The organism is Actinopolyspora sp. BKK2, from assembly GCF_011291845.1.
Taxonomy (GTDB): Bacteria; Actinomycetota; Actinomycetes; order Mycobacteriales; family Pseudonocardiaceae; genus Actinopolyspora; species Actinopolyspora saharensis.
Map to the genome: position 1 here is coordinate 1 of NZ_JAANTE010000013.1, position 57,671 is coordinate 57,671.

The 57,671-nt window shown below is 70.4% G+C and carries 51 protein-coding genes; 10 read left to right on the forward strand and 41 right to left on the reverse strand.

Going from position 1 to position 57,671, the window contains the following annotated elements; all coding sequences use genetic code 11:
* Positions 1-241: 241 nt before the first annotated feature.
* The 8 genes from mnhG to G9Q41_RS20260 form a co-directional block, all read right to left on the reverse strand.
* A complete protein-coding gene (gene mnhG, locus G9Q41_RS20225) occupies positions 242-577 on the reverse strand; it encodes a monovalent cation/H(+) antiporter subunit G (RefSeq protein WP_165633896.1) in 336 nt (111 codons plus the stop codon).
* Positions 574-849, reverse strand: coding sequence for a monovalent cation/H+ antiporter complex subunit F (locus G9Q41_RS20230; protein WP_017975355.1), 276 nt, complete (start codon positions 847-849; stop codon positions 574-576). Before G9Q41_RS20230 ends, mnhG begins: the two co-directional genes overlap by 4 nt.
* Positions 846-1,175: a Na+/H+ antiporter subunit E gene (locus G9Q41_RS20235; protein WP_017975356.1), complete on the reverse strand. Its 330-nt coding sequence runs from the start codon at positions 1,173-1,175 to the stop codon at positions 846-848. Before G9Q41_RS20235 ends, G9Q41_RS20230 begins: the two co-directional genes overlap by 4 nt.
* Positions 1,172-2,623: a proton-conducting transporter membrane subunit gene (locus tag G9Q41_RS20240; protein ID WP_165633895.1), complete on the reverse strand. Its 1,452-nt coding sequence runs from the start codon at positions 2,621-2,623 to the stop codon at positions 1,172-1,174. The genes G9Q41_RS20235 and G9Q41_RS20240 overlap by 4 nt, the downstream gene beginning before the upstream one ends.
* A complete protein-coding gene (locus G9Q41_RS20245; protein WP_092521000.1) occupies positions 2,617-2,979 on the reverse strand; it encodes an NADH-quinone oxidoreductase subunit K in 363 nt (120 codons plus the stop codon). The genes G9Q41_RS20240 and G9Q41_RS20245 overlap by 7 nt, the downstream gene beginning before the upstream one ends.
* Complete coding sequence (locus G9Q41_RS20250; protein WP_092520998.1) at positions 2,976-3,392, reverse strand: MnhB domain-containing protein; 417 nt, start codon at positions 3,390-3,392, stop codon at positions 2,976-2,978. The genes G9Q41_RS20245 and G9Q41_RS20250 overlap by 4 nt, the downstream gene beginning before the upstream one ends.
* Complete coding sequence (gene mbhE, locus G9Q41_RS20255; protein WP_165633894.1) at positions 3,389-5,716, reverse strand: hydrogen gas-evolving membrane-bound hydrogenase subunit E; 2,328 nt, start codon at positions 5,714-5,716, stop codon at positions 3,389-3,391. The genes G9Q41_RS20250 and mbhE overlap by 4 nt, the downstream gene beginning before the upstream one ends.
* Before the next feature lie 350 nt (positions 5,717-6,066).
* The gene (locus G9Q41_RS20260) at positions 6,067-9,201 is read right to left on the reverse strand and encodes a glycosyl hydrolase 115 family protein (RefSeq protein ID WP_165633893.1); all 3,135 of its coding nucleotides are present in this window, start codon (positions 9,199-9,201) and stop codon (positions 6,067-6,069) included.
* Positions 9,202-9,687: 486 nt separating this feature from the next.
* On the opposite strand from G9Q41_RS20260, the gene G9Q41_RS20265 reads away from it, so the two are divergent.
* From G9Q41_RS20265 to G9Q41_RS20280, 4 genes are all read left to right on the forward strand, one after another.
* Positions 9,688-10,686, forward strand: coding sequence for a LacI family DNA-binding transcriptional regulator (locus G9Q41_RS20265; RefSeq protein WP_165633892.1), 999 nt, complete (start codon positions 9,688-9,690; stop codon positions 10,684-10,686).
* 47 nt (positions 10,687-10,733) lie between these two features.
* Positions 10,734-12,236, forward strand: coding sequence for a glucuronate isomerase (gene uxaC, locus G9Q41_RS20270; RefSeq protein ID WP_165633891.1), 1,503 nt, complete (start codon positions 10,734-10,736; stop codon positions 12,234-12,236).
* A 31-nt stretch (positions 12,237-12,267) separates the two neighbouring features.
* Positions 12,268-13,773, forward strand: a complete 1,506-nt coding sequence (locus G9Q41_RS20275; protein WP_165633890.1) for a sodium:solute symporter family protein — start codon at positions 12,268-12,270, stop codon at positions 13,771-13,773.
* A gap of 520 nt (positions 13,774-14,293) precedes the next feature.
* Positions 14,294-15,544, forward strand: coding sequence for an NAD(P)/FAD-dependent oxidoreductase (locus G9Q41_RS20280; RefSeq protein ID WP_165633889.1), 1,251 nt, complete (start codon positions 14,294-14,296; stop codon positions 15,542-15,544).
* Between the two features lie 121 nt (positions 15,545-15,665).
* On the opposite strand, the gene G9Q41_RS20285 is transcribed toward G9Q41_RS20280, so the two are convergent.
* The 8 genes from G9Q41_RS20285 to G9Q41_RS20320 form a co-directional block, all read right to left on the reverse strand.
* Entirely contained in the window at positions 15,666-16,214 is a 549-nt protein-coding gene (locus G9Q41_RS20285) for a carboxymuconolactone decarboxylase family protein (RefSeq protein ID WP_092522595.1), read from the reverse strand.
* 485 nt (positions 16,215-16,699) lie between these two features.
* Positions 16,700-17,680, reverse strand: coding sequence for a transketolase C-terminal domain-containing protein (locus tag G9Q41_RS20290; RefSeq protein WP_165633888.1), 981 nt, complete (start codon positions 17,678-17,680; stop codon positions 16,700-16,702).
* Positions 17,677-18,543 (reverse strand): transketolase, encoded by an 867-nt coding sequence (locus G9Q41_RS20295; protein ID WP_092520989.1) that lies wholly within the window; start codon positions 18,541-18,543, stop codon positions 17,677-17,679. The genes G9Q41_RS20290 and G9Q41_RS20295 overlap by 4 nt, the downstream gene beginning before the upstream one ends.
* 45 nt (positions 18,544-18,588) lie before the next feature.
* On the reverse strand, positions 18,589-19,062 hold the full coding sequence (locus G9Q41_RS20300; protein WP_092520988.1) for a ribose-5-phosphate isomerase: 474 nt from the start codon (positions 19,060-19,062) through the stop codon (positions 18,589-18,591).
* The gene (locus G9Q41_RS20305) at positions 19,055-20,761 is read right to left on the reverse strand and encodes a dihydroxyacetone kinase family protein (protein ID WP_165633887.1); all 1,707 of its coding nucleotides are present in this window, start codon (positions 20,759-20,761) and stop codon (positions 19,055-19,057) included. Before G9Q41_RS20305 ends, G9Q41_RS20300 begins: the two co-directional genes overlap by 8 nt.
* A 36-nt stretch (positions 20,762-20,797) precedes the next feature.
* Complete coding sequence (locus G9Q41_RS20310) at positions 20,798-22,135, reverse strand: SLC13 family permease (protein ID WP_165633886.1); 1,338 nt, start codon at positions 22,133-22,135, stop codon at positions 20,798-20,800.
* A gap of 113 nt (positions 22,136-22,248) precedes the next feature.
* A complete protein-coding gene (locus G9Q41_RS20315; protein WP_165633885.1) occupies positions 22,249-23,016 on the reverse strand; it encodes an SDR family NAD(P)-dependent oxidoreductase in 768 nt (255 codons plus the stop codon).
* Positions 23,017-23,047: 31 nt separating this feature from the next.
* A complete protein-coding gene (locus tag G9Q41_RS20320; protein ID WP_165633884.1) occupies positions 23,048-23,866 on the reverse strand; it encodes a sugar phosphate isomerase/epimerase in 819 nt (272 codons plus the stop codon).
* A 152-nt stretch (positions 23,867-24,018) separates the two neighbouring features.
* Between G9Q41_RS20320 and G9Q41_RS20325 the strand changes: the two genes are divergently transcribed.
* On the forward strand, positions 24,019-24,687 hold the full coding sequence (locus G9Q41_RS20325; RefSeq protein ID WP_165633883.1) for a GntR family transcriptional regulator: 669 nt from the start codon (positions 24,019-24,021) through the stop codon (positions 24,685-24,687).
* 179 nt (positions 24,688-24,866) lie between these two features.
* Here G9Q41_RS20325 and G9Q41_RS20330 read toward each other — a convergent pair whose 3' ends face one another.
* The 7 genes from G9Q41_RS20330 to otnK form a co-directional block, all read right to left on the reverse strand.
* Positions 24,867-25,205, reverse strand: coding sequence for a GNAT family N-acetyltransferase (locus tag G9Q41_RS20330; protein ID WP_165633882.1), 339 nt, complete (start codon positions 25,203-25,205; stop codon positions 24,867-24,869).
* Between the two features lie 8 nt (positions 25,206-25,213).
* Positions 25,214-25,813, reverse strand: coding sequence for an FMN reductase (locus G9Q41_RS20335; protein WP_165633881.1), 600 nt, complete (start codon positions 25,811-25,813; stop codon positions 25,214-25,216).
* Positions 25,810-26,904 (reverse strand): LLM class flavin-dependent oxidoreductase, encoded by a 1,095-nt coding sequence (locus G9Q41_RS20340; protein ID WP_092520974.1) that lies wholly within the window; start codon positions 26,902-26,904, stop codon positions 25,810-25,812. The genes G9Q41_RS20335 and G9Q41_RS20340 overlap by 4 nt, the downstream gene beginning before the upstream one ends.
* Positions 26,905-27,075: 171 nt before the next feature.
* Positions 27,076-27,594, reverse strand: coding sequence for a MarR family transcriptional regulator (locus G9Q41_RS20345; RefSeq protein ID WP_092520973.1), 519 nt, complete (start codon positions 27,592-27,594; stop codon positions 27,076-27,078).
* A 214-nt stretch (positions 27,595-27,808) separates the two neighbouring features.
* Positions 27,809-28,423, reverse strand: coding sequence for an aldolase (locus tag G9Q41_RS20350; RefSeq protein ID WP_165633904.1), 615 nt, complete (start codon positions 28,421-28,423; stop codon positions 27,809-27,811).
* Positions 28,424-28,434: 11 nt separating this feature from the next.
* Positions 28,435-29,235, reverse strand: coding sequence for a DeoR/GlpR family DNA-binding transcription regulator (locus G9Q41_RS20355; protein WP_165633880.1), 801 nt, complete (start codon positions 29,233-29,235; stop codon positions 28,435-28,437).
* Positions 29,232-30,515: a 3-oxo-tetronate kinase gene (otnK, locus tag G9Q41_RS20360; RefSeq protein WP_165633903.1), complete on the reverse strand. Its 1,284-nt coding sequence runs from the start codon at positions 30,513-30,515 to the stop codon at positions 29,232-29,234. Before otnK ends, G9Q41_RS20355 begins: the two co-directional genes overlap by 4 nt.
* A gap of 346 nt (positions 30,516-30,861) precedes the next feature.
* Between otnK and G9Q41_RS20365 the strand changes: the two genes are divergently transcribed.
* Together G9Q41_RS20365 and G9Q41_RS20370 are read left to right on the forward strand one after the other, a co-directional pair.
* Complete coding sequence (locus tag G9Q41_RS20365) at positions 30,862-31,905, forward strand: 2-keto-3-deoxygluconate permease (RefSeq protein ID WP_139186499.1); 1,044 nt, start codon at positions 30,862-30,864, stop codon at positions 31,903-31,905.
* 30 nt (positions 31,906-31,935) lie between these two features.
* Entirely contained in the window at positions 31,936-32,964 is a 1,029-nt protein-coding gene (locus tag G9Q41_RS20370; protein WP_165633879.1) for an alcohol dehydrogenase catalytic domain-containing protein, read from the forward strand.
* Between the two features lie 382 nt (positions 32,965-33,346).
* On the opposite strand, the gene G9Q41_RS20375 is transcribed toward G9Q41_RS20370, so the two are convergent.
* From G9Q41_RS20375 to G9Q41_RS20385, 3 genes are all read right to left on the reverse strand, one after another.
* The gene (locus G9Q41_RS20375) at positions 33,347-34,129 is read right to left on the reverse strand and encodes a sugar phosphate isomerase/epimerase family protein (protein WP_165633878.1); all 783 of its coding nucleotides are present in this window, start codon (positions 34,127-34,129) and stop codon (positions 33,347-33,349) included.
* 116 nt (positions 34,130-34,245) lie between these two features.
* Positions 34,246-35,718 (reverse strand): RICIN domain-containing protein, encoded by a 1,473-nt coding sequence (locus G9Q41_RS20380; protein ID WP_207631622.1) that lies wholly within the window; start codon positions 35,716-35,718, stop codon positions 34,246-34,248.
* A 155-nt stretch (positions 35,719-35,873) separates the two neighbouring features.
* Positions 35,874-37,064: a cellulase family glycosylhydrolase gene (locus G9Q41_RS20385; RefSeq protein ID WP_165633877.1), complete on the reverse strand. Its 1,191-nt coding sequence runs from the start codon at positions 37,062-37,064 to the stop codon at positions 35,874-35,876.
* Here G9Q41_RS20385 and G9Q41_RS20390 point away from each other — a divergent pair.
* Together G9Q41_RS20390 and G9Q41_RS20395 are read left to right on the forward strand one after the other, a co-directional pair.
* A complete protein-coding gene (locus tag G9Q41_RS20390) occupies positions 37,063-37,239 on the forward strand; it encodes a hypothetical protein (RefSeq protein ID WP_165633876.1) in 177 nt (58 codons plus the stop codon). The genes G9Q41_RS20385 and G9Q41_RS20390 overlap by 2 nt on opposite strands.
* Positions 37,240-37,743: 504 nt before the next feature.
* A complete protein-coding gene (locus tag G9Q41_RS20395; RefSeq protein ID WP_165633875.1) occupies positions 37,744-39,180 on the forward strand; it encodes a BNR repeat-containing protein in 1,437 nt (478 codons plus the stop codon).
* Positions 39,181-39,289: 109 nt separating this feature from the next.
* On the opposite strand, the gene G9Q41_RS20400 is transcribed toward G9Q41_RS20395, so the two are convergent.
* The 7 genes from G9Q41_RS20400 to G9Q41_RS20430 all read right to left on the reverse strand — a co-directional run bounded on the left by G9Q41_RS20400 (position 39,290) and on the right by G9Q41_RS20430 (position 48,918).
* Positions 39,290-40,552: a family 43 glycosylhydrolase gene (locus tag G9Q41_RS20400; RefSeq protein ID WP_165633874.1), complete on the reverse strand. Its 1,263-nt coding sequence runs from the start codon at positions 40,550-40,552 to the stop codon at positions 39,290-39,292.
* 97 nt (positions 40,553-40,649) lie between these two features.
* Positions 40,650-42,701, reverse strand: coding sequence for a beta-galactosidase (locus tag G9Q41_RS20405; RefSeq protein WP_165633873.1), 2,052 nt, complete (start codon positions 42,699-42,701; stop codon positions 40,650-40,652).
* Between the two features lie 50 nt (positions 42,702-42,751).
* On the reverse strand, positions 42,752-44,725 hold the full coding sequence (locus G9Q41_RS20410; protein WP_165633872.1) for a DUF2264 domain-containing protein: 1,974 nt from the start codon (positions 44,723-44,725) through the stop codon (positions 42,752-42,754).
* Positions 44,722-45,720 (reverse strand): hydroxyacid dehydrogenase, encoded by a 999-nt coding sequence (locus tag G9Q41_RS20415; RefSeq protein WP_165633871.1) that lies wholly within the window; start codon positions 45,718-45,720, stop codon positions 44,722-44,724. The genes G9Q41_RS20410 and G9Q41_RS20415 overlap by 4 nt, the downstream gene beginning before the upstream one ends.
* Positions 45,717-46,517: a carbohydrate ABC transporter permease gene (locus G9Q41_RS20420; protein ID WP_165633901.1), complete on the reverse strand. Its 801-nt coding sequence runs from the start codon at positions 46,515-46,517 to the stop codon at positions 45,717-45,719. Before G9Q41_RS20420 ends, G9Q41_RS20415 begins: the two co-directional genes overlap by 4 nt.
* A gap of 113 nt (positions 46,518-46,630) precedes the next feature.
* Positions 46,631-47,566 carry a sugar ABC transporter permease gene (locus G9Q41_RS20425; RefSeq protein ID WP_165633870.1) on the reverse strand — a complete coding sequence of 312 codons (936 nt, stop codon included), beginning with the start codon at positions 47,564-47,566 and terminating at the stop codon, positions 46,631-46,633.
* Complete coding sequence (locus G9Q41_RS20430) at positions 47,563-48,918, reverse strand: extracellular solute-binding protein (RefSeq protein ID WP_165633869.1); 1,356 nt, start codon at positions 48,916-48,918, stop codon at positions 47,563-47,565. Before G9Q41_RS20430 ends, G9Q41_RS20425 begins: the two co-directional genes overlap by 4 nt.
* A gap of 237 nt (positions 48,919-49,155) precedes the next feature.
* Between G9Q41_RS20430 and G9Q41_RS20435 the strand changes: the two genes are divergently transcribed.
* Positions 49,156-50,271, forward strand: coding sequence for a substrate-binding domain-containing protein (locus G9Q41_RS20435; protein ID WP_165633868.1), 1,116 nt, complete (start codon positions 49,156-49,158; stop codon positions 50,269-50,271).
* A 15-nt stretch (positions 50,272-50,286) separates the two neighbouring features.
* Here the strand turns inward: G9Q41_RS20435 and G9Q41_RS20440 are convergent, their stop codons facing one another.
* The 8 genes from G9Q41_RS20440 to G9Q41_RS20475 form a co-directional block, all read right to left on the reverse strand.
* On the reverse strand, positions 50,287-51,096 hold the full coding sequence (locus tag G9Q41_RS20440) for an SAM-dependent methyltransferase (protein ID WP_242687721.1): 810 nt from the start codon (positions 51,094-51,096) through the stop codon (positions 50,287-50,289).
* 294 nt (positions 51,097-51,390) lie between these two features.
* Entirely contained in the window at positions 51,391-52,011 is a 621-nt protein-coding gene (locus tag G9Q41_RS20445) for an acetoacetate decarboxylase family protein (protein ID WP_165633867.1), read from the reverse strand.
* Positions 52,012-52,154: 143 nt separating this feature from the next.
* Positions 52,155-53,360, reverse strand: a complete 1,206-nt coding sequence (locus tag G9Q41_RS20450; protein ID WP_165633866.1) for an amidohydrolase family protein — start codon at positions 53,358-53,360, stop codon at positions 52,155-52,157.
* A 12-nt stretch (positions 53,361-53,372) separates the two neighbouring features.
* Entirely contained in the window at positions 53,373-54,548 is a 1,176-nt protein-coding gene (locus tag G9Q41_RS20455; protein ID WP_165633865.1) for an MAB_1171c family putative transporter, read from the reverse strand.
* Complete coding sequence (locus G9Q41_RS20460; protein ID WP_092520950.1) at positions 54,545-55,084, reverse strand: hypothetical protein; 540 nt, start codon at positions 55,082-55,084, stop codon at positions 54,545-54,547. The genes G9Q41_RS20455 and G9Q41_RS20460 overlap by 4 nt, the downstream gene beginning before the upstream one ends.
* A 68-nt stretch (positions 55,085-55,152) precedes the next feature.
* Positions 55,153-55,530 carry a hypothetical protein gene (locus tag G9Q41_RS20465; protein WP_092520949.1) on the reverse strand — a complete coding sequence of 126 codons (378 nt, stop codon included), beginning with the start codon at positions 55,528-55,530 and terminating at the stop codon, positions 55,153-55,155.
* Between the two features lie 364 nt (positions 55,531-55,894).
* Positions 55,895-56,521 (reverse strand): class I SAM-dependent methyltransferase, encoded by a 627-nt coding sequence (locus G9Q41_RS20470; protein ID WP_165633864.1) that lies wholly within the window; start codon positions 56,519-56,521, stop codon positions 55,895-55,897.
* A 150-nt stretch (positions 56,522-56,671) separates the two neighbouring features.
* Entirely contained in the window at positions 56,672-57,409 is a 738-nt protein-coding gene (locus G9Q41_RS20475; RefSeq protein ID WP_165633863.1) for a spermidine synthase, read from the reverse strand.
* Between the last annotated feature and the right edge of the window lie 262 nt (positions 57,410-57,671).

Sequence of the window (57,671 nt, forward strand, 5' to 3'; positions counted from 1 at the left end):
AACACCACCGCGCCGTCGCCAGCCGCTACGACAAACTCGCCGTCCGCTACGAAGCCACCGTGCACATTGCCTCCATCAACATCTGGCTCGCCGACCTCGCCAAGATCAATTCCTAAACAGCACCTAGTCGGCCTGGTTCTCCCTGTCGGTGCGTTCCGGCTGCTCCTCCGCCAGATCCTGGGTGGCGGCCCAGCTGGCCAACATCTTCAACCCCCCGCCGGACACGCCTCCGGGCTTGCGTTCACGTTCCCCCGCCCGGGGGCTCGAAGTGCTCGACGGCTTCGTCGACCCGCAGCACCCTTCCGGGCTCGGTGCGGTAGGCGGCCCGCCCGATGAGATGCCCGGAGACAGGTGCCACCAGCCAGTAGAAGACCACGACGATCACGGCCTTGCCCGCGACGTCCACCGTGGGCAGGGCGAGCACCGCCCCGGTCAGCGAGAGTGCGAGTCCGAGCGTGCTGGCCTTGGTCACCGCCTGCAGCCGGGAGAGCGGATCGGACAACCGCACCAGTCCCACGGCGGCGATCAGGCACAGCAACGCGCCGAGGGTCGCGACGACCGTGCCCACCCAGATCATTCCGAATCCTCCTCACCCGTGTGGGTGCGCTGGATCAGATAGGCCAGCGCGGCCGTGGTGACGAACTGAAGCAGCGCTACGATGACCGCGACGGTGAGAACGTGCGTGGACTCGAGTCGGGCGGCGAGCAGCCCCAACCCGGCGAGCAGCACGACGAAGGCGAGTTCGGCGGCGATCACCCGATCGGCGGGTGACGGTCCCCACGCGACACGCCCCAACGCGAGCGCGAAACCGATCGCGAGCACGGCCAGCGGCAGATCCACCGGTGTCATCCCACCGCCTCCAGGAGCAGACGCTGCATCTTGCGGAGATCGTCCCGACGGTCCTCCAACGGTCGGGTCGCGAGCACGTGGACGTACATGCTGCTCCGGTCCTCGGCCACGTCGAGCGTGAGCGTGCCGGGCGTCAACGAGATCAGGTTCGCGAGTGTGGTGATCAACCAGGGATTTCCGGTTTCCAGCTCGAGGGCGAGCACCGCGGCATCGACCGTTCCCGGAGTGACCACCGTGCGGGTGACCTCGAAGTTGGCACGTACGAGCTGGTCCGCGAAGGTCAGCACCAGTGCCGCCAGCCGCCGAATTCGTCGCAGCGGAGTCATGATCCGAGCACCTGCCGTGCGTAGACGGCGGGGTCGACGAGCACCTCCGCCGCCCCCTCGGCGACCGCGAGCAGCCACCCGGGCGCGATCCCGACCACCAGCGCGGCCGCGGCCACCGCCACCGCGGGCCCCACGCACGCCGACAACCGCGCGGAGCTCGCCCCGCCACCGGACTCGCCCCCGCCCCGCCCGCTCACGTGCCACCACAGCGGCAGCAGGGCCGCGAGCGTCGCCGCGGAGGCCACCAGCACCGCCACGACCACCACGACCGACCCCGCCTCGAAGGCCGCCTCCACGAGCAACGCCTTGCCGACGAAACCGGCCAGCGGCGGCACCCCCACCAGCGACAGCGCCAGCAGCGCGAAACCGGTCAAAGCCACCGCCCGCGCTCCTCCCCCCGGCGCCGCGGACTCGCCGAGAGGGCGGTAGGCCAGGACGGCGGCCGCCTTGATGACCACGTCCTGCAGGACGAAGAACACCCCCGCGGTCACGGCGGCCGCGGTTCCCAGCCCGAAACCGGCGGCCATGAACCCGACCTGAGTCACGATCAGCAACCCGAGAACCCGCCCGTGCGGATGCGCCGCCACGGCCGCCACCGAGGCGAGCAGCAAGGTCGCCACGGCGACGACGAGCACCCCGCCCCGCAGCACGGGCGAACCGTCGAAGGCCAGCAGCACCACCCGGTACAGCGCTGCCACACCGACCGTGGTCAACGTGCCGGCGAACAACGCCATCGTGGTGCGCTGGACGACCGGGTAGCCCACCGCGAGCCAACCGGAGAACGGCAGCAGACCGGCCTTGACCGTGAAGGCCAGCACGACCAGCACCGCCCCCGGCGCGGCCCCGGACTCGACCACCGGCTGCTGGGCCAGCCGCGCCAGGTTCACGGTGCCGGTCGCGGCGAACACACCGGCGATGCCGGTCAGCAGCAGCATCGTCCCGATCAGGTTGACCGTGACGTAGACGCGGGCCGCCCGCAGCTGAGGCAGCCCGCCGAGCAGGATCAGCAGCACGTAGCTGCCGATGAGCACCACCTCGAAGAACACGAAGAGGTTGAACAGGTCCCCGGCGAGGAAACTGCCGCAGGCCCCGCCCAGCAGCACCAGCATCAACGGCTGCAGGAAGGACGAGCGGTCGTCACCGGTCGCGACCACCGTCGCGGTGACCACCGCGGCCAGCACCCCCGTGGCCGCCACGAGCGCCGCTCCGAACGGATCGGCCGTCAACGCGATGCCCGTCAGGGAACTCTTGCCCCCCACCACCGTGGACACGACCCCCGAGGACAACGACTCGACGACCAGCAGCACCCCCGCGGCGATCACCACCACCAGCGCCGCGAAGGTGACCGCGCGCTGGACTCCGTTCCAGCGTCGCCCAAGCGCCGCGAACGCCGCCGCGGCCAGCGGCGCGATCAGCGGACTCAACAGCAGCAGCTGCGTGCTCACCACGACGCGCCACCCCCTCCCTCCCCGGAGGCGGACTCGACCGCGCTGTTGCCCCGGCCTGCCGACCCGCTCGCGCGGACCGCGCGCACGTACCGCAGCGTGAGCGCCAGCAGGAATATCACCGACGCGAACCCGATCACGATCGCGGTGACCACGAACGCCTGCCCGAGCGGGTCCTGCGGCGCGACCGCGGGCAGGATCGGCGCCTCGTCCCGCTGCGGCGAACGCGCGGTGACCAGCAGGAGGTTGACCGCGTGCTGCAGCAGCAGAAAACCGATCACCACGCGCACGAGACTCCCGTGGAGCAGCAGGTAGATCCCCGCCGCGGCCAGCACCCCGGTCGCGATCGCGGCGCTCATCGCTCTCCCCCGAGTTCGTGAATGACGGCCACCACGATGCCCACCACGGTCAACGCGATCCCCAGCTCGAACAGCAACGTCGAGGGCACCGTCACCTCCCCGAGCGCGGGAAGCCGCAGGTGCAGCTCCGCCGAGGCGAAGAACCCGCCGCCCCACAGGTATCCCGCGAAACCGTAGAGAACCATCAGCAACACCCCCGCCCCGACGACGTCACCGGTGCCGCGGTCGAGCAGCCGTTCGACGGACTTCGCCCCGATCGTGATGTGGCGGAACACGGCCGCGATCCCGATCACCACCGCGGCCAGGAAACCCCCGCCCAGCGTGAAATGCCCCCGCAGGTACAGCAGGACGCCCAGCACCACGGCCAGCGGAGTGACCACGCGAGCGGCGATCCGGCTGATCAGCGTGTTCATGACCGCCCCCTCCGCGCGCGCAGCACGGCCACGACGCCGATCGCGGCCACCGCGATCACCGCGGTCTCACCGAGCGTGTCCAGCGCGCGGTAGTGGCTCAGGACCTCGGTGACCACGTTGCCGGTGCTCGAGGAACGCGCTTCGGCGAGATAGGCCTCGGACGCAGGCGGCAGTGACGCGCTGCGCTGGAACAGCGACAGCCCCGCGAACGTGACGCCCCCGGCGAGGGCCACGCCCGCGGCCCACACCCGGCGGGGCCACTGCACGTCGACGTACCTGCGCGGCAGGTGCCGGAGCACGAACAGCGCCAGCATCACCGTCAGACCGTCGACGACGAGCTGCACGGCCGCCAGCTGCGGCGCGCCGAACAGGACGTACCACGCCGCGACCAGGAACCCCACCGCGGCCAACGTCGCGAACGCCGTCAGCCAGTTCTTCGTCACCGCGACGGCCACGGCCGCACCCGCGATCAGCACCGACACCACCCACCGCGGGGCCGCCTCCCCCGCGGGACCGACCGGGGCGGGAAACGCGAGCAGCGCCCCCCACACCACCACGGCCACCACCAGGAACACGATCGCCAAGTGGGTCGCCACTGCCGTGCTCACCAGCACCCGCTCGACGGGACGCCCGCACCCCCGCAGCAAGGCCCCGAGCGCGTCGACCGCCCGCGAGCCGAGCTCGTCCGGCAGCAACCGCCACCAGCCCCGCAGGTGCCACACCGCGAACAGCACCCCGCCCGCGGCGAAGATCCCCAGCGAGACGAGGAACGCCGGGGTGAGCCCGTGCCACAGGGCGAGCGAGGAGCCGGGGGCGGCTCCCGCCGCGACCTCGGCGGCGGCGTCGGTCAACGGCGCGAGCCGCAACGGGACGAGCTTGGCGGTGACCGCGCCCAAGCAGACCGTGGCCACGGCCAGCACGGCGGGCCACAGCGCCATCGACCACTCCGCGGTGGCCGGCGACCGGCCGCGCCCGGCACGCGTGCGCGCGCCACGCCGGAACGGGGCGGCCGCGAGACGCACGCTGTAGGCGACCGTCAGCGCCTGCGCGGCCACGATGCAGGCCAGCACCGCGAAGCCCAGCGCGTCGGCGGGGTGCAGCGCCCCCTTGAGCGCCGCCTCCTTGCCGACGTAGCCCAGCGCCGGTGGCAGGCCCGACATCGACAAGCACGCCAGCACCAGCGCGCCGCTGGTCAGCGGCAGCCTGCGGGCCGAACCGGCCAGCTCGGGCAGTGCCCGCGAGCCCACCGCGTGGTCGTACGTCCCGGCGCACAAGAACAGCGCGCTCTTGTACGTGGCGTGCGCGAGGAAGTAGACGACAGCACCGGTGACCGCCTCCGCGGTGCCGACGCCGACCAGCGCCGTCATGAAACCGAGCTGGCTGATCGTCGAGAACGCCAGCAGCTCCTTCATGTCCCTGCGCCGCACGGCCGCCGCCGCGGCGAACAGCGCGGTGGCCGCCCCGAGCGCGGCGACGGCCGCCCCGACAACCGGTTGCGCACCGATCGGTTCCGCGAAGCGCAGCAGCAGGTAGAGCCCCGCCGTCACCATCGCCGCCGCGTGCAGGTAGGCGCTGACCGGGGTGGGGGCCACCATCGCGGTCGGCAGCCACACGTGGAACGGCACCTGCACCGACTTCACCGCCGCGGCCACGACCAGCAGCGCCAGGAACGGCACCAGCGGCGCCCCCGCCCAGCGGTCCACATCGGTGAGCTCGGTCAGCGCCACGGTGTTCAGCCGGGCCCCGGCCAGCAGGATCGCGGCCAGCAGCGCCAGCCCGCCGACGAACGTGAGCATCAGGGCGCGCGTCGCGGCGCGGCGTCCTGCCGGTGCCGACGCGATGAGCAAGTAGGACGCCAGGGTCGTGATCTCCCACCCGACGTACAGCACGAGCGCGTCCCCGGCGAGCACCAGCAGCGTCATCGCCGCCGCGAACCCCGCCAGCGCACCGTAGTAGCGCGACGGGTCGGTCTCCCCACCGTGGAGATACCGCGGCGAGTAGGCCAGCACCACCGCCCCCACGAAGGTGACCACCAGGGCGAAGACGAGGCCCAGCGCATCGAGCCGCAGACTCCACTGCGCCCCCAGCGTCGGGATCCACTCGCCGGCCACCGTGACCGGGTCCTCGAGCGCGTCCCCGAGCAGCGTCAGCAGCAGCCCTCCGGCCCCGGCGGAGAGCACGGCCAGCGGATAGCCCGCACCGGCGCCGAACCGGCGGGCCAGCGGCACCGCCCCGACCGTGGCCACCAGCAGCACACCCGGAACGGCGAGCAGCAGCGCGTCAGCCCGCACGACGTGAAACACCGTCGTGCGAACCGGACTCACCGGCAGGCTCCCGGGGTGGCACCTCCGGCGGGGCGGTTAGGCGCGCACTCCGCGGGAACGCGGCGAGGCCGGCACCGGCGCCGCGACGAGTGCGGCGCCCCGCCCCGCGGAAAGGCACCGCCCCCGCCCCGCACCGGCCCAACGCCTCGCCGGACACTTCAGACGATGTGCGCGCAACCTCCTCGGCCATGACCCGTCCGTACCCGGGCCGTGATGTTTCCAAACACGACGTTCCCACCAGGACCATGAAGGAACCCGTCCGAAAAGACCCGTCCCGAATGGCGTGCCCGTCCCGAGGAGTCGACCCTACGAACGGCTACCCCCTCCACACACAGCTCCGTCATGGGGTCCTAGTCGCGCCGGGTGCTCTCCGGCGGTCCGAGGTAGCTGTAGCGCTGCCCACCGGTGTCCACCACGATCTTCTGCACCACCACGGTCGGATCCACCATCCAGATCTTGATCAGGTGCACGCCCGCTTCCGGGATCGTGTGCCTGGTGGTCGTCCGGTTGATGTTGTCCGAGGTGTTGCGCTGCCACTGGCGATTCATCTTCGTGGCATCCGCCCCGGTGGCCGCGGTGATGTTGACGACCTGAGGGGCCGCGTCGTCGACCGAGACGGCGTAGCGCAGCCCCTCGGTGGCGAACACGTTGTTGCGCGGCGAGACGTGAACCGTGATGTCGACCTCCCCGGTGGTGAACAGCGTCGCCCGGTACTCCAGCCGCGGACTCGCACCTCCCGGCCGCTGGACCGCAGCGGTGACCGGGAACGGCTCCATCCCCGAGCCCGTGCGCCCGATGTCCGGGATGCGCTGCCAGCTCACCCCGCGCGTGCCGACCGCCCGCGCGTAGTTCTCGCCCTCGATGGACACGTGCCCGTCGGCCTCCACGAACCCGTTCCGCCGACGGCGGCCGAGCCGCCTGTTGTCCACCACCGCCAGCACCTCGACACGCGACCCGCCGGGCCCGGAAACCGTGATCGGCACCCGGTTCACTCCCTCGGGGGCCTTCTTCCAGTCCACCCGCACGGTCGCCCGGACCTGCTCGACCACCCTGCCCGCACGCGAGTCCACGGTGATCCACGGCACCGCCGGTTCGATGCCGTAGTCGAACGGCACCGACCCCCGGTTGAACACCTCGATGTACTGGGCGGGACCACTCTGGTAAGGGCTGAACGCGGGCAGCACGGCCTCCTCCCGCGCGTGCGGCCACCAGCGCTCGGACCCGTCGATCGCCACGCCCATCTCGGCCACCGCAGGCAGCTCCACACGACGCACCGGAGGAAAGATCGCATCGGGCAGGGCCGTGTTGTCCCGCTGCGGCTGCTGCCACGAGGCCTGCGGACCGTAGCGCTCCACATCGCCGTAGCCGATCTTCGGCTGGGTCTGGAACCCCTTCCACTTGCCCCCGGCGAGCTCGTTGTTGTAGTAGTCCGACATCGCCTGATCATCGGCGAAACGGGCCTCGGCCGTCTCGGCCAGTCCGTTCGTGGCCGCGCGGCGCTGGTCCGCGTACAGGAGGTTGGTGAACTCGGCCAGCCGCAGTTCGTAGAGATTGGCGCTGGCCTTGACGCGGTACAGCACGAGCTCGTAGTACCCCGCCCGGTCGGCCTCCGGCAGCTGCTCGCGAACGCGCTCGGCCTCGGCGGCCAACCGCTTCCACTCCTCGGTGACCCGCTCCAGCTCCCGGTAGTTGGACAGGCTGAACGGGCTGGCCCGGTCGTCGTAGACCACCGCGGACGGGTCGGTGGACAGATCCTTGTCCGGATCCACGGTGATGCGGCGGTTCAACAACTCCGGCTTGCGCCGCGCCTGCAGCACGGCGTAACCGTGCAGCACATCGGCGATGGGACCCGCCTGCCCGCTCCCGAAGTTCTGCTCGACGAACCGGTGCTCCCACTCGGTCAACCGCGACACCGGCCACCGCTGCGGATCCCAGGCGTAGTCCAGGAAGAACTGCAGCGGGCGTTCCATCCCCTTGAAATCGCCGACGTTGACCACCCACAGCCGGTCCACCCCGTAGCTGTAGGCCTGGTTGAGCTGGTCCCAGATGTTGGGCAGCGGGTTGGTGTCGACCCACTTGTAGTTCCGGCCCGTGCCCACGTAGTCGTAGTGGTAGTACAACCCGTAGCCCCCGGGCCGTTCCGACAGCTCCGGATCCGGCAGCTTGCGCAGGTTGCCCCAGTTGTCGTCGGTGATCACCACGGTGACGTCGTCGGGAGGACGCAGCCCCTCGTCCCAGTAGCGCTGCACCTCCTTGTACAGCGTCCACACCTGCGGCACCTCGGCGGGATCGGACCCGGTCTCGGAGCGCAGGATGCTGCGCTGGCTGTCCACGATGCGGCGCATCAGCTCCTTCGAGTCACCGTCACCGAGCTCGAAGTCCCCGTTCCCGCGCATCCCGAGCGTGACCACGCCTTCGATGCCGCGCTGCACCATCCGGCGGATGCCCTCGGTCCAGTACGCCTCGATCGCGGGACGGTTCCGCAGGAAACTCCACTCCCCGGTCCCCCCGTAGGGATCGTGCCCCGGCTTCACGATGTTGCCCTGCTCGTCGCGTTCGGCGGGCACGGCGTGCCGGTTCCACTCCTCGATCCCGCACAGCATCGGCTCGTTGTGCGCGGTGCCCATCACGATGCCGTACTTCGCCGCGGTCTCGTGGTTGAGCGGGTCGTCCTCGGCGAAGGCGCGCCCCCACATCGCGGGCCACAGGTAGTTCGCCTTGAGCCGCAGCATGGTCTCGAAGACCTTGGCGTAGAACTCGTGGTTGAATCCGTTCGGGTGCCCCGGGGCCTTGCCCGGGCCGAAATGCTCGGGAGCCCACCGGTTGAGCGCGGGAGCCTCGTCGTTGATGAAGAATCCGCGGTATTTCACCGCCGGTGGACCCTGGGTGTGCCTTCCGGGCAGCACGAACAATTCCTCGTGCTGCCGCGCGGGAATGTCGTCCCACCAGTACCAGGGCGAGACCCCGATCCGCGCGGAGACGTCGTAACACGCGTAAATCGTTCCGCGCTGGTCACTTCCCGCGAGAACGAGCGCGCGCTCCACCCCGTCGAACGGATTCTCCACGATCTGTTCCAGGGAAGTTTCCCATTCTCCGGCGATGCCGTCCACATCGAGTTTTCCGCTCTCGACCAACCCGTCTATCAGACGACTCCGCCCGATCGTTCCGATCACCACCTGGGGACCGCGCCGACCGGCCGAGTTCGCCACCCGCGGTCGCAGCCCGGTCACCGCGTGCAGATCCCGCCGGAGATCGTCGACCACGCGAACGACACCCTCGTGATCCTCGGCGTCGACGACCAAGGACGCGACCCTGCCCCGCGTGGCCAGCGGAAATCCGCCGGGAACCGGGTGGTCCACGATGTAGTCGGCACGGCCCGCTGGCTCCGCGCCTGCACCGGCCGCGGAAGTCGCCGACAGCGCGGCCACCCCAGCGGCGGCCGCGCCCGTGGTCCGCAGAAAAGCACGGCGATCGTGTTCGGACATGGATGGATCCTCCAAAGAAATCGGCGGGAAACACCTTTTCCCGAGCTCGCGAGTCGAGCACCGCCCCGCGAGTTCGGGGAACCGCCCGGGCGGTGCCCGTCGAACGAGACGAGCCGGCCACCACCGAAACGGAATTAGTTAAACGGATATCCGAAATCGTGTGCAACGAGAATCGCAACGCCGCGTAACCGCAGTCAACACTTTCACGATCAAGCCGATTCCTGGCAACAATTCCACTCGGCCCGCATTCGACGGGATTCCCGCACGTCACCGACGCGGCGCGACGCGCGGCCACCGCGGGCACCAACACCCCATCGGACGAGAGGTTCCCGTCCCGGGGGGCAGGCCGCGGCGGTGCCGCCGGGCGGGGCAGCACCGGGCGAGCCCGCCGGAGCACCGGAGCAGGCGCACCGCCGTGAGAGGTTCCCCTCGCCGAGCAGCTGCGACAGGCTGTGCGGCGAACCCGACGAGCAGCCAGGAGACGACATGGGAGCCCGCAAACCGACGATCTACGACGTGGCCCGCCACTGCGGAGTCGCCGCCTCCACGGTGTCCAGAACCTTCAGCGCCCCGGAGCGGGTCAACCCGACCACGCAGGAACTGGTCCGCAACGCCGCCCAGGAGATCGGCTACGAACCCCGCCCGCTGGCCCGGTTCGAGTCCCCGGGGCGGATCCGCACGCTGATGCTGCTGGTGCCCGACATCTCGAACCCCTACTACTCGGCGCTGATCAAAGCGGCACAGGCCCGGGCCAACCAGCACAACTACACGCTGACGCTCACCGACAGCGACGAGTCCCCCCGGGTCGAGGCGAGCAACCTGCGCCAGGTGCTCGCCGCCACCAGCGGCGGCATCCTGGCGACCTCCCGGCTGTCCGGGGACTTCGTGCGCCAGCTGGCCAGATACCGCCCACTGGTGATGATCAACAGGGAGATCGACGACGTCCCCAGCCTCGTCTGGGACACCGCCCGGGGAGTGCGCGAGGCGGTGGACCACCTGGCAGCGCTCGGACACCGCCGGATCGCCTACCTGTCCGGCCCCCGCAACTCGTGGATGAACGGCATGCGCTGGCGCACCGTGCAGGAGGAAACCGCCGCGCTCGGCATGCAGGCGGTGTTCCTCGGCCCCTTCACCCCCGACCGCAGCAGCGGAGGCGAAGCCGCCACCGCCGTCTCCGCCGAACCCGTCACCGCCGCCATCGCCTACAACGACCTGCTGGCGATCAGCGTCATGCAACACCTCCGCGAGCGGAACCTGCACGTGCCCCGGGACCTGAGCCTGATCGGCTGCGACGACATCTTCAGCGCCGAGCTGACCGTGCCCGGCCTGACCACGATCTCCGGGCCCACCTCGGAAATCGGCAGGCGTGCCGTGGACGTGGTGCTGTCCGAACCCGCGGTGCGCGGCTCCCGCGAGGAGACGACCACCTTCTGCTCGCACCTCGTGCTCCGGTCCTCGACCGCCCCGCCGATGAACTGCAACTAACGGCAACTTGTTGCCGATATTGCCGGCAGGTTTCGATCCTTCCCGGCATGGATCACGTCACAGTTTCGGCGCGGCGGAACGAGCCGGACGGGAGCGCGCACCAGCGCGGCTCCCCCGGCAGCGCCGTGAACACCGCCCGCAAGCCCCTCCAACCACATCCCGACCGCCTGCTGCCCGGCGAGCCCACCGAACGGGCGATCGCCCGGCGCCTGTACGAATCGGTGCGGGACCTGCCGCTGATCAGCCCGCACGGGCACGTCGACCCGGCGCTGCTCGCGCACAACACCCCCTTCGAGGACCCGGCTTCGCTGCTGGTCACCCCCGACCACTACGTCACCCGCCTGCTGCACGCCCACAGCGTGCCGCTGCACGAACTGGGACTGGTCGACCAGGACGGCTCGGAAACCGCTCCCCCGCGCGAGGTGTGGCGCAGGTTCTGCCAGCACTGGCACCTGTTCCTCGGCACCGCCTCCCGGCAGTGGCTGGAAGCCGAACTGCACGACCTGCTGGGAGTCACGGTCCACCCCAGCGCGGACACCGCCGACGAGCTCTTCGACGAGCTGGTCGCCAAGCTCGCCCAGCCGGGAATGCGCCCGCGGCAGCTGTACGACTCGTTCGGCATCGAGGTGCTGGCCACCACCGACGACCCTGCCGACGACCTGCGCCACCACCGGGCGCTGCAGCAGGACCCGGACTGGACGGGCCGCGTGATACCGACCTTCCGTCCGGACCACTACCTCGACGCCACGGCAGCGGGCTGGCCAGACGCCCTCGACCGCCTCGCCGCGGCCAGCGGCGTCGACACCGGCACCTACGCCGGGCTGATCCGCGCGCTGGAAAACCGCAGGGAGTTCTTCCGCGAGCACGGCGCCACCGCCACCGACCACAGCGCCACCACCCCCCGGATGGAGTTCCTGTCCGAACCGGAGGCCTCCCGGCTGTTCGACTCCGTGCGCGCAGGCACCGCCTCCACCGCGGAGGCCGAGACGCTCTCCCGCGCCCTGCTCGGGGAGATGGCCCGGATGTCCAGCGAGGACGGCATGGTCCTAACGCTGCACACCGGCAGCCGCCGCAACCACCACTTCGAGACCTTCGCCCGCTACGGCCCCGACACCGGCCACGACATCCCCCTGCAGGCCGAGTTCACCCGGGCCCTGCACCCGATGCTGGAACGCTTCGGCACCAACCCGCGCTTCCGCACCGTGGTCTGCACGCTCGACGAGACCGTGTTCTCCCGCGAACTCGCCCCGCTGGCCGGTTTCTACCCCTCGGTCTACCTCGGAGCGCCGTGGTGGTTCCTGGACGCGCCCCGGGCGATGCGCCGGTTCCGCGATGCGGTGACCGAAACGGCCGGTTTCCACCGCACCGCGGGATTCATCGACGACACCAGGGGCTTCTGCTCCATCCCGGCCCGGCACGACACCGCACGCCGGGTGGACGCGGCACACCTGGCGAGCCTGGTCGCCGAGCACGTGCTCGACGAGGACGACGCGGCCAACGTGCTGCGCGACCTGAACGAACGCCAGCCGAGAACGGCCTTCCGGCTGTGACCACCCACCCGCCCGAGGAAAGGACCACGACATGCATTTCTTGGATTGGGTGGTAATCGCGGGCTACCTGCTGGTGATGCTCGCCATCGGCCTGTGGTCGTATCGCCAGGTGTCGAACTCGGCGGACTTCTTCACCGCCGGCGGTCGCATGCCGTGGTGGCTCGCGGGCATCTCGCACCACATGTCCGGCTACAGCGCGGTGATCTTCGTGGCCTACGCGGGAGTGGCCTACGACCAGGGCATCGTCTCCTACGTCGTCTTCCTGTTCCCGCTGTCGGTGGCCACCGGCATCGGCGCGTTCCTGTTCGCGCCCAAGTGGAACAGGCTGCGCAGGACCTACAACATCGCCTCACCGCTGGAATACCTGGCGCGGCGCTTCAACGTGACCACGCAGCAGGTGCTGGCCTGGAGCGGTTCCCTGCTCAAGGTCTTCGACGTGGCGGCCAAGTGGTCGGCGATCGCCATGCTGCTGAGCAAGTTCGTCGGGATACCGCTGATCTGGGGCATCCTGATCACGGCGACGGTCACGCTCGTCTACTGCGTGGTCGGGGGCCTGTGGGCCAACGCGCTCACCGAACTGGGCCAGTTCGTGATCCAGGCGGTGGCCGCGTTCGCGATGCTCGTGGCGGTCGGCTCCGCGCTGTCGGACCGGGGGATGAACTACCTCAACTTCTGGAGCGCGCTGCCCGAAGGCCACACCAGCCCGACCACCAGCACCTACCCGGCCTACTTCGTGCTGGTCTACATGCTGGTCAAGACCTTCGAGTACAACGGCGGCATGTGGAACCTGGCCCAGCGCTACATCGCCACCCGGGACGCCACCCAGGCCCGCAACACCGCGCTGCTGTCCAGTGTGCTCTACCTGGTGTGGCCGCTGGTGCTCATGCTGCCGATGTTCGCCGCGCCCCTGCTGATCCAGGTGGCCGACTCGAACGACGCCTACGGCCAGATGGCGCTGCAGTACCTGCCCGCCGGACTGGTCGGGCTGGTCCTGGTGGGCTTCTTCTCGCACACCATGTCGATGGCCTCCTCCGACGCGACCGCGATCGCCTCGGTGATGGCTCGCGACGTGCTCCCCCGGCTCTCCCGCCGCGCCAAGCAGTTCACCGACTCCCAGTCGTTGATGGCCGGACGCGTCCTGACGTTCGTGTTCGTGGTCCTCAGCGTGATCATCGCGCTCAACGCCGAGAACCTGGGCGGCGTGCTCGGCATCATCATCACCTGGGTGGGCGCCCTGATGGGTCCGATCTCGATCCCCATGATGCTGGGGATGCTGCGCCCGTTCCGCTGGGTCGGCCCCACCGCGGCACTGACCTCCTTCGCAGGCGGGCTCGTGACCTACGGGATGATGAAGTACGTCTGGCAAATGGGTGACGCGCTCACCGTGGCCTCGCCCGTGCTGGTGTCGATGCTGCTGTTCGTCGTGGTCGGAGCGATGCGCCGCGACGCCCCGCCCGCCGCGGCCGAGATCTGCGACGCGCTCACCCACGACCCCGACGAGGAGCCACGCCCCAACCGAGTCGAGCACACCGTGTAACCAACACCGGCCGCACGACAGCGGCCACCTCCCCGACCGCGGGGTCCGCTCCGGGCCCCGCGGTCGGCGCACGAGCTCCCCTCGCCTCCGACACCCCGGATGATCACGCCTCGTGCACGAACGAGATCGTCATGATCCTCTTTCGGGTGCTATCCGACGCGCCCATCCGTATGCTCTCCTGAGGACTCGACAGCACCGTCAACGACCACGGCGCCCGCAGCCCGACCGGTCAGACGCGCAGCGAGGGTGGTGCACTTTCCCGATGGGCACGCTCGGCAGACCGCGCCGGCCGCACGGCGCCGACCGAGGTCGGTGACATGCACCCGCCGAACCGACCGCTCACCTCCCCACCGCTCGGTGCCTGCCGGGCCAGCTGGCCTGCCCTGCGAAGAGCACGTCGCTGACACCGCCGTCGTCGCACGCCACGGCGGCGGTGTCCGTGCGCGCCGAGAGCACCGAGCGCGGCGGCGGAAACACCCCGGTCGGCCGCGCTCCGTTCCCCCACCTTCCGGAGACAAGGTTGAACCAGGACCGCACGGACACCGCGCTCCCCGCAGCGATCATCGGCGCAGGCCCCAGCGGCCTGGCGGCAGCGGCCGAACTCGGACGGCGGGGAGTGCGCGCCACGATCCTCGAGAGCTCCGCGCACCTCGCGGCCGGCTGGCGGTACCAGTACGACCACTTACGGCTGCACACCGCGCGCGAACTGTCCAACCTGCCCGGCATGCCGATCCCCCGGTCCTACGGGCGCTGGGTCGCGCGCGACGACATGGTCCGCTACCTGGAGGAGTACGCCCACCGCAACGCGCTCGACATCCGGGTGAACACCCCGGTCGAGCAGCTCCGCCGCACCGGTCCCGGCTGGCAGCTGGACACCCCCGAGGGGCCGCTGGCCGCCTCCGCGGTGGTCATCGCCACCGGACTCAACCGCACCCCGCACCTGCCCGACTGGCCCGGCGCGGAGACGTTCCCCGGCTCCCTGGTGCACTCGGCCCGCTACCAGAACCCCACTCCCTACGGCGGCCACTCGGTCCTGGTCGTGGGAGCGGGCAACAGCGGCGCCGAAATCGCGGTCGCCCTGGCCCGCAACGGCGCCCACCGCGTCTGGTGGTCCGTCCGAACGCCGCCGAACATCATCCCGCCCGCGGCCGACCGCTGGCAGCGGATGGGCGTCCTCGTGGACAAGCTCCCCACACCGGCGGCGGACCTGCTCACCACCACCTTCGAACGCCTCTGCCTGCCGGACCTGAGCTCCCGCGGGCTGTCCCGCCCCGACGAGGGGCTCTACACCCGAGCCCGGCGCGACGAGCTCAACCCGGTGCACGACCGCGGCCTCGTCGACGAGATCCGGCGGGGCGGGGTGCAGCCGGTGCCCACCGTCGCCGCGATCGACGGCCCGCGGGTCCAGCTGACCGACCGGAGCAGCATCCAGCCCGACAGCATCATCGCCGCCACCGGCTACACCACCGACCTCGAGAAACTGCTGGGCCCCACGCCCCTGGTCAGCCCGCGCGGATTGCCCACCGTGCGCGGGTCCCGCACCAGCCCCCAGGCCCCGGACCTGTACTTCATCGGCTTCACCAACCACCCCAGCGGACATCTGCGCTACGCCGGGCTGGAAGCCCGCGCCGTGGCCAAGACCATCCACCGGCGCCGGAAGCACGGAGGAGCCGCAGCACCGGCGGAGCGGCCGGCGACCGAGCACACCCCACCACCCCGACCCCCCGAGAGCACGTCAGCACCCCCGGCCGAGGAGAGCACCAGTCGATGATGTCCACACTCACCGCGTTGTCGAAACTTTCCGCCTGCTCGTGAGCGGGTGCTCCCGCCTGTCGGAAGACGGGATCACCCCACCTCGTTCAAATCGCGTCCTTCCCGCCGAACCGAAACGCTCACCCACCCAGGCCGGAGGCAGCGGGCAGGTCCAGATCGGTGTGGACGAAATGGTTGAAGTAGTTCGTGAAGACGTTGACGATCACGTGTGTGAAAAGCTCGGTCAGCTCGACATCGCTCCACCCGGCCTCGCGGGCTCGAGACCACGTTCGCTCGTCGACCTCTCCCCCGTCACGCGCGATGGCGCGGGCCACGTCCAACAGGACGGTCAGCTTCGGATTCGCGTCGATGCCCCCGTCGCGGATCGCCACGGTGTCCTTTTCGGACCAGCCCGCGGCGAGCGCTCCCTGGGTGTGCGCGGACTGGCAGTAGTCGCAGTCGTTGGTGTTGCCGACGGCCAGCGCGATCGCTTCCTGCGTCGCCTGATCGAAGGTGCCGTGCCGGGCGATCGCGTCCTGGATCCCGCTGTAGGCGGCCAGGACCACGGGCGAGTGGGCCATTTCCCCGTGGATGTTGAGGACCTTGCCGAACTGCGCGCGCAGGGCCTCCAGCTGGTCACGCACTTCCTGCGGCGCGTTGTCGACCGAGTACACGGGAATCCGCGACATCATCGCTCCTGACTGTTTCGGTTTCGTTTCCCCACCGTGGGACTACCCCGAGATCCGCGGCGCGAATCACCACGGCGCCTCATCGGTGTCTCCCGTCCTCCCCTGCACCGGGTGGTTACTGAACGGAATCTCCCGCGGACTCTCGCTGCGAGTGCCCCGGCTTCGGGAAGCGTTGACAGGCGTGCACGCACGGTCCGGGTCGACCGTCCGGCGAACACGTCGGCGCCCATCGCAGGCGGCTTCGTGGATCACCTCGTCCACTCGCCGGACGGCGATGCTCCCCGAGAACACGCCCACCCCGAGACGCCCCTGCACACGGGTCCGACCGCACCAGCGGGCCGCCCGCGTGCCGCCTCGGCCTCACCGCCGGGATCACCGGAGTCGTGGCCCGGCGGGACGGGCTCGGCCCGCGGCCGAACGATCACGGGCCGAGCGGAGCAACCGTCGCCCTCTCCGAGCCAGCCGAACCAGCCGAACCAGCCGAGCTAGCCCAGCCCGTCGAGCACACGGCGCACGACCTGATCCGTCGACAAGCCGTAACGCTCGTGCAGCGTCGGCAGCGCACCGGCCTCGAGGAACTCGTCCGGCAGCCCGATCGGCAGCAGCCCCCTGGCCGCGTTGTTCCTGACCAGCGCGCTGGCCACCGACTCGGCGAGCCCCCCGACCACCGAATGGTTCTCCAAAGTGACCAGCAGTCGATCGGAGTCGGCCTCGTGCAGCAGCGTCGCCTCGTCGAGCGGTTTGATCGTCGGGCAGTGCACCACCGCGACGTCCACGTTGTGCTCGCTGAGCTGCTCGGCGGCCCGGAGCGCCCGCATCGTCATCAACCCGCTGCTGACCAGCACCGCGTCCCTACCGTCACGCAGCCGCTTGGCCTTGCCCAGCTCGAACCGGTAGTCGTACTCGTCGAGCACGGTGGGGACCTTGCCGCGCAGCAGCCGCAAGTACGTGGGCCCCGGATCGGCGGCCATCGCCGGGACGGCCTGCTCGATGTCGACCGAGTCGCACGGGTCCACGATGGTCAGTCCGGGCATCGCGCGCAGAATCGCGACGTCCTCCGTGGCCTGGTGGCTGGGCCCGTATCCCGTGGTCAGCCCCGGAAGGCCACCGACGATGTTGACGTTGTGCCCGGGCTCGGCGATGTCCAGGCACAGCGCGTCATAGGCCCGCCGGGTGGCGAAGACCGAGTACGTCGCCGCGAACGGCACGTAGCCGACCTCGGCCATGCCCGCGGCCGCGCCGAACAGCAACTGCTCGGCCATGCCCATCTGGTAGTACCGATCCGGGAACTTATCGGCGAAGACGTGCATGTCGGTGTACTTGCCGAGGTCGGCGGTCATGCCGACGACCTCCTCGTTCTCCCCGGCAACGCTCGCCAGCGCGTGCCCGAACGGAGCCGGACTCGTGGGCTGGTCTGCATCGGCGAAGGAAGCGATCATCGCCGAGGTCGTGAGGCGCTTCGTCATGATTCGACACTTCCCTCCAGCTGCTCACGAGCGATCTGCCACTCGTGCTCGTCGACGCGCATGAAGTGTGCTTTTTCCCTGTTCTCGAGCAGCGGGACGCCTTTCCCGACTGTCGTGTCGCACAGCAGGATCCGCGGCCTGCCCGACTCGTCCCGATCCAGCTCCTCGAAACCGCGCAGCAGTTGGGACAGATCGTTGCCGTCGACGCGAACGGCCCGCCAGCCGAACGACTCCCACTTGTCGACGAGCGGATCGGCCCGCAGCACCGAGTCGGTGGCGCCGTCGGCCTGCAACGCGTTGAGATCTGCCACCGCGACGAGGTTGTCGAGCTCGTAGTGGGCGGCGCTCATCGCCGCTTCCCAGGTCGCGCCTTCGTTGAGCTCACCGTCGGACAGGAAGTTGTACACCAGGGCCCGGCTTCCCCGCCTGCGCAGCCCCAGGCCCATCCCCACGGCCAGCGGCATGCCGTGGCCGAGCGAACCACCGGAGATCTCCATGCCGGGGGTGTAGGTGGCCATGGCGGACATGGGCAGCCTGCTGCCGTCGGTGGCGTACGTGTCCAGCTCCTCGACGTCGAGGATCCCGGCCTCGGCCAGCGCGGCGTACAGCGCGATGGCGTAGTGCCCGATGGACAGCAGGAAGCGATCCCGCTCCGGCCACTGCGGCTGCTCGGGCCGGAACCGCAGCCGATCCCGGTACACGGTGGCCAGGATGTCGCTGACTCCCAGCGCCTGCCCGACGTAGCCCTGCCCCTGGGCCTCGCCCATGTCGATGACGTGATGACGCATGCGATGCGCGAACGCGGCGATCTCCGACTTCCGCGCGTCCACCGCGTCCTCGGCTTCGTTCGGTGCGTACGACATTTCCCCTCCTCCTTCACCGGTGTTTTTCTCGAGAGGTGGTCACGCTCACCGGTCGGACTTCTCGTAGACCGAGATCATGTGAACCTTCTCCGCCGAACTCGATTGCGGATCGAACCGGTAGTCGAGCCATTCCGAGGCCAGTCGACGGGCCAGTTCCAGACCGATCACGCGCTGCCCGAAGGTGAGCACCTGGGCGTTGTTGCTCAGCACCGAGCGCTCCACCGAGAAGCTGTCGTGCGCCGTCGCGGCGCGCACGCCGGAAACCTTGTTGGCGCTGATGGCCACGCCCAGACCGGTACCGCATACCAGCAGCGCTCGATCCGCCTCCCCGCGAGCGACGATCTCCGCCGCGATGGTGGCGATGCGTGGGTAGGCGGTCGTCTCAGCTCCGTTCACGCCGACATCCACCACCGATTCCACGCGTGAATCCACCTCGAAATCGGATTTGAACGTGTTCTTGTACGTCAATCCCGCATCATCGGATCCGACGACGATGCGCCACAGATTCATGTCACCCATGTGAGTGTTCCTTCCGTTCCAAGAATTCCGCGACGGTTTCCGCGAGCAGCGCGAAGGACACGGCTCCCGCGTCCGGGGTGCCGCGACCGCGCTCGGCCAGGTGCTTGGCGCGACCGGTTCCGGCGATGAGTTCGGCGGTCCGCTCCGCCGAGGTTCGTGCGACTTCCGCGGCACTGCGCCAGCTGTGCGTGGTGCTGAAAGTGCTCACGAAGGGAACGAGCGCGTCGACCATCGTCTTGTCCCCGACCTCGGCCCGGCCCAGACCCGCGATCGCGGCGGAGAATCCCTCGATCCCGGCGACGATCTCCGCCACGTCCGGGGACCTCCGATCGCTCAACGCGGAGGCCAACGCGCGCAACCCCGCTCCCCAGAGGGCTCCCGAGGTCCCACCCGCTTCGGCCTCCCAGGAGTCGGCTGCCCGCACGAGCACCGAATGCGCTCCGGCACCGAATTCACGGGCGGCCGTGGCGGCTCGGGCGGCCGCCGTGACGCCCTTCAACATCCCCCTGCCGTGGTCGCCGTCGGCGGCGACCGCGTCGATGCGGCCGAGTTCCTCCGCGTGGCGTTCGACGGCCGCGCGCATCTCGACGAACACGGCCGCGATCATGGCGGCGCACTCCCGCGAGTCGGGACTCGCCTCGGGAAGCTCTTCGTCACTGGTTTCCGCGCTGTCGGCCGGTGTTCGCGTCTCCGGTGCCCGAGCGACCGCTCCGCCGGCCTTTCCGTAAGCCGGAGCATCGGCCGGAGCACACCACAACCGCTCGAGGTCCTCGTCGAGCCACGTCACCGTCAGCGAGACACCGCTCATGTCCAGGCTGGTCACGAGTTCGCCGACTTCCGGTTCGACGAGAGTCAGCCCGGCTGCGCGCAATCCGGTGGCGATCCGCGACCACAGCACGAACAACTCCTCGTGCCCGGTCGCACCGAGCCCGTTCAAGAGCACGGCGACACGGGAGGAGTCCTGATGCGCGGCTTTCGCGAGCACCCCTTCGACCAGGATGTCGGCCACCCTGTCCGCCTCCGCGCTGTCCACCTCGGAAATCCCCGGTTCACCGTGGATTCCCAGTCCCAGAGCCATTTTCCCGGCCGGGACGGTGAACAGGGATTCGGACTGGCCGGGCAACGTGCACCCGTCGAAGGCGATACCGAGGGAGCGGGTGCGTGCGTTGGCACGACGCGCCAGGTCCGCCACCTCGCTCAGTGCCAGTCCTTCCTCGGCTGCTGCCGAGGCGATCTTGAAGACCGCGAAGTCACCAGCTATACCGCGCCGCTGACTCTCGTCGTCACTCGAGGCCACGTCGTCGGTGACCACGATCGTCCGGCAGTCGATCCCCTCGGCGCGCAGTCGTTCCTGAGCGGAACCGAAGTTCATGACATCGCCCGCGTAGTTGCCGTACCCGAACAGCACTCCCCCGTCGGAGTGCGCTGCTCTGGCCACTGCGTGAACCTGCTGCGCGGAAGGCGCCGTGAAGATGTTGCCCGCCACGGCACCGTCGGCGAAGCCAGGCCCCACCAAACCGGTGAACGCGGGATAGTGGCCGGAACCACCGCCGATGACGACGGCGACCTTGCCCTCGGGAGTCGGTGTGCCGCGCACGACACCTCCGGTCACTGCACGGACGCGGTCCGAGTGCAGATCGCAGAACCCTCGAAGGGCGTCGTCGGTGAAACGAGCCGGATCGTTGTACAGCAAAGTCATTACCGCTCACAGAGTCGTCGGATACTCATGGTCGAGTCAGGCGAAAACGCTGAGTCCCAGCACCACGACCAGCCCCACGACCGACATGATCGACTGGGACAGGGTGTAGACCTGGAAGGTTCCCCGCGTGGACAGCCCCAGCAGGGTGCGAAACATCCAGAAGGTGTTGTCGCTGACGTGCCCGCCGAAGCTCGCCCCGGCGGCGGCCGCCAGCAGCACGAGCACGGCCGCGGTGTCCAAACCACCCATCACGGGGGCGAGCAGCGTGGCCGCCGTGATCGCGGCGACCGAGCCGGACCCCTGCGCCAGCCGCAGCAGCGCAGCCACGATCCACGCCAGCAGCAGCGGGGACAGTGAACTGGCCGTGAACAGCCCGGAGATGATGTCCCCGATCCCGGTGCGGCTGATCACCTCGCCCAGCGATCCGGCCACACCGGTGAACAGCAGGATGGTCCCGCTGGTGGCCGCCCCCTTGCTCAGGGACTTCTCCAGGGCGTCCCGGGACAGCATGTAGACCGTGATCCCGCAGGCCAGCAGCAACCCGATCAGCAGCGCCACGATCGGGTTCGACAGGAACGCGACCGGACCGCCGGACACGCCGGCGGTGTCCGCGACGGTCCCGGTCACGATCAGGGCGAGCGGCACCAGGATCGGAAGCAGCACCACCGGCAGGGCGAGATGCCGCCGGGGCTGCTCGGCTTCGGCCATGGTCATGCCGTCCACGCCGCCGTTGAACGTGCTCTCGTCCTTGGCCGGCCGCCACGTCCGGCGCATCAGCGCGCTGTGCAGGAAGATCCCGACGACGATGCACACGATCGCCACGGGAAGGCCGAACAGCAGCATCGTGCCGAGCGGCACGCCGAGCGCCCCCGCACCGGCCAGCGCCGCGGCACCGGGCAGGACCATCAACAGCCCCGCCTCGAGACCGATCGCCAGGGCTCCCCCGAGCGAGGCGATGCCGACTCCCGTCCGCGCGGCCACGGAGCGGGCGATCGGCGCCAGCATCACCAGCGCGACATCGAAGTAGATCGAGGGGAAGACGACCCCGGAGGTCAGCCCGAGGACGTAGGGGGACTTCTCGCGCCCGCACACGCGGAGGAAGAGCTCCACTATGCGCTGCAACGCCCCGGTCGTCGACAGCAGCGACCCGAGCAGAACACCGAACCCGATGATCAACCCGACATCCGCCATGAGATCGCCGAAACCCTGGGCGACGGCGGTTGTGGTGGTGTCGAACCCGAGGCCGGTGGCGAGACCGAGGTACAACGATCCCACCACGAGAATGATGACCGGATTGATCCGCGCCACCACGATCAGAAGCACGATGCCGACGACCGCGAAAGCGGTGTGCATCAGGATTAACGCATCGGACATACGAGAGGTCTTTCCACAAGCCTCACCGTTGAGGCGCATTCAAGGTGCTGGCGCCACTCCACGAGGGCGCGGTTCGAACGAGAGGACCGGCGTGCTCGCCGCTCTTCTCGTCCTCAGTGGATGTGCGAACCACCGTTCACGTCGAACGTCGCCCCGGTGATGTAGCCGGCCTCGGAGCCGGCCAGGAACGTGATCACCCCGGCCACGTCGTCGGTGCTCCCGTTGCGCCCCACCGGGATGTCGGCGATGAGCCGTTGCTTGCGCTCCCCCTCGAGCATTCCTCCGGTGATGTCGGTGTCGATCAATCCCGGGGCCACGGAGTTGACGACGACACCGTGCTGCCCGACCTCACGGGACAGCGCCCGAGTGAGCCCGAGCACCGCGGCCTTCGCCGCCGAGTAGTGCGTCCCGCCGAACACGCCCCCGCCGCGCTCGGCGCTGACGGACGAGAGGTTGACGATGCGGCCGTAGCCGCGCTCGACGAGCCCCGGCAGCACGCGACGCGTGACCAGGTACGTGCCGGTGACGTTGACCTCGAACACCGCGTCCCACTCGGCCCGCTCGATGTCGAGGAACCGCGTCGGCCGCGTGATGCCCGCGTTGTTCACCAGCGCCGCGATGTCGGGCAGCTCGGAGGACTCGACCACGTCGACCGCCCGGTCGACGGAGTCGCCGTCGGTGACGTCGGCCCCCGTGCCGAGCGCGGGCACCCCGTGCTCCGCGGCGACGAGATCGGCGGTGGCCTTGGCCGCGACTTCGTCGACGTCGAGCACCGCGACCGCGAACCCCGCCTCGGCCAGCCGCCGAGCGGCCTGCCTGCCGATCCCGCGTTCCGAACCCGCACCGGTGATCACTGCCGTGGAGGTGGCGGAAAGAGCCATTCCGGGAATCCTTTCGTGTCGTTGCTTCTGCTCACGCCTGCAGCAGGGCCGAGATCGCGTCCCGGGAGCTCTCCGCGACCGCCTCCCGGTCGTGCTCGGCGACGTCGTGCGTCTCGAGCTCGAGGACGTAGCGACCCGCGTAGCCCCGCTCGCGCAGCGCGTCGACGACTCCGGCGAAATCGGCGGCACCGCGACCGATGCTGCGGTTGATCTCGCCCGGAACGGCATCGCGCAGGTGCACGTGCTCGATCCGCTCCGCGAGTTCGGCGGCCAGCGCCACCTCGTCGACCCCACCGGCCACGACGTGGCTCACGTCGTAGACCAGCCCGGCCACATCGGCCGGGACCAACTCGAGCAGCGCCCGAAGCCGCTCCAGGCCGTGGCAGAACCGGTGGTGGTGCGGTGCTTCCACGAGCAGGCGCACCCCGTGCCCGGCCGCCACGGAACTCAGCACGCGCAGCCCCCGCGCCGTCCGGGCGAGATCAGCGGCCTCGTCGACGAACGGCGTGCGCGCCGGGGCACCGCAGGGGACGATGAGCGCCGCACCCAGCCGGCGGGCGTGCGCGGCCAGCTCGTGCCCCCGCGACACCAGGGTTCGCTCGTCCAGACCGGGGTCGTTCAACGCCCCCGGGTCCACGTTGAGCGCCCACACCTCGACCCGGAAGGTCTCGACCGCCTCGACCACCTCCGCGAGCTCAACGTCACGACCCCGCTCGACCGGGAAGTGCTCGCACACCCCGGGCAGACCACCGAGGTCGACGCCCGTCATGCCCAGCCGCGAGATCGCCGCCAACGCCTCCGACAGCGTTCGGTGGCGGAACGAGATCGTCGAGCAGCCCAGTTCACTCATCCGAGACTCCCACGCAACAGGCGCTTCACGAGTTAGTTGGCGCACAGTGAAACTTGTCGCCAGTTGACTGTCAACAGTCAACTGGCAGCAGGCGACCGGAGGATCGATTAAACTGGGGCGGAACAGACACGTTCCACAACGAAAGGCGCCCGTTGTCCCTGGATGTCCCGGCTCTCGGCGGCGTGGACCGCAACACGCTGCGCGAGCAGAGCCTGCACAAATTGCGCGAGGCGATCAGCAGCGGCCAGCTCGCGCCCGGAACGCGGCTCGTGGAGACCGAGCTCAGCGAGGCGCTGTCGGTATCGCGCGGAACGCTGCGCGAAGCCCTGCGCCACCTCGTTCAGGAAGGGCTCGTGGTCACCGGCGAGCGGGGCAGGCTCCTGGTGCGCGCGCTGACCACCGCGGAAGTGCGCGACATCTTCGCGGTCCGGCGCTCGCTGGAGATGCTGGCGGTCGAAACCCTCTGCGAGCAGGAGGAACGCACCGAGATCGTGCGAACCCTGCGCGAGTCACTGGACCGGTTGAGCGACACCGGTCAGGAGCTGGCGGAGCTGATCGAAGCCGATCTTGCCTTCCACCGGCAGCTGTGCGAACTGACGGGCAACGAGACCCTCGTCAACTCCTGGCAGCACATCTCCGGGCTGACCCGGGCCACGATCAGTCGCTCCGGCCGGGAGCTCGCGCTGCGCAACACGCACTGGCAACGTCACCTGCCGATCGTGGACGCCATCGAGGCAGGTGACGTCGAGCGGGCCCGCGAGGTCATCCGCACCCACATGCACGAAACCACCGAGCGCATCGTGGAGGCGCTCGAGCAGTGACCTTCGCGTTCCGGAGCTACCGGCGCGGCGGGCTACCGGTGCGGCGCTCGGCCGCTGCCCGCGCCCGCACCGGTACGCTCCGGCGCACCGCCCGCGCGGACCGCGCCCGGCACCCGCTCGGCCCGGCCGAGCGTCGGGCAGGCGGCGCAGCCGCGTGAACGCACCCGTCTGTGCGCGATCTAGCCGGTTCGCTCCCGCACCGCGGCCCACACGTCCGGGGTGACCGCGTCCACGAGGTCGTCGACCTCGTGATGCCGCTCGAGATACCTCGCCACGAACGGACACACCGGCACGATCCGGAAACCGGACTCCCCGGTCTCGGCCAGGGCCCGACCGACGAGGACGCTGCCCAGGCCCCTGCCGCCGAACTCCTCGTCGATCTCGGTGTGGTAGAAGACGCGCTGACCAGCGCGTTCGAGATAGGCGGCGTGGCCCGCTTTCCTGCCGTCGACGGTGATCTCGTAGCGGTCCCGGTCCGCCGACCGGGCGACCGCCACCTCGGGGGATTCCTCGGACATGACCGTCCTCAGTGCGCCGTGGTGTTCCGGAAGAGCTGCTCGAACGGTACCGGATCGGTGAACGGATCCGACTGAGCACGCTCCGGCCTGGCGCGCACCGCCGCGGCGAGCTCGCCCGCGGCGCGGGTGATGCGCTGGCCCAGCTCGGTGTCATTGCCCCAGTCGACGCTGGCCGCGTACACGGCGGTGGGCACGGTCTGAGCACGCAGGTAGGACAGCAGCGGGCGCAGCGCGTGCTCCAGCACCAGCGAGTGCCGCTCGGTGCCGCCGGTGGCGGCAAGCAGCACCGGCTTGGACCGCACCGACTCCGGGTCGAGCACGTCCACGAAGGACTTGAACAACCCGCTGTAGGAAGCCGTGAACACCGGGCTCGCCAGCACGAGCCCATCGGCCCGGTCGACCAGGTCGAGCACCTGCCGCAGGCGCTGGTTGGCGAACCCGGTGAGCAGGTTGTCGGTGATGTCGTGGGCGTAGTCGCGGAGCTCGACCACCTCGCCCGCGGCCTGCTCACCCAGCTCGCCGCGCACGGCCGTGGTCAGCCGGTCGGCCAGCAGCCGAGTGGACGAGGGCTGCGACAGCCCCCCGGAGATCGTGACGATGCTGGTCATTCCGCGCTCCCTTCCGCGTTCTGCTGCTGCGCCCGGAGGGACTCGTGGGTGGGCGCCTCGGGCACGTGGCTGGGTTTGCGGGCGGCGAACTCCTTGCGCAGCACCGGAACCACTTCCTCGCCGAGCATGTCGAGCTGCTCCAGCACGGTCTTCAGCGGCAGCCCGGCGTGGTCGATCAAGAACATCTGGCGCTGGTAATCACCGACGTAGTCCCGGAAGGTCAGCGTGCGGTCGATGACCTGCTGCGGGCTGCCCACCGTCAACGGGGTCTCGGACATGAACTGCTCCAACGACGGCCCTCCGCCGTAGACCGGGGCGTCGTTGAAGTACGGGCGGAACTCGGCCACCGCGTCCTGCGAGTTGCGCCGCATGAACACCTGACCCCCCAGGCCGACGATGGCCTGATCGGCCGAACCGTGCCCGTAGTGCTCGAAGCGCTGCCGGTAGAGCTCGACCATGCGCTGGGTGTGCTCCTTGGGCCAGAAGATGTGGTTGTGGAAGAACCCGTTGCCGTAGTAGGCGGCCTGCTCGGCGATCTCGGGGCTGCGGATGGAGCCGTGCCACACGAACGGCGGCACCCCGTCCAGCGGGCGCGGGGTGGAGGTGAACCCCTGCAGCGGCGTGCGGAACTGGCCCTGCCAGTCCACCACGTCCTCGCGCCACAGCCGGTGCAGCAGGTGGTAGTTCTCGATCGACAGCGGAATGCCCTGGCGGATGTCCTGCCCGAACCACGGGTACACCGGGCCCTGGTTGCCCCGCCCCAGCATCAGATCGACCCGACCGCCGGCCATGTGCTGCAGCATCGCGAAGTCCTCGGCGATCTTGACCGGATCGTTCGTGGTGATCAGCGTCGTCGCCGTCGACAGGATCAGCCGCTCCGTCATCCCCGCGATGTAGCCCAGCATCGTCGTCGGCGAGGACGGCACGAACGGCGGGTTGTGGTGCTCACCGGTGGCGAACACGTCCAGGCCCACTTCCTCGGCCTTGCGGGCGATGGTCACCATCGCCTGGAGCCGCTCCCCCTCGGTGGGGGTCCGCCCCGTCGTCGGATCCGGCGTGACGTCCCCGACCGTGAAAACCCCGAACTGCATGGCCGCGCTCCCAACTAATTCAAATTTTAACTAGTGGGGAAACGGTAGCGCCGCGGCCGCTATTCCAGCTCGAGCACCCCCGGTGACCCAGCACACGAGCACCACCGGGCCCCGCACCGGCACACCGCCCCCGGGCCTGCCCGGCGCGGCGGCCACCGAGCCCCCGCGAGCTCACCCGCCGTGCTCGCCCGGAGCCTCGGTCAGCGCCGGAGGCGGACTCGCCTCCCCGGACTGCTCACAGGGCCCGTGCAACCGAGCCCGCAGCCGGGTGAACACCCGCGCGAGCACCTCCAGCTCGTGCTCGTCGAGGTCATCGGTGAACAACCGCTGCACGGTCTCGACGTGGTGGTGGTAGGCGGCGCGCAGCGTCTCGAGACCGCTGGCGGTCAACACCGCGTAGTTGACCCGCTTGTCCTCCCGCGAGGGCTGGCGCAGCACCCAACCGCGCTGCTCCATCGCCTTGACCTGGTAGGTCAGCCGGCTCGGCGAGAACACCATGCGCGCTGCCAGGTCCCCCATCCGCAGCCGGTGCTCCGGACCCTCCGACAGCACCAGCAGCACGTTGTAGTCCCGCAGGCTCAACCCGACGGCCGCGCGCAAGTCCTCGTCCAGCCGGGTCTCCAGCAGCAGACTCGCCTCGATGTACGGTCTCCAGGCTCGGCGCTGCGACGAACTCTGCCAACTCCCCATACCGACAGCCTACGCTTTATTTCAAATGCTGAAATAAATTTGCTCCCACGTGCGGACCACCACGTCCGTCACGCGCGTGAGGGACCACCTGCGGCGTCCCTCGCGGGAATTCCGCGACACGGCCGAGCACGCTGCCCGCGACACCGGGGCGCCCTGTCGGTGCGCGGCCGGACCGGCCGCGTCGCGACTCACGGACGGTTCGCCCCCGGAGCACTCACGTCAGCAGCTCGTCGATCTGGGATTCGGTCAGCGGTCTGGCGCGGCGTCCTTCGAGCAGGAAGGTCAGCTGGGCCGAGGCCTCCAACTCCTCGGAGGCGTTGACCGCCTCCTCCAAGGTGGACCCGGCCACGATGGAGCCGTGGTTGGCCAGAATGACGGCGGGCCCGCGCTTTCCCGCGGCCACGATGTCGTCGAGTATGGCGTCCGAGCCGGGCTTGTAGTAGGGCACGGTCGGCACCTCCCGCCCCAGCCGCATCACGAAGTACGGGGTCAGCGGCGGGATGGCGTCCTCGTCGCGCAGGCAGCTGATCGCGGTGACGTAGGTGGAGTGCAGGTGGACGATCGCCGCTGACTCCGGACGCGCCCGATACATGGCCTGGTGCATGACCACCTCTTTGGAGGGCTTCGGTCCGGCGACGTGCTCACCCCGCTCGTTGAGCTCGGAGAGCTGGTCCGACTCGAGCCTGCCCAGGGAGGAATTGGTGGGGGTCATCAGGAACCCGCCCTCGACGCGCACGCTGATGTTGCCCGCGCTGCCCGCCGAGTAGCCACGGTCGAACAGGCTCTTGGACAGCACAACGATCTGACGTCGCAGCTCGCTGTCTGCCAGGTTCTGGTCAGTCACGGATTCTTCCTCTCGGATCGGCCGGCGGATCCAGCGATAAACAGTTCGACCCCCAGGTTCTGCACGCGCTCCTGGGCGGTGTCCGGAAGCCCCGAGTCGATGACCAACCCCTCGAACGAGGCCATGGGGAGTGCTTTGAACGCGGCCACTCTTCCGTACTTGCTGCTGTCCGTTGCCAGGTAGGCCCGGCTCGAGTTCTCGACGATCGCTCGTTTCACCACCGACTTGGCCTCAGTGGGCACCGAGAGTCCACGCAGGTCGAACGACGAGGCCGACACGAAGGCGACGTCGATGTTGAACTGGTTCAGCTCTTCGGCGGTGATGGTGCCGTGCGTCGACATGTTCGGACTGTCCAACTGGCCTCCGAGCACGTGAACGCGCGCCTGCTCCTGCTCGCCGAGGGTGAAGGCCACCATCAGATCGTTGGTGACCACGTCCAGCTGCGCCGCCCCCACCTGCTGAATGAGGGCGCGGGCCAGCGCCAGCATCGTCGTCCCGGCATCCAGGTAGATCACCCCTCCCGGCTGCACCAGTTCCGCAGCTCGAGCGGCGATCGCGTCCTTCTCCCGAGTGTGCTGGCCGAGCTTGGCCTGCCGCGTGGCGTCGAGAGCGATCCGCGACGGCATCGCGACACCGCCGCTGACCGAGATGATCCGCCCCGAGTCCTCCAGCACTCGGATGTCGCGCCGCACGGTCATGTGCGAGACGCCGAGCTCCTCGGTCAGGTCAGCCACGCTGGCCGAACCGCGCTCCTCCACGATGTGCATCAGGCGCCGTCGTCGTTCGTCAGGGATCATGCGTGGGTCGTCACCTCCACTTGCGCAGCGCGGAAGAACTCCACGTCGCCGAAGTTGCCGGATTTCAACGCGATGTCGAGCTCACCATCGACAGAACGCGTCCACGGCACCCCCGGGGCGATCTGCGGACCAACCTCGAACCCGGAGACGTCCAGGGCCTGCGTGACCGCCCCCGAGGTCTCCCCGCCGGCCACGATGAAGCGGGTCACCCCGTGCTCGCGCAGCTCGGTCGCCAAGTCCGCGAAGAACCCCTCGATGGCCCGGGAAAGTTCGTCAGCTCCGTGGCGGCGCTGAAGGCTTTTGAGCTGCTCGGGCTCCACAGTGGCGTAAACCAGCGGGGCCAGGTCCTCCGGTGGTGTCCGCAGGACCCATTCCCGCAGTTCACGGCGGTAGGCCTCGGCGTCGTCGAGCACTCGGGGAACCTCCAGGGCGCGGGCTGGGGCCACTGAGCGGTAGTGATCCACCTGCCGGTTGGTCATCTCCGAGGCCGATCCGGAGAGCACCACGCCTCGCCCGGAGGTGAACCGCCAACGGTCCGCCGCCGCGCGGCGAGCCCCCGCGGCTTCACGGCGGGTCAGCGCTCGAGCGATCCCCCACCCGATACCGGAGCCCCCGGTGACCAACCGGAGGTCCTGGAACGCCTCCCCCAGGACGTCGAGGTGGTTGTCGTCCAGCGTGTCCGGCACCAGATACCGCACGCCGTCGGAGGCGGCCTCATGGAAGGCCTCGTGCACCGCCCGACTTCCCCGGTTCACCACGCCGCACGGCACGTTGCGGGCGGTGCCACGACCCTGCGCCTCGGTCAGGCGCATCAGGTTGGAGTCCGTCATCGGCGTGACCGGGTGGTGCCGCATCCCCGACTCGTGGAGCGGCACCCCCTCGACGAAGAGGTGTCCCCGGTAGACGGTGCGGTCGTTGACCGGCAGGCCGGGCACCATGGCAGTCGCCGACTCCTCCAGGGCCTCGAGGAGCGCGTCAGCGACCGGACCGATGTTTCCCTCCGCCGTGCTGTCGAAGGTGGAGCAGTACTTGAACAGGATCCGCTCGGCGTCCAGCTCCTGCAGGATCCGCAGCGCCCGGAGACTCTCCTCGACGGCCGAGTCGCGCTGGGTCGAGCGCGTCTTGAGGCTAATCACCACGGCATCGACGGCCATGTCTTCGGGCAGGTCACGAGCACTGCCGGGGCGGTTGAGCTGCACGGTGCGCAACCCTGCGGAGACGAGGAAGCCGGCGATGTCCGTGGCTCCGGTGAAGTCATCGGCGATCACGCCAATACGCAGCGACACGTGGGGACTCCTTCTACGTTGCGCCAACCCGCGAGGGCTCCGCGAAACGAACAAGCTGTTGCAGTGTTTCACAAAAACTAACACACCGACTCGACGACGACCACGAGATACCCATCCCCGAACTGACGGGGACAAACGCACGCGACGACACTTCCCTGCGTGACCCATGCCTCGTGACTGGCTTCACGTTCCCCCAAAGCTCATGGTACTTTCCGTTAACACTACGCCATGTGTTCACACAGAGAAACATTCGAGTGGCGAGGAGTCGCCGCACCGACAGTTCGGGCACGCGGGCTCGCCCCAGGGCCACGCCTGCCTCAGTTCGCTCCCGAGGAGAAACATGCCAATCCTTCGAGCAGTGGATAAGGTTCCCGGTGGGTTGATGATCATCCCCCTGCTGCTGGGAGTCCTGTTCAACACCTTCGTCCCCGAAGCCCTGGAAATCGGCGGGTTCACGCAGGCGCTGTTCAAGGACGGGGCAATGGCGGTCATCGGGCTGTTCCTGGTCTGCATGGGTGCCCAGCTGCCCCTCAAGGCAGCGGCTCCCGTGGCGGAGAAGGGCTTCGCCATCCTCATCGGCAAGCTGCTGGCCGCCGTCGCGGTCGGCCTGCTCACCGGGTTCGTCATGCCCGGTGGCACGCTCTGGACGCTGACGCCGCTGGCCATCGTCGCCGCCATGAGCAACTCGAACACCGGGCTCTACGCGGCGCTGACCCAAGAGTTCGGCAACAAGACCGACCGCGGCGCCGTCGCCGTCATCTCGCTGAACGACGGCCCGTTCCTGACCCTGGTGGTGCTGGGCGCAGCCGGTATGGCCAACATTCCGCTGCTGTCCTTCGTGGCGGTACTGGCCCCCATCATCATCGGATTCGTCCTGGGCAACCTCGATCCCGAGATGCGGTCGTTCCTGAAGAAGGGCGAGCGCCTGCTCATCCCGTTCTTCGCCTTCCCGCTGGGAGCCAGCATCAGCCTGCCCGACGTCGTCGAGGCCGGCCCGCCCGGAATCCTGCTGGGCCTGTTCACCGTGGCGTTCTCCGGCGGCGGCGCGGTGCTGCTCCTGTGGCTGGTGCACGTCGTCCGGCGCCGCCCCAAGACGCGACGCAACGTCATCTCCGGCGCGGCCGAGTCCTCGACCGCCGGGGCGGCAGTGGCCACACCCGCCGTCGTCGCCGCAGCAGATCCCGCCTACGAGGCGCTGAAGGACGTGGCCACGGTGCAAGTGGCCGGCTCCGTGGTGACCACCGCGGTCCTGACCCCGATCGTCACCGTGCTGATCCACCGCTGGCAGACGAAGCGCGGCGTGGATCCGTACCAGGAGTACGACGACCCGGCTCTCAACGGCTCCTCCACCGACGACGCCGCCGAAGAGCTGCAGACCTCCTGATCCCCCTTCCCGACGACCCGAGGAGACCTCATGCGAGCGATGAAATTCGACACGGACGGCACCGCCGCGGTCGTCACGGTCCCGCGCCCAGAACCCGGCCCGAAGGAGGTCATCGTCCAAGTCCTCTCCACGGGTGCCTGCGGCTCCGACTTCGCTGCGCTGAAGGGCAAGCACCCGTTCCGCTTCCCACCGCTGATCTCCGGCCACGAGGCCGGTGGGGTGATCTCCGCCGTCGGCTCGGACGTCTCCGAGATCGATGTGGGGGACCGGGTGGTGATCGAGCCCCAGCGTCCCTGCCGGAACTGCAACCACTGCAACGCGGGCAACTACCACGTCTGCGAGAGCAAGCAGATGTTGGGCATCACCGAGTGGGACGGCTCGTTCGCCGACTACGTCAAGGTGCCCGACTACACGATCGTTCCGGTTCCCGAGTCCATCCCCGATCACGCGCTGGCCCTGGTGGAACCGCTGGCGGTCGCCGCCCACGCCGTGCGCCAGGCCGCTCTCGCCGAGAGCCACGGCGAGCAGTTCCACCACCTGGTGCTCGGGGGCGGGCCGATCGGCGCGCTGATCACCGCGGTGCTGTCCTACCAGTGTCCAGGCAAGATCGTCGTCAGCGAGCCGCGGGAGCAGAACGCACGCGTGCTGCGCCGGCTGGGGGCCACCGACGTGCGCGACCCGAACCAGGAGCGGAGCTCGGACGAGCCGTTCGACTCCGCGTTCGTCGCCGTCGGGGTTCCTGACCTGGTGTCCGAAGCCATCGACCAGTGCGTCTCGGGCGGCACCGTGGTGCAGGTAGCTGTCTTCAACACCGATGTGGCCGTGCCCGTCGGGCAGCTGCAGGTCCGCGAGATCAGCCTCGTGGGAACCGCCATGTACAACCGGCAGGACTTCATCACCGCCGCGCAGCTGCTGGCCGACCGGCCGGAAATCGCCGACGCGGTGATCACCGATCGCGTCAGCCTCGAAGAGGGCGCCGAAGCGATTACGCGCATCACCGCCGAAGGCCCGGGCGAGACCATCAAACTGATCATGGAACCCGGGACGCAGTCGGCGTGAGCACCGTGGCCGACCGGACACGCCACGCGGCGACCGAGCTGGCGCCCGGAGCGGTACCGCGCTGGGGCCGAAGGCGAACCACACGGCTCCCCTGCGGATGACGCACGGCCGGTGCGGTCCCGCTGATCGTTCCGCTCGCTCGTCTTCGCCCCGGCCACCGCGCGAGAGCTCCTCGTCGTGGTGGCCGGGCTCGGAGGCGGGGTGGTCGGCAAGACCACGCCCTCGCGCCGGTGGCCCGCATGATGCGGCACCACACGCGCCGCGGGAGTCCCGGCGAACCACCTCGCAGGTGAAACCGCCCTGCTCACCGGTGCCAGCCGCGGAACGGGCGCCGCGATCGCACACCCCCGGGCGGGAACCGGGAGCGCCCGTTCCGCACGACTCACTCCGGGCGCCACCGCTCGAACCAGTCGGCAGCGGCGCGCAGCGGCACCGAGACGGGAGCGATGTCCGGGTACCAGGCACGCTCCCACTCCAGCGAGACCCACCCCGACCACGAGCGCAGCAGGCTCCCGCAGTCGGCCAGCGGGACATCGCCCTCACCCGGCGGGACCGGCGTCCAGGAATCCGCCCTCCGCGCGTCCTTGACCTGGAAATAACCGAGGTACTCGCCCAGCAGCCGCCGGGTCTGCGCCGGCGACTCGCCCGTCCGCCACGGATGCAGCGCGTCCCACAGCACCGCCACGGTCCCCGGCGCACCGAACGGCTCCACCAACCGACGCGCGAGCTCGCCCGTGGGGTGCGAGTCGTGGGTCTCGACGAGCAGGGTGACCCCCTGCCGCTCCAGATCCGGCAGCACGGCCCCGATCCGCTCCCGCGCGGGACCGTCCGCACCGGACTCCCCACCCGGAAAGACCCGCACCGCGGGCGCACCGATCAACCCGGCCAGCTCGACCAGGGAACGCAGCTCCGCGACCGCAGACGCGTCCGAACCCGGCGCGCACACCTTCACGTAGCCCGCCAGGCACGCCACCTCGAGCCCCGCGCCCTCGATCAGCCGGCGCGCCTCGGCGACCTCCCGCGGCGCCATCCCCGGCCGAACCTCCTCGTCCGGGTGCACCCGCAGCTCCACACCGTGGCAACCGCGCTCCCGCGCGACCCGCGCGGCCTCCCGCACCGGCACGCCCGGCATCCCGAGCGTGCTCACCGCGAACTTCCAACTCATGGAACCCTCACCTCACTCACTCCCGGACAGCACCCGCGGGCGCGCGAGCACCACACGGGACCGACCCCGTCGCACGAGCCCAACGACCGCTCCCGCACCGGACCACCGCACCACACTCACACCGCCGCGCGCCGGAACCGCTGCCAGGCGGCACCGGAGCAGGTGTACTGGATGAGGCGGGCACCGTCGGCAGTGGACTCGTCGGACACGTCCAGGCACTTGCCGCTGTGCCAGGCGGTGAAGGTGACCGAGCCGTCACCGGCGTCACCCACCCGCCACTGCTGCTCCTGCCCGGAGCCGCACCGCTGCTGGACCACGGCCGCACCGTCGCCTGTGGACGCGCCTTCCACCGCCAGGCACATCGAGCTGTGCCGGGTGACCAGCCGGACGTAGTCACCACCGACCTCCTCCAGCCAGAACCGCTGGTTGCCGCCGCCGTTGCAGGGGTACTGCGCCACCTGCTCGCCCGCGAGCTGGGACCCCGCGGGAACGTCCACGCACTTGCCGGAGTGCCGGGCGGTCAGGGTCTCGTAGGGCCCACCGCTCGTTCCGAGAGTGCCCGCCGCGGTGTCGACGGTCACCTCCGGTGCCCAGTCCATCCGGAGGGTGCGGTCGTCGGGGAACCGCAGCGGCAGCCACACGTAGCGCGACTCGTCGACCGGCCCGCCCCAGGCGCCCGCCCAGCGGTCACCGAGATACAGGTAGGAAGTGGCCCCGGTGCCCTGGATCGGCAGCACCCAGGCGGTCTGCGACCCGTAGGCGGTGGAATCGCCCACGTCCCGCATCCCGCTCCAGCCACCGTCGAGGCTGGTCGAGGTGGCGTACTGCTGCTGATTGGGATCCCAGCCCGTGGCCCCCGAGGTGAGCATGAAGTAGACGCCGTCGCGCTTGAACAGCGCCGGGGCCTCGCGGTGACCCCCGGGCCACGGGTTGGCCACCAGGCTCTCCACCGCCGTGTAATCCTCGGTGAGCCGGTAGATGTGCAGATCCAGGTTCTCGTTGGCGGCCGAGGCCATGTAGCCGGTGCCGTCGTCGTCGACGAAGACCGTGAGATCACGGGACATGTTGCCCAACGGCCGGAAGCTGCCCTGCCAGCTGTAGTCCCCGTCGACGGTGTCGGCCACGGCCACGGCCGCGCGGGCCTGGCTGTAGTCCTGGTCGTTCTCCTTGTGCATCCACATCACGAACTGGCCGGTCGACTCGTTGTACATCACCTTCGGCCGCTCGATGTTGGCGCTTTCCAGCTCCGGCGCGGAGGAGGCGCTCAGCACGTGGTTGCGGAACTGCCAGTGCTTCAGATCGGTCGAGCGGTACACCGAGACGTGCCCGAAGGAGTCGTCCGCGGCGCGGTTCTCCCCGAACCAGTAGTAGTAGCCGTCGACCTCGATGACGCCTCCGCCGTGCGCGTGCACCGGCTCGCCGTTCGGATCGGTGAACTGGGTGCCGTTGCGAACGGTGACGGGATCCGCCTGCGCCGGCGGCGCCACGAGCACGGTGGCACCGAGGAGACTCAGGCACGCCACCGCCACCAGCACCCAGAGACCGCGCGCACCCCGCCCGGGAGCTCCGCGCCGTGCTGTCGGGGACATCGTCACCACCGACTCCTTCCACTGTGGAACTCCGCGCCCCCGCCGCAGCGACGCTGCGGCAGGAGCGAGTGGGGCGGCGAGACGGAGCGCGGCACGCCCCGGGGCGGGCACCGTGCGGGCGTGCCGCGCTCCGCGCTCGTCAGCCCGTCGATCCGTCACCGGCCCGCCGGAACCGAGGAGCGGTGCTCACCTGCCGCGGGAGCCGCGTGGCCCGCGCCGTCCCAGGCGTAGCGGAGCCGCTCGATCATGCTGTCGTTGCGCACCCGCAGCGACAGGTCGGTGCCGCTGCCCTCCAGGGCGTAGAGGGAGTACCAGTCGTAATCGGGCCGGTAGGTGTGCTTGCCGCCCAGGGCGGGCCAGTAGACCGCCCCCATGTCATGGGCGCGGACCGCGTCGGTGGCCGCGCGGATGTAGCGGACGAAGTTGTCCCCGCTGCCGGCCGCGCCGTAATCCCTGCCGTCGTCCGTCGGAGCGCCGAACTCGTCCAGCACCGTGCGGGAACCGCAGTCACCGATCCGGGAGTCGAACAGCTCCCGCCACTGGTCGTAGCTCATCGAGTCGAACTGGAACGCGTACAGGTGCAGCGACAGGTACGTCCCGGCCAACCTGCTGTCGTTGCACACGGTAGTGACGTCACCGTTGTAGCCGTGCCCGCTGACGAAGATCCGCTTGCGCGGGATCCACGGGCGGTCGTCGATCCACTGGGCGGCCACGTCGGTCCACTCGGCGGCGCTGTACCCGTGCGGTTCGTTCATCGGTTCGAAGTAGACCCGGCTGTCGAACCGCCAGCGGGAGGTCACCGCGTCCCACATCGCGTTGAAGGCCTGCGTGTCGACGATCCGCCCGTCCGAGGAGGCCCCGTCCTCCCAGTAGGACAGGATCACCTTGAAACCGTGCTCCGTGGCGGCGTCGACGGCCCCGGCGTAGGCATCGCCCCACTCCGTGCCGGGAACGGAGTACGTGTTGATCGGCAGCCGAACGGTGTTGGCCCCGCTCGTCTCCCGGAACTCCTCGTAGATGGCGCCGGCCTTGGCCTTGACCGTGGCGTAGTCGTCGGAGACGTCCAGCCCCTCGGGAACGACGGGGCCGTCGACGAAGTTGTCCTTGGGCCTGGCCCAGTTCACCCCCTGGAAATCGGCGGCCGAGTGGGCCCGGCCCACCGCCTGGCCCGCGGACCGGTCCGCGGGGCTGTCCGCCGCTGCGGCCGAGGTGTACGACAGCGCGGAGAACGGCACGGCGAGACACGCCGAGAGCGTGGCCGCCAGAACACGACGACGGCGACGCGCCCGCGCGGGACCGGTGGAACGCTCCCGCTCGGGGGTGCGCTTGGCGAATAACGGAATCATGGTTACCCCAAGGTCGATGCTGTCCGGGACCGTGCTGCGCGGGCCGGTGACCAACGTCCGGAAGATCGGCTCGCCCGGAACGCCGGCGCCCCCGCCCACGAGGAAGGACTTCCGCGCGTGCCACGGCCGCAAGCGCTCGGCGGAGCGGGACGGTCCGGAAACTGTGGACACCTGACTTCGCCCATGCAGCCCTCCCCTTCCGCGTTCGAGTGACGACAGTCACTTCACCGCGCGGCGCGGCGCCAAGTCAACACAATCGCACCCAAACGATCACAATCGATCAGAAGCGAAATCACCTCGCCCCACCCGCCCGGAATCGATCCACTCCCCCTCCGGAACGCGCCCCCACACCCCGGGCCGACCGCGGCAGCCCCCGAAAAGCAGCACGACAGCCCCGCACCCCCCTACACTCCGGCGGGGTGCGAACACATCGATAAAACGTTTTACGAACAGCGATGCGAAGCACGCCCGGACGAGCCACACCAGCCCACACACACCGCCGGCGAATCCCCGCAACCACTCCGACGAGACCCCCACGCGAGGCCGACACCTCTTGACGGAGCGCTGTGACTCACTTAACTTCAGCACATCCTAAAACGTTTCAACCCGGGAGGAAGCATGCGCACGCGCCGGGAAACCGCCGAACCGCACCCGACACCGCGGGAAAGGGGCGCCTGAGATGCGCAGAGCCGTACTCACCACGCTGCTGGTCACCGCGGCGCTCGTGATGCCCACCCACGCCGCGGCCGAGCCGCCGGAGTTCGCCCAGAACCCCGGAAACGCCGCCCCCGAGGCGAACCTGCTGTCGGACACGGTGCTCGACCCGTCCGCGCTGTACTTCGTCTCCTACGACGGAATCGTCAACAACAACTCGTTCCAGCAGGACGCCATCCGCACCTACGCCGGCTACCAGTACGCCGCCTGGTACACCGACAGCCGCAACGCCGTCGTGGGCCGCAAACCGCTGCACGGCAACGGCGGGTGGCAGACCGTGACGCTGCCGCACGAGCTCAGCGTCGACGACTCGCACAACGTCATCTCCCTCGGGATCTCGCCCGCCGACGGGCGGCTGCACGTGGCGATGGACACGCACAACAGCCGGATCCACTACGTCAGATCCGTGGCAGGGCTGGCTTCCCGCCCCGCCGCCCATCCCTGGACCTCCGCGATGTTCGGCGAGGTCCAGCGCACGCTGGGCGACGAGCAGCTCGGGGCGATGACCTACCCGCGATTCCTCGTCACCCCGCAGGGCAAGCTCCAGTTCAGCTACCGCACCGGAGGCTCGGGCGACGGCGTCAACGAACTGGCCGAGTACGCCGACGGCAGCTGGGACAAGCTCGGCGGCTGGAGCTCGGCGACCGGGGCCTGGACCGCCCCGAACGGGGAGGTGTCGACCACCCGCAACATGTACCTGCACGGGTTGACCTACGACGACACCGGACGGCTGCACGCGAGCTTCACCTGGCGCGAGGGCAACCGGGCGGTGCTGTGCGACCCGGGCGGACTGGCCAACCACGACACCGGCTACGTCTACAGCGACGACCAGGGCCGGACCTGGCACAACGGTGCCGGCGAGACCGTCGGCGTCACCGGTCGGGACCCGGTGGGCGTGAACTCCCCGGGGATCGTGGCCGACCCGCTCGGCCCCAACCACGGGCTCATGAACCAGGAGAGCCAGGCGGTCGACTCCACCAGCACGCCCCACGCGGTGATCAGCTACGTGCCCGGCCGGTTCACCCAGTGTGTGACGGACTACTCCCAGCAGCGCAGCAAGCACGCCCGCACGTTCCACCTCGTCCGCGGCGACGACGGTGACTGGACCAAGCGCGAAGTTCCCGTCCCGCCGCACTCCACCCAGCGAACCCAGCTGGTCTTCGACCAGCACGACAACGCCTACCTCATCATGCCGAAGGGCAAGATCGTGGCGGCCAGCGCAGCCAGCGACTGGACCGACTGGACCGTGGTGTTCAACCGCCCCGACATGAACGCCTTCGGCGAGGTCAACGTGGACACCTCCCGGCTGGCCGCCGACGGCGTGCTGTCCGTGCTGTACCAGGAGTCCTCGACGGGAACCACCCCCTCGCCCATCCACGTCGCCAACCTCCGGCTCGGCTGAGCCTCCCGGCTCCCGCCGGCCGCAGCGCGCCACGCCTGCGGCCGGCGGGACCTCCACCCCTCCGCCGGCGGTGCGGCACCCGGAGCCCGCTCAGCCGAGCCCGCCGAGCTCAGACCGGATCGATCCCGGAAAGCGTGGGCTCGACCGGGCGAATCGTGCCGTCCGCGGCGTAGCGCAGCCGGTCGATGGTGACCTCCCGGTGCGTGCCGTCCCCGTCCGGGACCGCGTGGCGGTGGTAGGCGATGAACCACTCGCCGGTCTCGGGATCCCGCACCGTCGAGTGGTGTCCGGTGCCGTAGATGCCCAGCGACGGCCGCTTGGTGAGGATCTCACCCCGATTGCGCATGTTCGCCATCATGGGGCTGGTGCCGGTCGCGTACCCGACGCGGTAGTCCTCGCTGCGGGTGTCGCCGATGGACCAGCTCAAGTAGTAGGTGCCGGCGCGCTCGTGCATGAACAGCCCCTCGCGGAAGCCGTCCAACCCGGTCAGGTGCTTGACCGCGGACCAGTCGAACGAAACCATGTCGTCGTTCAGCGGCACCACGTAGGCGTGCCCGTTGCCCCAGTACAGATAGGACTGGCCGTCCTCGTCGGTGAACACGGCCGGATCGATGGCCTGCCCGCCGTGCGGATTCGCCGCGACCAGCGGCTCGCCCGAATCGACGAACGGCCCGGTGGGACTGTCCGCCACGGCCACACCGATCTTGGTGTCGGCGGTGAAGTAGAAATAATATTTACCGTTCTTCTCGATCGCCGCAGGAGCCCACGCTCTCCCGTCGGCCCAGGAGACATCCGCACCGAGGTCGAGGATCGTGTCGTGCTCGGTCCAGTCGACCAGGTTCGTGCTCGACCAGGTCTTGAACGAGTCGCTGCTCCATCCCGGGAAACCGTCCGTGGTGGCGTAGATGTAGTAGGTATCGCCGAAACGCACGATGTTCGGGTCGGCGTTGTGGCCGGGCAGGCTGGGACTGTTCATCTCCACCGCCCGCACCGTCCAGGTCCGGGACTCGTGGCTCCTGCTGCGCACCTCGTACTCCACCGGAGTGGTGAAGTCCTGGGTACTGCCGTTGCCGGGACGAATCGTCGAACGCTCGGCGATGTCGAACTCCGGCCGCAGCTTGCGCAACTCCGTGCCGGGCTCGACCGGCAGCACCACCGTGCCCGCCTCCTCGTCGATGAGCGCCTCGGTCTTGAGCGAGTCCAGCCGCACACCGGTGATCGCCGTCGCGGTGCCGTCGCGTCCGGACGCCTCGCCGGTCTCGGCCGCAACCGCGGTCGGCGCGAGCACCGAGGCACCCAGCAGCAGCGCCGACCCCAGCGCCAGGCACAGCGGGACCAGCCGAAAAGCACGTGCGCGAAGTCGTCTCACCATCGGTCTCCTGCCTTCCGTTCGACGCGCACGCCGCAGCGCGTGCGCGGTGCTCGTGACCGCGGCCGGGACGCTGCGCCCCGGCCGCGGTCACGCGGTCTCACTCGGGGCTGCTCTCCAGCACCACCACGCCCCGGGCCGGAAGCACGGAGGCAGCATCGGAGTGCTGAGCACGCGCGCTGCGAGCGAGCTCCGCGCCCACCAGCCCGGTCAGCTCCACGTCCTGCTCCGTGCGGTTGATCAGGAACCAGTACCGGCGCTGCGCGCCCTGCCGCACCACCGGCTGCACGCGCCCCCGCAGCGATTCGGGCAGCTCGCTGACCACGCCCGCCCGGTCGAGGACCGTGCCCAGCACGCGCTCCAGCCCGGCCACGCCCAGCCGGGTGGACACGTAGCAGGCCGAACCGCTCCCCCACCGCCGGCGCGTGATCGCCGGACGCCCCGCGTGGTCACCGCTGCGGTAGGAGGCCAACACCTCGACGTCCTCGCCGGTGAGCTCGATCCGATCGGTCCAGAGCGTGCCGGTCGCCCCGTCGTCGAGCTCGACCGACTCCCCCTCGAACAGCGGCCCGAACTCCTCGATGCGGATGCCCAGCAACTCGCGCAACGCCCCGGGGTAGCCACCGAGCCGGACGTGGTCGTGCTCGTCGACCGTGCCGGAGAAGTACGTGGTCACGAGATGCCCACCACCGGCGACGAACCGGTGCAGCCGCTCGGACAGCTCGTCCGGCACGACGTGCAGCACCGGGGCGATGACCACCTCGTACCGCTCGAGCGGGGCGTCGGTGGGCACCACGTCGACCACCATCCCCAGCTCGACCAGCGCCGAGTACCAGTCCAGGGCCTCCCGCCGGTAGTCCAGCAGGCAGGTGGGGTGCGAGTCGAACTCGCTGACCCACCACGACTCCCAGTCGAACAGCACGGCGACCCGCGCCCGACCGCGCTCGGACCCCACCACGGTGGACAGATCCTCCAGGACCCCGCCCAGCTGCCGGACCGCGCGGAACGTGTCGCTGTCCTCCCCGGCGTGCGGCAGCATCGCCGAGTGGTACTTCTCCGCCCCGGCGCGCGACTGCCGCCACTGGAAGAAGCACACCGCATCGGCCCCGTGGGCGACGTGGACCAGCGAGTCCCGGGCCAGCTCGCCCGGTTTCTTGGGCTTGTTCACCGCGCGCCAGTTGACCGCACTGGTGGCGTGCTCCATGAGGAACCAGGGCCGTCCCCCCGCGATCCCGCCGGTCAGCGCCGCCGAGAAGGACAGCTCGTCCAGTGCCCGCGGCCCCGGGTTCAGGTAGTGGTCGTTGGACACGAAGTCGACCTCGCCCGCCCAGTCCGCGTAGTTCATCCCCTTGGCGTTGCCCATGAGCATGAAATTGGTCGTCACCGGAACCGACGGGGTGACCGAGCGCAGCACCTCCCGCTCGGCGCGGAAGTGGTCCTTGAGCGCGTCCGAGCAAAAACGCTGGAAATCGAGCTGCTGCGTCGGGTTCGGGAACGCCGCGGCCCACCGCGGCGGCAGGATCTCGGCCCAGTCGCCGTAGCGCTGCGACCAGAAATCCGTCGCCCAGACCTCGTTGAGCCGCTCCACCGTCCCGTAGCGGGAGCGCAGCCAGTTCCGGAACGCGCGCGCGGCGTCCTCGGAGTAGTCGTAGACGTTGTGGCAGCCCAGCTCGTTGGACACGTGCCAGGCGACCAGCCCCGGGTGGTCGCGGTACCGCTCGGCGAGCACCCGCACGAGCCGCAGCGCGTAGTCGCGGAACACGGGCGAGGTGGGCCGCCAGTGCTGGCGCCCGCCCGGCCACAGGGTCCGCCCCTGCCGGTCCACCGGCAGGACCTCCGGGTGGCGCGCGGTCAACCACGGCGGGGGCGAGGCCGTGGCCGTGGCCAGGTCCACCGCGATCCCGTGCTCGTGCAGCAGGTCCATGACCTCGTCCAGCCAGCCGAAGTCGTGCACCCCCGGCTCGGGCTCGATGCGGGCCCAGGAGAAGATCCCCAGCGAGACGATGTTCACCCCGGCCTCGTTCATCAGCCGCACGTCCTCCTGCCAGACGGGACGCGACCACTGCTCGGGGTTGTAATCGGCGCCGTAGGCCAACCGGCCCTCCCACCGGGTCGCGGTGAACCAGTTCGCCGAAAGCGGTCGGTACGACACGATGCCTCCTGTTCGGTTCGACCGGCTCGACATGCCCGCCCCGAGCCGGCTCACGGGACTCCGGGCAGCTCGACCGTGGTGCCCTCCCCGTCGGGCCAGGCCACGGTCACCTGGTGCCCGCCCTCCCCGTCAGGTCGCACCAGCACCGCGGGATCCACCGGCTCCCGCCCCCCGCGGTCGAGCAGCACGCTCCCGGCCAGCACCTCGCCCGCCGGGACGCCGTCGGTGGCCAGCCACGGCACGGCCGTCCACGCGCCGAGCGGGGTCGTGCCCTCCTGCGCGGCCAGCCCGCAGCCGGTGAACCCGCGAACGCCGGACACCAGCGAACGCAGCGCGGCGCTGGCGAAGGACACCCGCCGCTGCCGCGGCCCGCCCCGCGCCGCGGGTTCACCGTCGGAGGCGACCGGCCAGCCGCCCATCCGGACGAAGCAGCCCGCCCCCGGCTCCTCCCAGCCTGCGGGATCCACCCGAACCAACCGCACCTCGAGCCCCGCGCGCAGCACCGAAGCGACCGTCACCACCGGCCCCTCGACCACCGCGCCGCGCCTGCCGTAGCCGTGGTCGGCCGTGGTGTCCTCGCGCGCGTCGACCCAGCACGCCCGGCCGCGGCTGGCCGCCGCCAGGGCCCCACCGTCGGCCTCGCGGGCGTACAACCGCTCGAAACCGGTCCGGTGCGTGGCGGCACCCTCCGCGTCGACGATCGCCACCGCGTTGTCCACCGGATCGGCCACAGTGGACCCGATCAGCGGAGGCACCGTGGCCGTGGAGTAGCCGAGCCGGGCGTACAGCGCGGAATCGGAGCGGCGCGCGCCGGGCTCGGCGTGATCGGTGCCGTGGTTGAGCACGATCGACACCCCGTCGGCGCGGCGGTGCGAGACCAGCCAGCCCGGCGGGGACACCACCCGACCGTGGTCGGACGTCTCGCTGGGCAGCGGCTCCTCGACCGCGTTCCAGACCGGGTGGTGGGCGGGCAGGGCCAGCCCGAGCATCCCCTTGCTCGCCCAGTACGGCGAACCCGCCCCGGAGTAGGCCTGCCGCATCCCCGGCCAGGCACCGTGCCAGCCCAGGTTCAGCAAACCGTCCGCATCGGGCACCCCGCGGTCCGTGAAGTGCCGCAGCACACCGCTGCACACCCGCCGCACCAGCCCCGGGGACAGGCCGCCGTGCCCGGTGAGGGCACCGACCCAGAACGGTGCCGCCGCGGCGAAGCGGTAGACCAGACTGCGCCCCTGCATCAGCGGCGAACCGTCGGCGCCGACGAGGTGAACCGCGTCGTCCAGGTACCGGGCCAGGTCCGCGGCCCACGTGCGATAGGTCCCGACCGGGCACAACGAGCCCACCACGTCGAACCAGTGCGTCCACAGCATCGGGTACAGGTGCAGCGCCCACCCGACGTAGTGGTCGAAGGCCCGCTCCTGCCCGTCGCTGTACCAGCCCTCGCCGCGCCGCAGCGCGGCGTGCACCGCCAGGTCCTCCTCGATGTCGGCGGCCGACCAGGGTCCGCCCACCTCCCGCAGGAAGGACTCCACGACCACGCGGAACCACACCCAGTTGATCGGCGGGTACTGCTGCCCGACCACGGTGGACAGCCAGTCCACCACCCGTCCGCGCACGCGGTCGTCGAGCTCGTCCCACAACCAGGGCCGCGTGACCTGCAGGATCAGCGCGATCGAGGCCGCCTCGACCTTGGCCTGCCCCAGCTCGTCCGGCCGGGGCCAGCGTTCCGGCGAAGCCGGATCCGTGCCCGCGGCCAGCCCCTCGGCGTAGCGCTCCAGCAGACCGGTCGGATCACGCCCCTGCTCACCGACCACCCGGAACCCCTGCAGCAGGAACGTGCGCGCGAAACCCTCGAGGCCGTCCGCGCTCGCTCCGTTCGCGCTGACCGGGCCCGGCAGGTCGAAACGCGCCCCCGCCGGGGAGCGGTACCACTGGACCGCCCGCAGCAGCCCGTCGGCCGTGCTCGCCCAGTGCTGCCGCGTCCAACCCGTGCACGGGCTCAGCTCGCAGTTCTTCTCCGGTGTCACGCCTGCACCTCCAGACTCCGCCGCGTCACGGGGGCCCTGGGCGGCCGCCCCGCCACGTAGCGCTCCAGCTCCTCCAGGGCCGCCGCGCTCATGCGCCGGGTCTCCTCGCCGAGGGAGCCGGCCACGTGCGGGGTCAGCACCACGTTGGACAACCCGTGCAACGCGGAGTCGGCGGGCAGCGGCTCCGGGTCGGTGACGTCGAGGACCGCGTAGAGCTCCCGCGTCCGGCAGGCCCGCTCCAGAGCGGCGGTGTCCACCAGCCCGCCCCGGGCGGTGTTGATCAGCACGGCACCGGGCGGCAGCTCCTCCAACTCGGACTCGCCGATCAACCCCCGGGTTCGCGGCAGCAGCGGCGCGTGCAGGCTCAGCACGTCGGCCTGCGGCAGCGCCTGCTCCAACGTGGCCGGCACCGCCCCGGCCGCGGTGATCTCCGCCGGATCGGCCACGGGATCGACCACCAGCACCCGGTACGAGTCGAACTCCCGCAGCAGCTCGACCACGCGCCTGCCGACCCGCGAGAACCCCACCACCACGACGGTCTGCTCGTCGCGCATGCGCACCTGCCGATCACCGTCCCAGGAGTCCGACCGGCCGAACAGGAACGGCACCTTCTTGCCCGACCAGAGGACCGCGGCCAGGGTGTAGCGCGCCACCGGCTCCGCGTTGACATCGGCGGCAGTGGTGACCAGCACCTGCCGGTCGAAGACCTCCTCGCCGACGTGCCCGCGCACACTGCCCGCCGCGTGCAGCACCGCCCGCAGCTCGGGAGCCGCGGCCATGACCTCCGCGTCCAGCGGGGGACAGCCCCAGGAGGTGATCAGCACCTCCACCTCGGCCAACCGCCGGCGCACCCCGGCCGAGCTCAGTTCCGCGCTGCTGACGGGATCACCCAGCGCCGCCAGTTCACGCAAGCGCGCCATCTCCCGCTCACCGAACTGGGCGAGCAGGGTTTTCCGGTCCATCACCAGCAGCGCTTCCGGGCGCTCCGAACTCATTTCACACTCCCCGCGGTCAAACCGGACCGCCATTGTCGTTGCAGCACCAAGAACGCGACGATGATCGGGAACACGGCCAGCAGCGACCCCGTGATCACCAGGGGGTTGTACTGCGGGAACTGCGAGACGCGCGTGCTCCACTGGTACAGCCCCAGGCTGAGCGGAAACAGCCTCGGATCGGTCAACATCACCAGCGGCAGGAAGAAGTTGTTCCAGATCTGGACGAACTGGAAGAGGATGATGGTCACGAACCCGGGACGCATCATGGGCAGCGCCACCCTGAAGAACGTCCTCAGCTCTCCCGAACCGTCGATGCGCGCGGCCTCGAGCACCTCGTCCGGCACCGCCGCCTCTGCGTAGACCCGCGCCAGGTACACCCCGAACGGATTGGTCAGCAACGGCAGGAACACCGCCCAGAACGTGTCGACCAGCCGCAGCTCGGAGGCCATCAGGTACAGCGGCAGCGCCAGGGCCGTGGTCGGCACCAGCACCCCGGTCAGGGTCACCGCGAACAGCGTGCGCCGCCCCGGAAAGTCCAACTTGGCCAACGCGTAGCCGCACGCGGTGCAGATCAACGCCCCGAGCACGGCACCGACCCCGGCGTACAGCACGGAATTGCGCGCCCAGGCCACGAACACCCCGTCGGCCTCGGAGAACAGGGCCTGCAGGTTCGCGGGAAGATTCCAGTCGGCGAATTCGAATGCCGAGGTCGTGGAGAAGTCCCCGAGCGACTTCGTCGAGGAGGTCACCAGCCACACCAGGGGCAGCAGGCTGTACAGCGCGGCGATGCCCAACATGGCGTGGACCACGGTCCGCGAGGTCCACGGTGAGGGCTGCCTGCCACCACGGCGGCCCCCCGGCCCCGAGGGGCCGCCGACCGCGGACGTGGCCTTGACCGTCGTGGACGCACTCATCGTGACCTCCGAGCCGAGAACCGCATCACCACGGCCGACAGCACCGCCGAGACCAGCCCCAGCAGCACGGAGGCGGCCGCCGCCCGGCCGTAGTCACCGGCGACGAAGGCCGAGTCGTAGACGTAGAGACTGGGCGTCCAGGTGCTGGTCACCGCCCCGGTGAAGCTCTGCAGCACGAGCGGTTCGGTGAACAGCTGCAACGCGCCGATGATGGTGAACACCAGCCCCACGAACAGGGTGGGCCTGATCGAGGGCAGCTTGACCGACACGGCGGTGCGTATCGGCCCCGCACCGTCCACCCGGGCCGCTTCCAGCAGCTCGCGGGGCACCGTCTGCAACGCGGTGTAGAAAATGATCATGTTGTAGCCCATCCACTGCCAGGTGGCGATGTTGACCACCGACGGCAGGATGCCGTTGGCCCCCAGCGGGTCGATCGGAGCGATGGCGCTGACCGGGCCGATGCCGGGGCTGTAGAGATAGCCCCAGATCAGCCCGGCGATCACCCCGGGAACCGCGTAGGGCAGAAACACCGCCAGCAACCAGACCTGCTTCAACCGCGCCACCGCGGAATCGATCAGCAGCGCCACGACCAGCGCACCACCCAGCATCAGCGGCACCTGGATCACGGCGTAGAGCGCGACGTTGCCGACACCGCGCAGGAAATCGGGATCGGTGACCACCTCGGCGTAGTTGCCCAGGGCGACGAAAGCACGACTCGGCCCCGAGAAGCCCAACCCGCTCAACCGCTCGGTGAACAGGCTCAGGTACAGCGCGTAGGCCACCGGGGCAAGCACCGTGCCCAACAGCAGCAGGGCGAAGGGCGCGCACAGCAGCACCGCCGCGCCACCGAAGCGCGGCATCCGCCCCGAGGAGGTCCTGCCGAGCACGGCTCGGGCGCCGGAACGCGCACCACCGGAGAGACTCCGCGTCATGTCGCACTCCCCTCGATGACCGACAACCCCGAACCGCGCATGGACCGCACCGCATCGCGCTGGACCCGCTCGATCGCCTCCGGCAGCGTGCTGCCCCCGGTGGTCACCGGGCTGAACCGGTTCTCCAGAGTCGAGAAGAGCCCGAGCGCCGTCGGCCCCCAGGTCCAGTCGGACACCCGCCGCACCGCCTCGTCGAGCACGTCGTAGATGGGCTCGCCGAGGAAGTAGCCGCCGTCGTAGCTCTCCCGGGCCACCGCGCGGTTGGGCACGTAGGCGGGCAGCAGCGTGGTGAACGAGGCGGCGATCTCCGGCACCTCGGGAGCGGTGCTGAGCCAGCGCAGGAAGGTCAACGCCGCCTCGGGCACCTCGCTGTCGGCCGAGACCGCGAAGGCGCTGCCGCCCTGCATCCCGGTCGAGGGCACCCCGTCCCAGGTCGGCAAGGTCGTCACCGCCCACCGCTCCGAGTCCTGCGGGATGGACTTGTGCAACGTCCCGGCGCTCCACGCCGCGCCCAGCAGGCTCCACAACCTGCCCTCGTGCATCGCCGCGATCCAGTCCTGGGTGCCGGTGCCGTGGCTGCGCACCAGGTCCGCGTCGATCAGCTCCTGCCAGTAGCGCGCAGTGCGCAGGGTGCCCGCACCGGCGATGTCGACCTGCCAGCTGCTCCCGCGGATCCGCCACCACGGGTCGCGGGCCTGCCAGGCCATCCCGGCGAAGAACGAGCCGTCGTTGAGCGGGAACGTGGTCAACCGGGCCCGCGGATCGATCCGCCGCACCTCCTCGGCGGTGGTGCGGAACTGCTCCCAGTCGCTCGGCACGGCGAGCCCGTGAGCGTCGAACAGGTCCTTGCGGTAGTACAGCACCATCGGGGCCACGTCGAAGGGCACCGCCCACGTCCGCCCGTCCGGCCGGACCGACCGCCACGCCGCGGAGGAGTAGTCCGCGCCGAGATCGGACACGTCCTCGGTGATCTCGCGCAGCCCTCCGGTGGTCAGCACCTGCGGAAGCCCCTGGTACTCGACGTGCATGATGTCCGGCGCGTTGTGCGCGCGGATGGCGTTGGTCTGCTGGGCGTAACCACCGGACAGTCCGCCCGCGAGCACGTTCAGCTCGACGAAGACCTCGCTCTGCGCCGCGTTGAAGGCCTCCACGTACCGGTCCATGCCCGTCAACCAGGACCACATCGTGACCCTGGTGGCTCCGGAGGCTGCCGTGCGCGAGGAGCACCCGGACAGACCACCGGCCAACACCGCTCCCGCTCCAGCCGCACCCACCGTGCGCAGCAGCGTGCGGCGGGAGACGGTCGCAGGCCGTCCACCGGAACGGGGCTCGCCACCTCTCGCTTCGCCCATGAAGCCTCCCGCTCTCTCCGTGGCTGGGTGATGACAGTCACCTCACCCCGTGGCATAGTTCCGAGTCAACACAATCGCAACCAAGCGTTCACAATCGATCAGAAACGAAACCGCCTGCTGTGCGGTCGTGGTGAATCCGACTGCCCGAATCGGACGGACGGGTGCCACCGAACGCCCCGTCCGGCCCGGTCGGACGGACGTTCGACGCGCTCAGCGGTGGTGGAAACCGGACAGACCATGACTCTTTCCGCCGAACGGCAGAAACTCATCCTCGCCGCCGTTCGCCAGCACGGCGCCGTCCGGACAGCCGACCTCGTCGAGCGCTTGGCGGTCACCGCCGTGACCGTCCGCCGCGACGTCAAGGAACTGGCCGACCGAGGACTGGTCACCCGCGTCCACGGCGGGATCACCCTGCCGCAGCGCTCCGAGAACCCCGACCAGCCCGGCACCGAGGGCACCGCGACGACCGGATCCGGACGGACCCTGGCCGGCATGGTCACCCCCTCGGTGGAGTACTACTGGCCCGCCGTGATCAAAGGCGCGCAGGCGACGATGGCCTCCTCCAACGGCAGACTCGTGCTGCGCGCCTCCGCCTACGACTCCAGCGAGGACAAACGGCAGGTCACCAAACTGCTCGAGCACGGCGTGCAGGTGCTGCTGGCGGCACCGACGACCACCGGCCACGACGGCGCCGAGCTGCTCAGATGGCTCGGCGCGCTGCGCGTGCCCGTCGTGCTGCTGGAACGGCTGCCCCCGCCCGAACTGCCCACGCTGGCGCTGGACGCGGTCACCTCCGCGCACCACGTGGGGGCGGGACTGGCGATGCGTCACCTGATCACGCTCGGCCACCGGAAACTGGGGATCCTCACCTCCCGGTCCAGCCCCACCAGCAGAATGCTGCGTCGCGGGTGGAAGGAAGCGATCGACTCGCTGGGCATCCCCGACACCGACGACCTCGAGGTCGAAGTGCCCACCTACGGCTCGGCCGGGTGGGGCGAGGCCTACGACGAGGTGCTGCGCCGCTGCAGCCGGGAGGGCGTCACCGGGCTGCTCGTGCACTCCGACCGCGAGGCGGTCGGGCTGGTCGAGCGGGCCCGCGACCTCGGCATCGACGTGCCCGGCGAACTCGCCGTGCTGGCCTACGACGACGAGGTCGCCGCGGCCGCGGACCCACCGCTGACGGCGATACGCCCACCCAAGCACCGCGTCGGCGCGCTCGCCGCCGAACTCGCGCTGAGCAGAACTGTGGAGAACACCGACCGGCCGGTGCACCGCGTGCAGCTGTGGCCCACCCTGCACGTGCGCGAAACCTGCGGGGCCACCGCCGACAACACCGCGCCCCCGGCCGGCTGACCCCGGCGTGGGCGGTCACCGCCGCACGTCCTCCAGCACCCCCACAGCGGCGTAGCCGTTGCTGCGCGCGGCCTCCTCTTCGGAAACGGGCCGCTCGGGACGCCACTGGGCGCTGGGGACCAAACCGGGTTCGATCAGGGTGTAGCCCGCGCACAACTCGGCGATCTCCCCGCGGGTGCGCACCTGGGGATGTGGGGTGGTGGTCTCCCGGAAAACCTCCTTCGCTCCGGTCCACTCCACGTCACTGGCCTGCAGCTGCGCCCCGTGGGAAAGCACGAAAGCACTGCCCGGCGTACACGCCCGCTGGTACGCGGCCACCAGCTCGGCCGGATCGTCGACAGCGATGATGTCCAGCACCGCCACGGCCAACACCGCCACCGGGCGAGTGAAGTCCAACAACCCGGCCACACCGGGTGCGCTCAACACCGCCTCCGGCTCCCGGACGTCGGCCTGGGTGACCGTGACGTGGGAGTTCTCCCGCAGCAGATGACTGGCGTGGGAGACCGCCACGGGCTCGATGTCGACGTAGGCCACTCGCGCGTGCGGAGCGTGCTGCTGGGCGATCTCGTGCACATTGCCCTTCGTCGGGATGCCCGACCCCAGATCCAGGAACTGGTCGATGCCCCGGCGGGACAGTTCACGCACCGCCCGCCCGAGAAAAGCCCGGTTGATCCTGGCCCAGTCGGTGTTGCCGGGAAACACCGCCAGCAGCTCCTCCGCTGCCTGGCGGTCCACGGCGAAGTGCGTCGAACCCCCCAGAAAGTAGTCGTACATGCGAGCGATGTTGGGGCTGTCCAGGTCGACCTCGCCCGGGGCGATCCGCAGCTGATGCTCGTCTCCCGAGTGCTCGGTGCTCACGTACTGCTTCCTCCTCTGCACGCCGCGCTTCCTCCCGCGCTCGGGGATCCTCCCCGCCCGACCCCGGCCGGTTCAACCACGCGCAGCACCGCTGGAGCCTTCCGCACGAAGCCAGCAACGAGCCCGACCACCCGCACCGCACGACCGAGTCCGTCCAGCACCAGCACACCGGCGACGACACGCAACACCGGAGCGGACCCGGCGTGCGCGGTCACCGCCGCGCGTCCTCCAGCACCCCACGGCGGCGTAGGAGTCGGCCCGTCACCGGCTGACGGGTGCGTCGGCCTCCGTGCCGAACCGCATCTCGAAGTCGTGCAGCGCCAGGCTCACGAACGGCCTGCGGCCGTGCAGCCACCCCAGCGGGCCGTCCGGCTCCGGGTGCCACGAGGCGGTGCGCACGGCCACGCGACCGCGCACCCGCAGCCTGCTCTCCGCGAGACCACCGGCCATCGACTGCGCGATCCGATACCCCAGCGGCCACCTCCCCGGCAGCCGCACCCGGTCGGTCGACGCTCCCGCAGCGATCCCGTGAGCCCGGATCCGCAACGGCTCCACGGACTCGACCCCGAACTCGGCCCGCTCCTTGGGAATGCCCCACAACGCGCGACCACCCCGCAGGGAGGCCGCGCTGTCCACCCAGATCTGGGTGAGGCACGCGCGCAACCGGGCCCCACGCCGCACGAGCACCGCGACGAGCAGCTCGTTGTACTCCAGCACGCTGCCGGACCGGTAGAGCACCCAAGCGGTGCCGACCACGCCCGCCTCCCCCAGCAGCACCGGCGACAGTCCCTCCGGGACAGCGGGCAGCAGTCGCCGCGGCAGCCGCCACAGCGACACCGACAGCTCGCCGCACAACCGCCACGGTGATGGCGGGTAACTCATCGTCCACTCCCGACTCCCGCGCTGGGCGCACGCCGTGGTTCCTCACCGATCTCGCAGCCCCGCAGCCTAGCCCGACTCGACGCGCACCGAAATCCGGCAACCGGATCCCCGGGCAGGATCCGCGGAGCTTCCCCGACCGGGCGTCAGCCGACGGCGGCGTCGGGGGTGACCGCACGCCCCCGGGCGAGCACGAGCCGCTGCCGGTGCAGCGCGGTCACGTCGGCGAGCGGATCCCCGTCGACCACGAGCAGGTCCGCGGCGTGCCCGGCGGCCAGCGACCCGACCCGCTCCAGACCGAGCGCGCGAGCCGCCCCGGTGGTGGCCATGTCGATCACACGCGCCGGGGACCAGCCCACCGCCTCGACGTAGTAGCTCAGCGCGCCGACGTAGTTGTCGAACACCGAGGTGGGCAGCCCGCCGTCGGTGCCGGGCACGAACCGGACGCCGTGCTCGTCCATCCAGTGGAGCCGGTCCAGGGCGGCCTGCGAACGCTGCTCGCCGACCACGACCCGCTGGAAGGTCCGCCAGTCCGGCGGATAGGCGTGGCAGACCGCGATCCCCCGCTCGGCGATCTCGCGGGCGACCTCGTCCCGCAGGTCCGAGCCTGCGTTGTCCGCGCCCTGCCACGAGCAGTGCTCGATGGTGTCCACCCCGGCCGCGGTCGCGTCCGCGATCGCCTCGGTGCCGTGCGCGTGCGCGGCCACCGGAAGCCCGGCCGCGTGGGCCTCGCGCACCACCAGCGCCAGCTCCTCGGCCGAGAACTGGCTCTGCCAGGTGGGCGGCGAGTCGGGCGTCATCTCCCCGCCCGAGGCCATCACCTTGATGACGTCGGCGCCGAGGGCGACGTTGCCCCGGACGCGCTCGCGGATCTGATCGGCGCCGGAGACCTCCCCGCCGAAGAACCAGCAGTGCCCCTGCGGCGGGGTCAGCGGCGGGCCGGAACCGAGCAGGCGCGGGCCCGCGAGAGCACCACGAGCGATCGCGTCGCGCACCCGCAGCGCCAGCCCGTCGCGGTCACCGAGATCCCGCAGCGTGGTCACCCCCGCCCGCAGCGCCTGCTGCGCGCGCCCGGCGATGCCCAGCAGCAGCTCCGCGTCGTCGGCCGCCCGGAAGCGCTCGAGCATGCCGAATCCCGCATCCCACGACAGGTGGACGTGGGCGTTGACGAGCCCGGGCAGCACGGTGCCGCCCACCGCGGTGTGGCGCCGCGCGTCGTCAGCGAGCGGTTCGACCTCGGCCCGGGGGCCCACGGCGGTGATCGCGTCCCCGTCGACGAGCACCGCGCCGTCGGCGATCCGCTGCCCGGCCGGTCCGGGCACGACCTGGTCGGCGGTGATGAGTTGTTGCATGGACTCCAGCTTTCAGTCGTGGGTGTCGAGGGCTCGGGCGAGCCGAACCAACTGGCTCACATCAGTGTCCACAGTGGCCGCTGTCGTGCTCGGCGCCGCCACCAGCAGGGGCGCCGACGAGGAGGGGGTGTGCCCGCTCGCGCGCAACTCGAGCGCGCGCTGCACGGCCTCGGCCTGCTCGGCCGGATCCGCCTCGGGATCGCAGCCGACGTCGCGCAGCCAGGGGCTGAGCTTGGACAACCCGTCACGGCACTCGATCGCCCGGCGCCAGAACGCCCGGTGCACCTGTGCCGCGGAGAACCGGTCCCGCCAGAGCCGACCCGGCTCCCGGCGGGTGTGGTCGAGCGCGTCCTCGGGGAAGGCCCGGTGCAGCCGCTCCCACAGCGGCCGCAGGGCCCGGTACTGGCGCCGGTGGTGCAACCACACCCGCAACGTGGCCCACCGGGCGGCGACCCCGACCGCGAGCAACCCGCTGATCCACAGCACCGCGCCGACCTCGATGAGCGAGCTGGCACCACCGGCCAGCGCGTCCGGAGCGGCCGCACCGAGCCCGGCCGCGGCGACGTACACCCCGCGCCCGGCCGAGGCGAGGCCGAACAGCACCATGCCCGCCGCGGCCAACCACAGCCCGAACCGCACGCGCGAGCCGGACTCGCGCCCGTAGCGCACCGCCCAGAACGCGGCAGCACCGCAGGAGTAGGTGAAGTAGACGAGCGCCACCGCGTAGAAGGCCACGACCTCGGGACGGTCGAGAGCCGCGTCCTGCAGGCGGCCGCTGGCCGGGTAGGCACCGGCCTGCAGCCGCGGCGGGGTGGCCGCCATCGACAGGGTCAGCACCACGCACACCACCACGGCCGCGGCACCGTCGCACCACCCCCGCAGCGGCACGCGCGGCCGCTCCTCCGGGCGACCGGAGGCGTAGCGCGCCCCGGACGCCGACAGCAGGAAGAACAGCAGCACCGCGCAGAACCCGAGCACCAGCGCGCAGTTCTGGATGAGCTTGCCCATGCCCGCGGTGATCACGCCCTCGCTCCACGTCCGCAGCGCGCTGATCACGAACGCCTCACCGAGCAGCAACAGCACCAGCGCGACCACGATGACCCACAGCCCGCGGTCGCGGGGACTGCGCACGAGGCGATACCCGAACCAGCCGGTCATCACCAGTTCGAGCAGATCTACCGGTGTCACAACCATTCGACCTTGTCTCCAAGCACACGCCGCAACCGGTGCTCCCGGGCACCGCTCGACGGCAGGGTGACACCGTCCTGCGCGGCGGCGCGGCCGAGCAGGACGGTCGCGATCGTCTCGGCCTCCCGCTCGACGCGGGAGGTGTACGAGGTGCGGCGGAGCGTGCCCGTGCTGCCGTTCGAGTCGATCTCGGACAGATCACCGACCGGTTCGAGAGGGTGCCCGCCGAGAACGTGCCCGAGCTCGTGCGCCACGACGTGCTGCTGGTGCAACGGGGTCGCCACCCGCTGGTACAGGATGTAGATCGCCTCCTCCCGCGGTTCCGGCGCGTACCGGATGGTGAGCCCGAACGGCCCGTGCGCGGGAAGGTCGAACGGCGCGGCCACGATCGGCACCGGCCAGATCGCGCTGAGGCGCTCGCAGACCTCGAGCATGTCGGTGGGCTCGGCGATGCCCGCCCGACGCAGCGTCGCACGCAGCTGCCTCCGCAGCCGGGCCTCCTCCCGGTTTCGTCTCCAGACCTGCCGCAACGACACGCTTCTCCCTCGCTCGCCCGAATTCCTCCGTCGGTGCGGCCGGTCGCGGTGCACCGACCGCGCAGAACTCACTCGCCCGGCCCGGTCCGCCTGCGCTTCTGGTGCAGGAACCGGATGAAGTCCGCGACTTCCGCGCGGCCGTTCTCGTCCAGCTCGCCCGCCCGGTTCAGCAGGACGGGCAGCTCCTCGTCCACACCGGCGCCACGGCCCGTGAACGAGTCCGTCGTCGTGCCGAACAGCTCGGCCAGCGCACGCACCAGGTCCCAGGTCGGCACGTGCTTCTGCTTGGCCACGCCGTGCAGGTGCTGCCGGGAAATGGGATGCCCCCGCTCGGTCAGCGCACGCGCCAGCGCCGGAATCGACCACGGACGCCCGTCGTCCTGGACCTGCTCGTCCATCAGCTCGTACAACCGGTTCGCGAACGCCGCGCGCCCCTCGTCTGCCACGCCGGGCCTCCAATCGCTCCCCAGCCACCCCCGCGTCAAATATCTACAACAGCACTGTCGCTGATATTTGACAACTGGTGCCGTCGGTCGTATGTTCCCAACTGCGTCAAGAATATCTGACACGATGAGCTGACCGACAGCCTGCATCAGGCGCAGCGAGGAAGGAGGCGTTGGCACCACACCCGCAGCTGAACGAGATCCTTGACCGCACGACCCGGCACTCCGCCTCGCCGAGCACGACCCCACGAGGCCCCTTCACTGGGGGTAGGGGCCTCGTCAGCGACTCGCGCCCGCTCGGCTGCGATGCCCCCGCCACTCCGCGCCGGACTTCCGGCTCGGAGCCCGGTCCCGGGCACGCTTCGGCTCACGGCCGCTCGGCGAGCACGTGGAAGGCCACCCCGGCCTTGGCCCGCGAGACGGACTCGACCCGAAAACCCGCCCGCTCCAGCAGCGGACGCGGATCACGCGTGAGGTGATCGGCCAGGAAACGAGCGGTCCCGTGCTCGGCCAGGCGCATGCCCGCCCGCACGAGCGCGTTGTCCGACGGCCCGTGCTCGACCAGCACGCACCGTCCCCCGGGACGCAGCACGCGGTGGGCCTCGCGCAGCGCGGCAACCGGATCCGGAATGGTGCAGATCGCGAAGGTCGACACCACCGTGTCCGCGCTGGCGTCCGGCAGGTCCAGCTGCTGAACATCACCCTGGAACAGCTCGATCCGGTCGGCCAGCCCCACGGCGGCGACGCGCCGGCGCGCCAGCTGCAGCATCCGCTCGGACAGCTCGATCCCGACGACGGTGACCCCCTCCGGGTACAGCGGCAGGTTCAGCCCGGTGCCCACCGCGATCTCGACGACCCGGCCCCGGGCGTGGTCGACGGCCCACCGCCGACCACCGGGGAACAGGAACCGCTCGCACGAGCCGATCTGGCGGTCGTAGCGCTCGGCGACCCGGTCGAAGAACCGGCGCACACCGGCGTTGGTGGTCGTGGACACGGCTGCTCCCTTCCCGAAGACGGCCGCGGCGGAACCGAGGCGACCGCGGCCCTTCACCACACGGAACCACCCAGCCGCCGCCGAGACCACCCCGAACCCGCACACGGTCGAAAAAGGGGCCACCCCGGATCCGCAAGCGGCGCCGAGAGCTCAGGAGCGGTTCTGCTCGGGGCCGTCCAGCACGGCGGTGTAGACGGTGTTGCTGGAAGTGCCCCGGGTGTAGGGGTTGTCGAAGGTGACCACGTGCGCCCGCACCACGGCGAACACCTCGGCCAGAGCCGCGATGACCTCCTCCTGCGGCGGATCGTCCGACCACAGCGCGAACACCCCGCCCGGATGGAGATGCCCGGCGAGCCGCCGCAGCCCCTCCACCTCGTACAGCCAGGCATGACTCGGGTCCAGCACGTTCGTCGGCGAGTGGTCGATGTCGAGCAGCACGGCATGGAAGCGCCGCCCCGGCACCTCGGGGTCGAACCCCTCCTCGGAGGCGGTCATCGCGAAGAAGTCCCCGTGCACCGGACGGGTGCGCGGGTCCGCGGTCAGCTCCTCACCCAGCGGCAGCAGACCACTGCGGTGCCACTCGATGACCTCGCCGAGGGACTCCACCACCTGCAACGAACGCACCCGCTGGTCCTCGAGAGCGGCGTAGGCGGTGTAACCGAGCCCGAGACCACCGACGACGACGTCGAGCTCGGACGCGGACGAGGCGGCCAGGCCGAGCCGCGCGAGATCGGTCTCCGCCACGGTGAACAGGCTGGACATGAGGAACTCCTCGTCCAGCTTGATCTCGTAGACGTCCTGGTCCGACGCGCGGTCCCGACGACGCCGCAAGCTGATCACGCCGAGCGGCGTCGTCCGCCAATCGAGTTCCTCGAAACGAAGGTTCACTGGCCACATCCCTTCCGCGCCGTCCGGCACGACACTGACCCGTGCCTGCCACGCGCGATGTTCGACTGATGATGTCCGGTCGGATTGCTGGTGAAAGCAGGACTCATCCCGGCGCGGCAGCGCCGAAGCCCGCGGCACGCCCACACCGACCACCACTTGCGGCCCGCGACGAGGTCGCCGAGCCGTCGACCGGTGGTTCGGACGTGCGGGGAAGACGAGAACACATGATCACGACCCTGCGCGGACGGCTCCCACGGGCCGC

Coding starts and splice junctions, on each gene's coding strand:
- mnhG (WP_165633896.1), bottom strand. CDS start 577: ATGATCTGGGTGGGCACGGTCGTCGCGACCCTCGGCGCGTTGCTGTGC.
- G9Q41_RS20230 (WP_017975355.1), bottom strand. CDS start 849: ATGACACCGGTGGATCTGCCGCTGGCCGTGCTCGCGATCGGTTTCGCG.
- G9Q41_RS20235 (WP_017975356.1), bottom strand. CDS start 1,175: ATGACTCCGCTGCGACGAATTCGGCGGCTGGCGGCACTGGTGCTGACC.
- G9Q41_RS20245 (WP_092521000.1), bottom strand. CDS start 2,979: ATGAGCGCCGCGATCGCGACCGGGGTGCTGGCCGCGGCGGGGATCTAC.
- G9Q41_RS20250 (WP_092520998.1), bottom strand. CDS start 3,392: ATGAACACGCTGATCAGCCGGATCGCCGCTCGCGTGGTCACTCCGCTG.
- G9Q41_RS20260 (WP_165633893.1), bottom strand. CDS start 9,201: ATGTCCGAACACGATCGCCGTGCTTTTCTGCGGACCACGGGCGCGGCC.
- G9Q41_RS20265 (WP_165633892.1), top strand. CDS start 9,688: ATGGGAGCCCGCAAACCGACGATCTACGACGTGGCCCGCCACTGCGGA.
- uxaC (WP_165633891.1), top strand. CDS start 10,734: ATGGATCACGTCACAGTTTCGGCGCGGCGGAACGAGCCGGACGGGAGC.
- G9Q41_RS20275 (WP_165633890.1), top strand. CDS start 12,268: ATGCATTTCTTGGATTGGGTGGTAATCGCGGGCTACCTGCTGGTGATG.
- G9Q41_RS20285 (WP_092522595.1), bottom strand. CDS start 16,214: ATGTCGCGGATTCCCGTGTACTCGGTCGACAACGCGCCGCAGGAAGTG.
- G9Q41_RS20290 (WP_165633888.1), bottom strand. CDS start 17,680: ATGACGAAGCGCCTCACGACCTCGGCGATGATCGCTTCCTTCGCCGAT.
- G9Q41_RS20295 (WP_092520989.1), bottom strand. CDS start 18,543: ATGTCGTACGCACCGAACGAAGCCGAGGACGCGGTGGACGCGCGGAAG.
- G9Q41_RS20300 (WP_092520988.1), bottom strand. CDS start 19,062: ATGGGTGACATGAATCTGTGGCGCATCGTCGTCGGATCCGATGATGCG.
- G9Q41_RS20305 (WP_165633887.1), bottom strand. CDS start 20,761: ATGACTTTGCTGTACAACGATCCGGCTCGTTTCACCGACGACGCCCTT.
- G9Q41_RS20310 (WP_165633886.1), bottom strand. CDS start 22,135: ATGTCCGATGCGTTAATCCTGATGCACACCGCTTTCGCGGTCGTCGGC.
- G9Q41_RS20315 (WP_165633885.1), bottom strand. CDS start 23,016: ATGGCTCTTTCCGCCACCTCCACGGCAGTGATCACCGGTGCGGGTTCG.
- G9Q41_RS20320 (WP_165633884.1), bottom strand. CDS start 23,866: ATGAGTGAACTGGGCTGCTCGACGATCTCGTTCCGCCACCGAACGCTG.
- G9Q41_RS20330 (WP_165633882.1), bottom strand. CDS start 25,205: ATGTCCGAGGAATCCCCCGAGGTGGCGGTCGCCCGGTCGGCGGACCGG.
- G9Q41_RS20335 (WP_165633881.1), bottom strand. CDS start 25,813: ATGACCAGCATCGTCACGATCTCCGGGGGGCTGTCGCAGCCCTCGTCC.
- G9Q41_RS20340 (WP_092520974.1), bottom strand. CDS start 26,904: ATGCAGTTCGGGGTTTTCACGGTCGGGGACGTCACGCCGGATCCGACG.
- G9Q41_RS20345 (WP_092520973.1), bottom strand. CDS start 27,594: ATGGGGAGTTGGCAGAGTTCGTCGCAGCGCCGAGCCTGGAGACCGTAC.
- G9Q41_RS20355 (WP_165633880.1), bottom strand. CDS start 29,235: ATGATCCCTGACGAACGACGACGGCGCCTGATGCACATCGTGGAGGAG.
- G9Q41_RS20365 (WP_139186499.1), top strand. CDS start 30,862: ATGCCAATCCTTCGAGCAGTGGATAAGGTTCCCGGTGGGTTGATGATC.
- G9Q41_RS20370 (WP_165633879.1), top strand. CDS start 31,936: ATGCGAGCGATGAAATTCGACACGGACGGCACCGCCGCGGTCGTCACG.
- G9Q41_RS20375 (WP_165633878.1), bottom strand. CDS start 34,129: ATGAGTTGGAAGTTCGCGGTGAGCACGCTCGGGATGCCGGGCGTGCCG.
- G9Q41_RS20380 (WP_207631622.1), bottom strand. CDS start 35,718: ATGTCCCCGACAGCACGGCGCGGAGCTCCCGGGCGGGGTGCGCGCGGT.
- G9Q41_RS20390 (WP_165633876.1), top strand. CDS start 37,063: ATGGTTACCCCAAGGTCGATGCTGTCCGGGACCGTGCTGCGCGGGCCG.
- G9Q41_RS20385 (WP_165633877.1), bottom strand. CDS start 37,064: ATGATTCCGTTATTCGCCAAGCGCACCCCCGAGCGGGAGCGTTCCACC.
- G9Q41_RS20395 (WP_165633875.1), top strand. CDS start 37,744: ATGCGCAGAGCCGTACTCACCACGCTGCTGGTCACCGCGGCGCTCGTG.
- G9Q41_RS20400 (WP_165633874.1), bottom strand. CDS start 40,552: ATGGTGAGACGACTTCGCGCACGTGCTTTTCGGCTGGTCCCGCTGTGC.
- G9Q41_RS20415 (WP_165633871.1), bottom strand. CDS start 45,720: ATGAGTTCGGAGCGCCCGGAAGCGCTGCTGGTGATGGACCGGAAAACC.
- G9Q41_RS20420 (WP_165633901.1), bottom strand. CDS start 46,517: ATGTTGGGCATCGCCGCGCTGTACAGCCTGCTGCCCCTGGTGTGGCTG.
- G9Q41_RS20425 (WP_165633870.1), bottom strand. CDS start 47,566: ATGACGCGGAGTCTCTCCGGTGGTGCGCGTTCCGGCGCCCGAGCCGTG.
- G9Q41_RS20430 (WP_165633869.1), bottom strand. CDS start 48,918: ATGGGCGAAGCGAGAGGTGGCGAGCCCCGTTCCGGTGGACGGCCTGCG.
- G9Q41_RS20435 (WP_165633868.1), top strand. CDS start 49,156: ATGACTCTTTCCGCCGAACGGCAGAAACTCATCCTCGCCGCCGTTCGC.
- G9Q41_RS20445 (WP_165633867.1), bottom strand. CDS start 52,011: ATGAGTTACCCGCCATCACCGTGGCGGTTGTGCGGCGAGCTGTCGGTG.
- G9Q41_RS20450 (WP_165633866.1), bottom strand. CDS start 53,360: ATGCAACAACTCATCACCGCCGACCAGGTCGTGCCCGGACCGGCCGGG.